This window comes from Streptomyces sp. SAS_270 (genome assembly GCF_052543295.1).
The window spans coordinates 1-56,777 of the sequence record NZ_JBMNDS010000013.1 but is presented as its reverse complement, the minus strand read 5'-3'; the positions used below and the strand labels follow the sequence as shown (position 1 = coordinate 56,777).

Below are 56,777 nucleotides of genomic sequence, written 5' to 3'. Positions count from 1 at the left end.
CGCGCAGTTGGTGCGGAAGAGCTCGCCGCCCTTGGCGATGTCCGCGCCCTCCGGGCTGACCTGGTTCTTCGTCGGAACCGAGGGACCGGCGCCGAGCGAGGCGATGTACGCCGCGAGCTGGTCGATGTCGGCCTGCGAGTAGATGACCTTCTTCTTCGGCACCTGGGCACCGGGCTGCTGGGCCGGCATACGGCCGGTGCCGACCTGGAAGTCGACCGCCGCGGCGCCGACCCCCACCAGGCTCGGCCCGTCGGAGGTGCCCTGACCGCCGGTTCCGTGGCAGGTTGCGCAGCCCACGGAGTAGATCTTCTTGCCCTCGTCGATGGCGAGGGACTGGGCGGTGTCATCGGCCTGCGCCTTGCTCGCGGGTGCGAACGCGGCGTACAGCCCCCCTGTGCATGCCAGCGCGAGGAGTAGGACGACGACCGCCGCCAGCGGATGGCGTCGTCGTGCGGAGAGCTTTTTCACGGATTACCCCGGTGTCAGGATCTTCTGCGTCGGTGCTTCTGGATGTTTCGGGCGGTTCGCCCGATTACTTGATCATGTAGATCGTGGCGAAGAGGCCGATCCAGACCACATCGACGAAGTGCCAGTAGTAGGACACGACGATGGCGGCGGTTGCCTGCTCATGGGTGAACCTCTTGGCCGCGTACGTCCTGCCGAGGACGAACAGGAAGGCGATGAGGCCGCCGGTCACATGCAGACCGTGGAAGCCGGTGGTCAGGTAGAACACCGAGCCGTACGGGTCGGAGGAGAGCGAGAGCCCGTCCTTCTTGACCAGTTCGGTGTACTCGAAGACCTGACCGCCGATGAAGATCGCACCCATGATGAAGGTGACGATGAACCAGCCCCGGAGCTTCTTCACATCCCCGCGCTCGGCGGCGAACACGCCGAGCTGGCAGGTCAGGGAGGAGAGCACCAGGATCGTGGTGTTCGTCGCGGAGAACGGGAAGTTCAGGCTGGACGCCATTTCCTTCCAGTGATCCGGCCCGGTCACCGATCGCAGGGTGAAGTACATCGCGAAGAGGGCCGCGAAGAACATCAGCTCGGAACTCAGCCAGATGATGGTTCCGACGCTGGTGAGGTTCGGCCGATTGACCGACGGGTGCGCGTGCCCTGTTTCTACTGTCGTTGCTGTCGCCACGACCGACATTATGTCGGTCGCTTATCCCGCCCTCACCCCGGGGGGTGCCGTTCGGAGTGTCCGCGGCGTGTGTCCTGCCCGTATGGCCCATCGAAGCCCTGTCCGAACCGTGGTTGACGAGGTGTCCGGAGGAGTAGCATCCGCGCATCGGTTCACGCCCGTACGACGCCAAAGTCGCGGAAACTGTGTCTTCTAGATGCGCGGAGGAACAATGCAGCCGACCGCCACGGTGCTGGTCTACAGCGACGACTCCAACACCCGGGAGCAGGTACGGCTCGCGACGGGCCGCAGGCCGGCCGCCGACGTGCCTCAGGTCGAGTTCATCGAGTGCGCGACACACGCAGCCGTCATCAAGGAACTGGACCGGGGCGGCATCGACGTCTGCGTCCTGGACGGGGAGGCCGCTCCGATGGGCGGAATGGGCGTCTGCCGCCAGATCAAGGACGAGATCTTCAACTGCCCGCCCGTGCTCGTCCTCATCGGCCGCCCGCAGGACGCCTGGCTGGCCACGTGGAGCCGTGCGGACGCCGCGGTGACCTTGCCGGTCGATCCGGTGGAGTTCGCGGCCTCCTTGGCCTCTCTGCTCCGTCAGAGGGCGGCGCTGAGCGCCTGAGGGTTCGGGACTGCCCGCCGTCCGGCGACCGCGGGCAGTCTTTGGTTGCTCGCGCCGTTCCCCGCGCCCCTTGCGGGGCGCCTCAGACACTCTCCGGCCTCAGGCGGGCCCTGTCCGCCGGGCTGGGACCGTCCGGCGTGCCCTTCAGGAGGGCGCTGCCGGTGCGCCATTTCTTCCAGCCGAGGTTCCAGTCGCCGAAGCCGTTGCCGAACGGGTCCATCGTGTCGCCGTTGGAGTTGACGACCTTCACGATGTCGCCCTCGCGGACGTGGTCGAAGAACCACTCGGCGTCACTGGTGCTCATCCCGGTGCAGCCGTGGCTGACGTTGGCGTACCCCTGCTCGCCCACGGACCAGGGCGCGGCGTGCACGTATTCGCCGCTCCAGGTCACGCGGGTGGCGTAGTACACGGGCAGGTCGTACGAGTCGGAGCTGCCCTCGGCGATGCCGATGCTGGTACCGCGCATCCGTACGAAGTACTCCTTGCCCAGTACGACCTTGACGCCGTTGCGGGTCTCGAAGCCGGGCTTGCCGGTGGTGACGGGGATCTCGTTGATCTCCTTGCCGTTCTTGTAGACGGTCATGGAGTGCGAGGACGCGTCCGTCACCGCGATGAGGCGGTCGCCGATGGTGAGCTTCAGGGGCTTCACGTCGGCGCCCCAGAGCCGTTCGGCGACCTTGACGCCCGAGAGGTTACTGTGCGCCAGGACGGTGGAGTTGGCGGGCCAGTAGTCCTTGGGGCGGTAGTGCAGCGTCTTGTCGTCCACCCAGTGCCAGGCGCCCTCCACGGCGGGCGTCGAATCGACGCGCAGGGCGCGCTCCACGACGGCCCGGGCGGCCTTGTCCTTGACGGGGGCGCTGAGTTCGGCGGTGACGGGCTGGCCGACGCCGTACTTGCCCTTCTGCGGCCCGAACGTCACCTTCAGGCGCTTCTTGGTCTTCGGGGTGCTGGTGCCGAAGGTGACGACCTTGCGGCCGGGGGCGCCGTCGTCGTCCTCCGTGCTCACCCGCACCGTGTAGCGGGCGCCGGCGGCGAGCGGGGAGGTGCTGTGCCAGCGGCCCCCGTCTGCGGCGAGTTCGCCCGCCACGTACCGCCCGGTCGCGTCCGTGGCCGTCACGTCGGTGATGCGCCCGTCGTCGCCCTCGGTGGTGATCTCCAGGGGCTTGTCGGGGTCGACCTTCTTCCCGCCGCCGGTGGGGCTGTTGAAGGAGATCTGACCTGCCGCGTCGTACGGCTTGGCCGACAGGGGTTGGCCGCCCGAGCCGCAGGCGGTGGCGCCCGCGCCGAGGGCGACGACCAGCGTGGTGCAGCTGACGACCGTGCGGATTCGCGGTGAGTGGCTCATGGACTCACGCTATGGAGCTTCGTCAGCACCGGCGCGGTGGGTAACTCGGACGAGGGACAGCGTGTGTGGCAAAAGAGGGAGCCCGGACCCTCCTGACGGAGTGTCCGGGCTCCAGAGCGCTCAGCGCGTGCTACTGGGTGCGGTTCTCACCGCGGTAGTACTCGAAGACCCAGCCCCACAGGCCGATCATGATGACCGGTGCCGAGAAGTACATCAGCCACCAGCCGAAGATGACGCCCATGAAGGCGAGCGCACCACCGATGCCGAGGGCCAGCGGCTGCCAGCTGTGCGGGCTGAAGAAGCCCACCTCACCGGCGTCGTCCGCGACGTCGGCCTCCTTGTTGTCCTGGGCACCGGCGTCGACACGCTGGGCCGTGAAGGACAGGTAGAAGCCGATCATGACGCTCAGGCCGAAGCCCAGGAAGAGCGCCGTGGTGCCGGCAGGCTCCTTCGACCACACGCCGTAGACGATCGCCATGGCGAGGATGAAGACGGCCAGCCAGATGAACATCTTGCCCTGGATCTTCACTTGCCGGCCTCCTTGCCACCCGCGAGGGCGCCGGCACCGTGGCCGCTGAGCTCAAGCTGCTCCATGGCGACGATCTCCGGGTGATGAAGATCGAACGCCGGGGATTCGGAGCGGATCCGGGGCAGCGTGAGGAAGTTGTGCCGCGGCGGCGGGCACGAGGTGGCCCACTCCAGCGAACGGCCGTAGCCCCACGGGTCGTCGACCTCGACCTTCTTGCCGTACTTGGCCGTCTTCCACACGTTGTAGAGGAACGGCAGGATCGACAGGCCGAGCAGGAACGAACAGATCGTCGAGATCGTGTTCAGGGCGGTGAAGCCGTCGGCCGCGAGGTAGTCCGCGTACCGGCGCGGCATACCCTCCGCGCCCAGCCAGTGCTGGACGAGGAACGTGCCGTGGAAGCCCACGAACAGCGTCCAGAAGGTGATCTTGCCCAGACGCTCGTCGAGCATCTTGCCGGTCATCTTCGGCCACCAGAAGTGGAAGCCGGAGAACATCGCGAACACCACGGTGCCGAAGACCACGTAGTGGAAGTGCGCCACCACGAAGTACGAGTCCGAGACGTGGAAGTCCATCGGGGGCGACGCCAGGATGACACCGGTCAGACCACCGAAGGTGAAGGTGATCAGGAAGCCGGTCGCCCAGAGCATCGGTGTCTCGAAGGACAACGAGCCCTTCCACATCGTTCCGATCCAGTTGAAGAACTTCACGCCCGTTGGCACGGCGATGAGGAACGTCATGAAGGAGAAGAACGGGAGCAACACGCCGCCGGTGACGTACATGTGGTGAGCCCACACCGTCACGGAGAGACCGGCGATCGCGATGGTGGCGCCGATCAGGCCCATGTAACCGAACATCGGCTTGCGCGAGAACACCGGGATCACTTCGGAAATGATCCCGAAGAAGGGCAAGGCGATGATGTACACCTCTGGATGGCCGAAGAACCAGAAGAGGTGTTGCCATAGCAGGGCCCCGCCATTGGCGGCGTCGAACACATGCGCACCGAACTTGCGGTCCGCCTCCAGGGCGAACAGCGCGGCAGCCAGGACCGGGAAGGCCAGCAGCACCAGTACGGCGGTGAGCAGCACGTTCCACACGAAGATCGGCATGCGGAACATGGTCATGCCGGGCGCACGCATGCAGATGATGGTGGTGATGAAGTTGACCGCACCGAGGATCGTGCCGAAGCCGGAGAAGGCCAGACCCATGATCCACATGTCGGCGCCGATGCCCGGCGAGCGGACCGCGTCCGACAGCGGGCTGTAGGCGAACCAGCCGAAGTCGGCCGCACCCTGCGGGGTGAGGAAGCCGCCCACCGCGATCAGCGAGCCGAACAGGTACAGCCAGTAGGCGAACATGTTCAGCCGCGGGAACGCCACGTCGGGCGCGCCGATCTGCAGCGGCATGATCCAGTTCGTGAAACCGGCGAACAGAGGCGTCGCGAACATCAGCAGCATGATCGTGCCGTGCATCGTGAACGCCTGGTTGAACTGCTCGTTCGACATGATCTGCGTGCCCGGGCGCGCCAGCTCAGCGCGCATGAGCAGCGCCATGACGCCACCGATGCAGAAGAACGCGAAGGACGTGACCAGGTACAGCGTGCCGATCGTCTTGTGGTCGGTGGTGGTGAGCCACTTGACCACGACGTTGCCGGGCTGCTTGCGCCGTACCGGCAGCTCGTTCTCGTACGAGTCTTCGGCCGCGGCACCCTGAGGTTCGTTGAGGATGCTCACAGGTTGTTCGTCTCCCGGTTCTTCTCGTGGCCCGTCTGCTCAATGCCGGCCGGGACGTAACCGGTCTGTCCCTGCTTCGCGAGCTTGGCGAGGTGAGCCTCGTAAGCCTCGGGAGAGACGACCTTCACGTTGAAGAGCATCCGGGAGTGGTCGACGCCGCAGAGCTCGGCGCACTTGCCCAGGAAGGTGCCCTCGTGGTTGGGGGTCACCTGGAAGGAGTTGGTGTGGCCCGGGATGACGTCCTGCTTCATCAGGAACGGCACCACCCAGAAGGAGTGGATGACGTCACGCGAAGTGAGGACGAAGCGGACCGTCTTGCCCTTGGGGAGCCAGAGGGTCGGACCCGGGTTGTGCGTGTCCGGATTGCGCTCGCCGGGCGTGCCGACCTCGTAGACACCGCCGGCGTTCGCCGGGAAGTCCTTCTTGAACCGGTCCGGAATCGCGTCCAGGTTCTTGTCTGTCTTGGCGTCACCGGTGGAACCGTCGACGTTCGCGATGTAGTTGAAGCCCCAACTCCACTGGTAGCCCACGACGTTCACAGTGACGTCGGGCTTCTTGGAGAGATCGAGGAGCTTCGACTCGTCGCGTGCCGTGAAGTAGAAGAGCACCGAGACGATGATGAGCGGGACCACCGTGTACAGCGCCTCGATGGGCATGTTGTACCGGGTCTGCGGGGGAACTTCGATCTTCGTGCGGCTGCGCCGATGGAAGATGGTCGCCCACAGGATCAGGCCCCAGACCAGCACGCCGGTGGCGAGCGCGGCCGCCCACGATCCCTGCCACAGGGAGAGGATCCGGGGAGCCTCCTCCGTGACCGGGGTGGGCATACCAAGGCGGGGAAAGTCCTTGTATGTGCAACCGGTGGCGGTCGCCAGGACCAGGCCCGCAGTCATTGCCTGCAGCAGCTTCCGCCGCATCGGGCGCCGCGGCGAGCGGTCGGAGCCGTTGGGACTCACGTAGCGCCTTCCCGAGAGTCTCGCCCGCGCTGGTTGGCTGCGGCCTCGCTGGTCGGTCGCCGCCCTGCGTCGGGCAGGGGTTTGGATGTTTATGCGGACCAAACCCTACTGGACGCAATTTGGGGTCGCGCGGGGAGGGTGCCCAACGCGCCGCCGGACACCCCGAAGGGATGCTGTTCTGCTGGTACGGGCTTCCACGGCCCTCCGGAATGCCCCGCTCCGTACGCCTTCTGACGGCCCTTCCGGAGCAGGAGTTAGCGTGGTCGTGTGTCCTACTTCGACGCGGCGTCCGCCGCCCCGCTCCACCCCGTCGCCCGGCAGGCCCTGCAGGCCTCGCTCGACGAGGGGTGGGCAGACCCCGCCCGCCTCCACCGCGAGGGGCGGCGGGCCCGGCTGCTGCTCGACGCGGCGCGCGAGGCGGCCGCCGACGCGGTGGGCTGCCGCCCCGACGAACTGGTCTTCACACCCTCGGGCACACGGGCGGTGCACTCCGGGATCTCGGGTGCATTGGCGGGCCGTCGGCGCGTGGGACGCCACCTGATCGTGTCATCGGTCGAACACTCTTCGGTGCTCCATTCGGCGGACGCGCACGAGGCGGAGGGCGGGACGGTGACGCGGGTCGCCGTGGACCGCGCCGGCGCCGTCGCCCCCGGCGCGTTCGCCGCCGCCCTGCGCCCGGACACCGCGCTCGCCTGTCTCCAGTCCGCCAACCACGAGGTGGGCACGGAGCAGCCGGTGGCCGAGACCGCCGCCGCGTGCCGGGCGGCGGGGGTGCCGCTGCTCGTGGACGCGGCACAGTCGCTGGCCTGGGGACGCGTCGAGGGCGACTGGTCCCTGCTCACGGCGAGTGCGCACAAATGGGGCGGGCCGCCGGGTGTGGGGCTGCTCGTCGTACGCAAAGGGGTGCGGTTCGCACCTCAAGGGGCCGTGGACGAGCGGGAGTCGGGGCGGGCGGCCGGGTTCGAGAACATTCCCGGGATCGTGGCCGCCGCCGCGTCGCTGCGCGCGGTGCGGGCCGAGGCGGCCGGGGAGGCCGCGCGGCTGCGGGAACTGACGGAGCGGATCCGTGTACGGGTGCCCGAGCTGGTCGGGGACGTGGAGGTGGTCGGCGATCCGGACCGCCGCGTACCCGGAATCGTCACCTTCTCCTGTCTCTATGTCGACGGGGAGACACTGCTGCACGAACTGGACCGCGAGGGCTTCTCGGTCTCGTCCGGTTCGTCCTGTACGAGCAGCACGCTGACGCCCAGCCATGTGCTGAAGGCGATGGGGGTGCTGAGCGAGGGCAACGTCCGGGTGTCGCTGCCGCCGGGGACGCCGGCGGAGGACGTCGACCGCTTCCTCTCGGTCCTGCCGGGCGCGGTGGCGGCCGTCCGGGAGAAGCTGGGGGCACCGGCGTCGCCCTCGGTGGCGGCCGCGGGCGAGGACGTGCTCGTCGTCGACGCCCTCGGCAGGCGCTGCCCCATCCCGGTGATCGAGCTGGCCAAGGTCATCGGGGACGTGCCGGTGGGCGGCATCGTCCGCGTCCTGTCGGACGACGAGGCGGCACGGCTGGACATCCCCGCGTGGTGCGAGATGCGGGGGCAGGAGTACGTCGGCGAGGAGCCGGCGGACCACGGCTGTGCCTACGTGGTCCGCCGGGTGTCCTGAGCCCGTGTCACGTTCCCGGCCGGGGACCCGACACGGGCGCCGGGCTACGCCAGGTGGGTGCGGACCTCGGCCGCGGCCTCGTGGCCGTACGCCTTGGTGAAGCGGTCCATGAAGTGGGCGCGGCGCAGCCGGTACTCCTGCGTGCCGACCGTCTCGATGACCAGCGTGGCGAGCATGCAGCCGACCTGGGCGGCGCGCTCCAGCGAGACGCCCCAGGACAGGCCGGAGAGGAAACCCGCGCGGAACGCGTCGCCGACGCCGGTCGGCTCGACCTTGCGCTCCTCCTCGGGGCAGCCGACCTCGATCGGGTCCTCGCCGGACCGCTCGATGCGTACGCCCCGGGCTCCGAGGGTGGTGACGCGGTGGCCGACCTTGGAGAGGATCTCGGCGTCGTTCCAGCCGGTCTTGGACTCGATGAGCCCCTTCTCGTACTCGTTGGAGAAGAGGTACGTCGCGCCGTCCAGCAGTATCCGGATCTCCTCACCGTTCATCCGGGCGATCTGCTGCGAGAAGTCGGCGGCGAAGGGGATCGCGCGGGAGCGGCACTCCTCGGTGTGGCGGAGCATCGCCTCCGGGTCGTCCGCGCCGATGAGGACGAGGTCGAGGCCGCCGACCCGGTCCGCGACCGCCTTGAGCTCGATCAGGCGGGCCTCGCTCATCGCGCCCGTGTAGAACGAGCCGATCTGGTTGTGGTCGGCGTCCGTGGTGCACACGAAGCGCGCGGTGTGCAGCACCTCTGAGATGCGGACGGACCCGGTGTCGACGCCGTGCCGGTCAAGCCAGGCGCGGTACTCGTCGAAGTCGGAGCCCGCGGCACCGACCAGGATCGGCGAGGTGCCCAGCTGGCCCATGCCGAAGGCGATGTTCGCGCCGACCCCGCCCCGGCGCACGTCGAGGTTGTCGACCAGGAAGGAGAGGGAGACCGTGTGCAGCTGGTCCGCGACCAGCTGGTCGGCGAAACGGCCGGGGAAGGTCATGAGGTGGTCGGTGGCGATGGAGCCGGTGACTGCGATACGCACGGCGGGGACACGCTCCTGCGAGGCGAGGGGATTGACAGTTCACGCTATCGGGTCCGGGCCGGGCTCAGAAGTGGCCGAAACTACCCGATAGTAGATCTTTCTTCGTGGTGCCTGACGTGCATACGGTGCCGGTATGACGAACCTCAAGGTCCACGGCACCGCCCCGCTCGACCTCGAAGGCGGCCTCGCGGCGCTGCGCGGCGACTGCGCCCGGATGGTCCCGCACTGGACCGCACCCGACCGGATCATTCCCCTTCCGGTGTCCCCCTCACTCATCCACGGCGTCACCGTGCCGCCCAGGTCGGCCCGTCTGCTGGACGCGATGTCGGAGTACGGCGACTGACAGCGCGTTTCGAGGGAACCGTGCGCTCCCCCGCTGCGTCCCATCGCTGTCCCCCGTAAAGGGGATGCGGTGTACGACCCTTCAGTGCCCTGCTTTTGACAGGGGCGGGTCATCACCAGGACAGCGGTGAAGGCGAAGGAGCGATGCGGTGAGTACCGAGCGACCCGACAACGAGGCGACCGATCCGGCCGAGGACGCCGAGACGGCCAAGCCGCGCCGGCGGCATTCCCCGGTGGCCGTCGTCTCGGTCGCGGCCGCGGTTTTGCTGGTCGGGGGCGGCGGGGCGTACTTCGCCACGACCGCCGCCGGCAACGGCACCGACCGCAACGGCGCAGCCAGGACCCCCGGCGGCGACGGCACTCCCCCGCCGCTCGCCCTCGACGGCTACACCGAGGGCGGCGGCCCCGGGATCGCGGTCGGCGAGCCCAACCCCTACGGCGCGACCTATCACGCGGACGGCAAGCTGCCCGGCGGCCCGGACTCGGCGCCGGTGTACTGGTCGAAGGGTGAGGTCACCAAGGCCGAGGTGGCGCGTCTCGCCAAAGCCCTCGCCGTGACCGGCACGCCGACGCTGACCGGCGAGGTGTGGAAGGTCGGGCCCACCAAGGACGGCGCGGGGCCGAGCCTGCAGGTGAACAAGCGGGCCCCGGGCACCTGGACCTTCAACCGCTACGCGCCCGGGACCGACAACTGCAAGAGCACCACCGTGTGCGCGAACGACCCCGCCGCCCCGTCCGCCCACGCGGTGAGCGAGGCGGCCGCGAAGAAGGCGGCCGCCCCCGTCCTGAAGGCGGTCGGCCAGGACGACGCGAAGCTGGACGCGAGCCAGCTCATGGGCGCGATCCGGGTGGTGAACGCGGACCCGCAGGTCGGCGGCCTGCCCACCTACGGCTGGACGACCGGGATCCAGGTCAACGCGCAGGGTGAAGTCACCGGCGGCAGCGGCCAGTTGAAGGCACCGGTCAAGGGCGACACATATCCCGTCGTCAGCGCGCAGAAGACGCTGGACCTGATGAACGGGAGCGGGGCCGCGGCACCGGGCGGCGGACGCAAGGGGCCCGGCGGCTGCGCCAGTCCCGTACCGCTGAAGGACAAGGACGAGATGCCGTGCGAGCACTCGACGCGGGCACCGGCGGCGGAGTCATTGAGCGTGCAGAAGGCGACGTTCGGGCTCGCGTCGCACTTCGTGGACGGGCGCCAGACGCTGGTGCCGTCCTGGCTGTTCGAGGTGCGGACGAAGGGCGCCGAGGACAGCTTCACGGTGACGCGTCCGGCGGTCGACCCGCGGTACCTGACCTCGACGCAGCCCTCGCAGGGGCCGACCGGGACGCCGAGCCCGCGGCCGACCGGACCGAGCGGGAAGCCCAGTACGGCGCCGAAGGCGCAGGACGTCAAGGTCATCGGCTACACCGTCGACGGCAAGAAGCTCACCGTGAACTTCTGGGGCGGGATGTGCTCCGAGTACGCGGCCTCGGCGGACGAGAGCTCCAAGAAGGTGGAGGTCACCGTGACCGACACGCCGCAGTCGGGCAAGGTCTGCATCATGATCGCCAAGGTCTTCCACCGGACGGTGCAGCTGGACGCCCCGCTCGGCGACCGCAAGGTCGTGGGGTCGGACGGCAAGGGGATCCAGGAGGGGAAGGAAGCCGGGGCCGAGGCGAGGTCGGCACAGCCGCGGTAGCGAACGGGACCCGGGTGGCACGGGCCGCCGCCCGGGGCGGTGTCCGCGCATGCACGACACGACGCACAAAGCACGACCCACGACACGACGAAGGCGGGGGTCCCGATCATCCGGGACCGCCGCCTTCGAGTGTTCCGCGTCCCGGCCGCGAGTGGGCCGGGAGGTTCGGCTAGCTGAAGGAGTCGCCGCAGGCGCAGGAGCCCGTCGCGTTCGGGTTGTCGATCGTGAAGCCCTGCTTCTCGATGGTGTCCACGAAGTCGATGGACGCGCCGCCCAGGTACGGGGCGCTCATGCGGTCGGTGACGACCTTGACGCCGTCGAAGTCCTTGACGACGTCACCGTCGAGGGAGCGCTCGTCGAAGAAGAGCTGGTAGCGCAGGCCGGAGCAGCCACCCGGCTGCACGGCGACGCGCAGCGCCAGGTCCTCGCGGCCTTCCTGGTCGAGCAGGGCCTTGACCTTGGCCGCGGCGGCGTCCGACAGGAGGATGCCGTCGCTCACGGTGGTGGTCTCGTCCGATACGGACATCTGCTTCTCTCCCGGGTTGTACGGAGACTGCTTGCCGACGGGTGCAACCGTCGGGGCCGCGGATTCATTCCGGGCCGAGCACGTGCTTTTCGGTTCTCCCTTCATGCTCGCACATACGCCTGGGCACGAACACCGGCCTGTGGACAACCCCACGGACAGCCGTCTGTCATCCGCCATTACGGCGACCGGGATTCACGTCACATCGACGCTATGGCCGTCGTCAAACTGACGTGAAGCGGTTATGATAGATAACGTCAATTCGACGAAAAGGCTTGACCCGCCGGATCGCCTCCCTGAACCGGCGAGCCGCAGAACAGAAAGGGTGCGTGTCGTGACCACCGCCCAGACCCAGGAGCTCGACGTACAGCCGACGCCCCTCGCCCTGCTGCTGCTCGGCCGTGAGGCCGACCCGAGGAGCGAGCGCGGCGTCGAGTGTCCCGGCGACCTTCCCTCGCCGTCCGACCCGGACCTGGTGGAGCGTGCCCGCGCGGCCAAGGAGAAGCTCGGCGACAAGGTCTTCGTGCTCGGCCACCACTACCAGCGCGACGAGGTCATCCAGTTCGCGGACGTCACGGGCGACTCCTTCAAGCTGGCCCGGGACGCGGCCGCCCGCCCGGAGGCCGAGTACATCGTCTTCTGCGGTGTGCACTTCATGGCGGAGTCCGCGGACATCCTGACGGGCGACGACCAGAAGGTGGTCCTGCCCGACCTCGCCGCCGGCTGCTCGATGGCCGACATGGCGACGGCCGAGCAGGTCGCCGAGTGCTGGGACGTGCTGACCGAGGCCGGCATAGCCGAGCAGGTCGTCCCCGTGTCGTACATGAACTCCTCCGCGGACATCAAGGCGTTCACCGGCAAGCATGGCGGCACCATCTGCACCTCGTCCAACGCGCAGCGCGCGCTTGAGTGGGCGTTCGAGCAGGGTGACAAGGTCCTCTTCCTGCCCGACCAGCACCTCGGCCGCAACACCGCCGTCCGCGACCTGGGCATGTCCCTGGAGGACTGCGTCCTCTACAACCCGCACAAGCCGAACGGCGGACTCACCGCCGAGCAGCTGCGCGACGCGAAGATGATCCTGTGGCGCGGCCACTGCTCGGTGCACGGCCGCTTCTCGGTGGAGTCGGTCGAGGACGTACGCGCCCGGATCCCCGGCGTGAACGTTCTCGTCCACCCCGAGTGCAAGCACGAGGTCGTCGCCGCCGCGGACTACGTCGGCTCCACGGAGTACATCATCAAGGCCCTGGAGGCCGCGCCCGCCGGCTCCAAGTGGGCCATCGGCACCGAGCTGAACCTCGTACGGCGCCTGGCGAACCGGTTCCCCGCCGAGGACAAGGAGATCGTCTTCCTCGACAAGACGGTCTGCTTCTGCTCGACCATGAACCGCATCGACCTCCCCCACCTGGTGTGGACCCTGGAGTCCCTCGCCGAGGGCAACCTGGTCAACCGCATCGAGGTCGACAAGGAGACCGAGGCGTTCGCCAAGCTCGCCCTTGAGCGGATGCTGGCGCTGCCGTAGCCGCGGCCCCCGGCGTCACCCCGGGACGGGCTTCCGCTCGGGGTGCGCGGGGTCGAGAGTGAACAGCGTGCCGTCGGGGCTCGGCACCACCAAGGCGCCCTTGTGGAGGAGGAGCGCCGGAAGGCCGCCGAGAGTGTCCACCCGGCCCGCGCGCGGGGTGGACTCCCACAGCGGCGTGCCCTTGCGGGCGTCGAGCGCGGCGACGCGTCCGCTGGCGCTGACGACGAACACACTGCGGCGCCCGTCGGCCACCGGTGCGCCCGGCTGCTCCAGCGTCGTCGCCGTCCACCACAGGCGCTTGCCGGTCACCGGGGAGACCGCTGTCACCCGGCCGCTGGAGGTGGCGAAGCAGAGCACACCGTGCACCAGAGCCATGCGCCCCTGCTGCTCCTGCGCCAGCTCGGTGGTACGGGCGCTGTCTTCGGCGGGGTCGACCAGTACCACCCGGGCGTACCCGTTGTCGTCCGCGGTCGCGGCGCTCGTACGCCGTTCGACGAAGACCAGGCGGCCGTCCAGGGCCCCGGCGTACGTCGCGTCGGCCGAGGGCGCGGATCGCAGTCGGCGCGCCGAGCCGTCGGACGGGTCGACGGAGAGCAGCAGCCGGTCCGCGCCGGATGCGCTGTGATAGTCGACGCAGTCCGCGTACAAGCGGTCGCCGTCGGCGAGGAACACGCAGCGATAGCCGGTCGGCATGGCCATCGTCCAGCGCTCGGTGCCGTCACGCGGGGAGCGGGCGGTCACGGCGAAGCCGTCGGGCGCGAGAACGAGGCCACCGAGGAGAACCGTGTCGGCGTACCGGTCCTGCACCGGCCGGGACCACAGCCGCCTGCCGCTGTCGGTGGCCAGGGCGGAGACGGTGGCCGTGGTGTCGTTGCCCGCGGCGTTCATGACCGACTCCCGCACGAGCAGCACGCCGTCGCGCACGGCGAGGACGAGAGCGCCGTAGTGGTCGAGGGGAGTGTCCCTGACCGCGGGGGCGGCCCGCCAGAGGGTCCGGCCGGTCGACGCGTCGACACGCACCGGCAGGACACCGTTGCCGGAGCAGTAGACGGACCCACCGCCCAGCACGCAGGTGGGCTGCGCCCCCGAACCGCTGCCGTCGGTGTTCGCCGCCTGCGCGTGCTTCACACCGTCGGCGGCGGTCGCGTACAGCGTGGTCTGCCAGGGTTGCCAGCCGGCCGGGACAGCCGCCCAGCGGGCGGCCGGTGCGCTCGGTGACGGGCCGGTCCCCACGGGATCGCCGCCCTTGAACGGTGTGAGGAAATAGGCCAGGAGCGCGGCCACGAGCACGCCGGCCACTCCGGCCGGCACCGCCAGCCGGCGGGCCCGGGTCCTGCGGGAGACAGGCCGGGGCCCGGCGGGGGCGGACGCCGGTCGGGGTCCCTCGAAGAGGGCGGCGGCCGGCGGAAGCGTCGGCTGCGGATCCGGATGGCGGTGGGGCACCGTGGGCGTCTCGCCCGGTGCCGGATCCGGCAGGGCCGTCGCGAAGGCGCGGGCGAGTTCGTCGAGTCCGGGGCGGGCGGCGGGCTCCTTGGCCAGACAGCGGGACACGACCTCGCGCAGCGGCACGGATACGGCATCCAGCACCGGTTCCTCGCTCATCACCCGGTACGCGGCCATATAGGGGCTGTCGGCGTCGAAGGGGCCATGGCCGGTGGCGGCAAACACCACCAGGGCGCCGAGCGAGAAGACGTCGGAGGCGGGCGCCACCGAGCGGGCGTCCACGAGCTGCTCGGGGGACATGAAGGGCGGGGTGCCCATCATGTGCCCGGTCTCGGTCAGCGCCTGGTTCTCCGCCGCGCGGGAGATGCCGAAGTCGATGACGCGGGGGCCGTCCTCGGCCATCAGGACGTTGGCCGGCTTCAGGTCGCGGTGCACGACTCCGGCCCGGTGGATGTCGCGCAGTGCTTCCACCAGCCCGAGGGCCAGACGCCGCAGTTCGGCGCCGTCCAGCGGGCCGCCGACCTGGATGCGGGCGGCCAGCGAGCGCCCGGGCACGTACTGGGTGGCCATCCAGGGCCGCTCGTCCTCCGGGTCCGCGTCCACGACCGGTGCGGTGAAGGCGCCGCTCACCTTGCGGGCGGCTGCGATCTCCTGCCGGAAGCGGGCGCGGAACACGGCGTCCGCGGCGTACTGGGCGTGCACCACCTTGACCGCGACCTCACGGCCCGACCGGGATCTCGCCCGGTAGACGACGCCCATGCCGCCGGCCCCGAGCCGGTCGACGATCCGGTACTCGCCGAGCGACTCGGGATCACCCTCGTACAGTGCCACCGCCCTGTCCCCCTCCTGCGCAGAGCAGTTCGAGATCACAGGATATGAAAGCCCTGTGCGGGAGGGGACACCGGTGCGGCTGGATCACAGGTCCGGCGGGATCAGACTCCCACCGGCTCCGACTCCGGCTCGTCGGAGGCGGACTTTGCCGGGGCGGGCACGCCCTTCTTCGCCGCACGCTTCTTCGCCCGGCGCTCCTTGCGCAGTTCGAGCATCGCGTAGAGCGTCGGGACGAGGAGCAGTGTCAGCAGGGTCGACGTGATCAGGCCGCCGATGACGACCACGGCGAGCGGCTGGGCGATGAAGCCGCCCTCGCCGGTGACGCCCAGCGCCATCGGGAGCAGGGCGAAGATCGTCGCCAGGGCTGTCATGAGGATGGGCCGCAGACGGTGACGGCCGCCCTCGACCACGGCCTCGACGACGCCGTAACCCTGCTTGCGGTACTGGTTGATCAGGTCGATCAGCACGATCGCGTTCGTCACCACGATGCCGATGAGCATCAGCATGCCGATCATCGCGGGCACGCCCATCGGCGTACCGGTGGCGACCAGCAGGCCGATCGCGCCCGTCGCCGCGAACGGGATCGAGACGAGCAGGATCAGCGGCTGGACGAGTGAGCGGAACGTCGCGACCAGGAGCATGAAGACGATCGCGATCGCCGCGAGCATGGCGAGACCGAGGTTCGCGAACGCGTCGTCCTGGTCGGAGGAGACCCCGCCGATCTTGGCACTCGCGCCGGCCGGCAGCTTCAGGGCGTCGAGCTTGGCCGTGAGGTCCGCGCTCACCGCGCCCGTGTTGTCGCCGGTCGGCTTCGCCGTGATCGTCGCGGCCCGCTGACCGTCGATCCGGGTCATCGAGACCGGGCCGTCCACCAGCTTCACGTCGGCGATGTCACCGAGCTTCGCCGCACCGAGCCGCAGGTCGCGCAGCTCCCGCAGCGTCGTGGCCGGCTTCGCCGCCTTGATGACGACGTCCCGCTCGGTGTCGTCCAGGATCGCCTTGCCGCTCGTGGTGCCCCGTACGGCCTCGGCGACGGCCGCACCGAGCGTGGCGTCGTTGTAACCGGCCGCCGCGGCCTTGGAGTTGGCCTTGACCGAGATGCGCGGCACGCTCTGCGCCAGGTCGCTGGTCACGTCCGTGACGTGGTCGAGCTCGGCGACCTCGTCGCGGACCTGGTCGGACGCCTTGCGCAGGACGTCCGCGTCGGCGGCCTTGACGACCACGCTGAGGTCCTGGTTGCCGAAGCCGTCACCGGCCGCGACCGTGGTCGTACCGACGCCGGAGAGCTTTGCGAGGCCGTCCTCGATCCGGTCCTGGACGTCGCCGGCGGACGCGGAGTCCTCCAGCATGACCTGGTACGAGGCCTGGTTGGTGTCCGTGCCGCCGCCGAAGGCCGCGAGGAAGCCGGAGGAGCCGATCGTGACCTGGTAGTCCTTCACGCCCTTGACGCCGCCGAGCATCCGCTCGATCTTCTTCGTCGAGGCGTCGGTCGCCGCCAGGCTGGTGCCCGGCTTCAACTCCTGCTTGACGGTGAGGACTTCCACGTCGCCCTGGTCGAAGAAGTTGGTCTTCAGCATCGATGCCAGACCACCGGTGCCGACCAGCACGGCGATCGCGATCGCGACGCTCGTCAGCCTGCGGCGGGTCGCGAAACGGAGCACCGGCACGTAGACGCGCTGGAGACGGCTGCGCGCCTCCTTCTCCTCCGCCGCGCGGCGCGCCTCATCGGCGTCTGCCGGGGTGCCCTTCGGGGCGCGCAGGAACCAGTACGACAGCACCGGCACGACCGTCAGCGAGACGAGCAGGGAGGCCAGCAGGGCCGCGGTGACGGTCAGGCTGAAGGAGCCGAACAGCTCGCCCACCATGCCGCCGGTGAGACCGATGGGCAGGAAGACCGCGACCGTGGTGAGGGTGGAGGAGGTGACCGCGCCCGCGACCTCGCGTACGCCGTTGAGGATGGCCTCCTCGCGCTCCTCGCCGTATCCGAGGTGGCGCTTGATGTTCTCCAGGACCACGATCGAGTCGTCGACGACGCGGCCGATCGCGATGGTCAGCGCGCCGAGCGTGAGCATGTTGAGGGAGAGGTCCCGCGTCCACAGGACGATCAGGGCCAGTACGACGGAGAGCGGGATGCTCACCGCCGTGACGAGCGTCGAGCGGACCGACGCCAAAAAGACCAGGATGACGAGGACCGCGAAGAGCAGGCCGAGCGCGCCCTCGGTGGTCAGGCCGTCGATGGACTTGGACACGGCCGGGCCCTGGTCGCTGACGACGGTGATCGCCGTCCCCGCCCCCAGGTCCTTGCGCAGGCCGGGCAGCTTGTCCCCGACCGCGTCGGAGATGGCGACCGCGCTGCCGTCGTGGTCCATGGTGACCATGACGGCGAGGCTCGGCTTGCCGTCCGTACGCGTGATGGAGTCGGCCTTGGCCTGCTCCTGCACGACGGCGGCGACGTCACCGAGGCGCACGGGCTTCTTGCCCGGGGCGCCGGTGACCATCAGGTCCTGGATCTGCTTCAGGGAGGTGAAGCCTCCGCCGACCTGGACGGTGCGGTTGGCGCCGGACTCGTCGAAGGAGCCGGCCGGGACGGTCGCGCCGCCCGCCTGGAGAGCCTGGCCGAGCGCGGCGGAGGTGAGACCCGCCTTCGCCGTCTTCTTCTCGTCGGGCGTGACGGTGACCTGGAGGTCGCGTACGCCGTCGACGGTGACCTGGCCGACCCCGTCGATGTCCTTCAGGGCGGGGACGACGGTGCGGTCGAGCCGGTCGGCCAGCGCCTGCTGGTCCTGGCCGGAGGTGACGGCGAGGACGACGGTCGGCATGTCGTCGGTCGAACCGGCGATGACCTGCGGGTCGACGTCGTCCGGGAGCTGGACACGGGCGCGGTTGACGGCCTGCTGGACGTCGGCGACAAGCTGCTTGGTGTCGTTGCCGTAGTCGAAGGACGCCATGATCACGGCGTTGCCCTCACTGGCCTTCGACGTGACGCCCGTGATGCCGTCGACCGACTCCAGGCTGTCCTCGATGGGCTCGACGACCTGCTTCTCGACCACATCGGGGGACGCACCCTGGTACGGCGCCAGCACGGACACCATGGGCAGTTCGATGGTCGGCAGCAGCTGCTGCTTGAGCTGGGGGATCGCTATCGCCCCGAACGCGAGCGCGACGATCGACATCAGCCCGATGAGGGCCCGTTGCGCGAGGCTGAATCTGGACAGCCAGGACATGGGTGGCGGATCTCTCTTCTGTGGTGTGAGCGGAGTCGAACGCACATGTGAGCGCTCGTCCTCACACCCTGAGCCATCCGCGGGTACCGATCCGTAGCCCCGAGGACCATTTCCTTATACGGCTCCTACTGCGGGCGCAGTACACCGCGGTGGAGCTCACTCCACCCTTGGACGGACCAGCCCGGACTCGTACGCGATCACGACCAGCTGGGCCCGGTCCCGGGCGCCCAGCTTCGACATGGCCCGGTTGACGTGCGTCTTCACAGTCAGCGGACTGACCTCCAGGCGCTCCGCGATCTCGTCGTTCGAGTGCCCGCCCGCGACCTGGACGAGGACCTCGCGCTCGCGGACCGTCAGCGCGTCGAGCCGCTCCGCGCGGGCGGGGTCCCGGCCGTCGTCGGCCGCGTCGCCCTGGGCGAGGAACTTGGCGATGAGCCCCTTGGTGGCCACCGGCGACAGCAGCGCCTCGCCGCCCGCCGCCACCCGGATCGCGTTCAGCAGCTCCTCGGGCTCGGAGCCCTTCCCGAGAAACCCGGAGGCACCGGCGCGCAGCGACTGCACCACGTACTCGTCGACCTCGAAGGTCGTCAGCATGACCACCCGTACGTGCGCGAGCCCCGGGTCGGCGCTGATCAGCCGGGTCGCGGCGAGCCCGTCGGTCCCCGGCATCCGGATGTCCATGAGTACGACGTCGGCGCGCTCCTCGCGGGCGAGCCGCACCGCCTGAGCGCCGTCCGAAGCCTCCCCCACGACCTCCATGTCGGGCTCGGAGTCGACGAGCACACGGAAGGCGCTGCGCAGCAACGCCTGGTCGTCGGCGAGCAGGACACGAATGGTCATGCGGGATCAGTCCCCCAGGGCAGGCGCGCGGTTCTTGACCGGAAGGATCGCATGGACGCGGAAACCGCCCCCGTACCGGGGAGCGGCGCTGCAGCTGCCGCCGAGCGCCGTGACCCGCTCGCGCATCCCGAGCAGCCCGTGCCCACCGCCGTCCTCGGGCACGTCGCCGTCGTCCCGCCCCGGCCCGCTGTCGAGCACGGTCACTTCCACGTTCGGTCCCACCCGTACGACGCTGACCTCGGCCTTCGCCTCCGCGCCCGCATGCTTTTGCACGTTGGTGAGGGCTTCCTGGATGACGCGGTAGGCGGCGAGGTCCACGGCGGCGGGGAGAGAGGTCCCGTGATCGGTGCGGGCGACCTCGACGGGCAGGCCCGCGTTGCGGAAGGTGTCGGCGAGGTCGTCGAGCCGGGCAAGCCCGGGGGCGGGTTCGGTGGGCGCCTCCGGATCCCCGCTCTGCCTCAACAGCCCCACCGTGGCCCGGAGTTCGTTGAGCGCCGACCGGCTGGCCTCCCGCACATGTGCGAGCGCCTCCTTCGCCTGGTCGGGCCGCTTGTCCATCACGTGGGCGGCCACTCCGGCCTGCACGTTGACGAGGGCGATGTGGTGCGCCACGACGTCGTGCAGATCCCGTGCGATCCGCAGCCGCTCCTCGGCGACGCGCCGCCGCGCCTCCTCCTCGCGGGTCCGTTCCGCACGCTCGGCGCGCTCCCGTATGGCGTGCACGACGGCCCGCCTGCTGCGTACGGCATCGCCCGCGGCGGCGGCCATGCCCGTCCAGGCGAAGATGCCCAGGTTCTCCTGGGCGTACCAGGGCAGGGGTCCCGCGAGCATCGCGGACGCCGTGAGCACGGTCATCGTGAGCAGACCGACCCGCCAGGTCGTGGGGCGGTCCGTGGCCGACGCCACCGTGTAGAGGGCGACCACGGCGGACATCGCGACCGGGGCCCTGGGGTCGCCGGTCACGCACTCCACGAGGGACACGGCGCCGGTGGCTCCGAGGACGGTCAGGGGAGCGCTGCGGCGGAAGACCAGCGCCGCCGCGCCGAGCACGATCAGCGTGAGGCTCAGTGTGTTCGGGGTGCGGGCGACCCAGCTCGCGCCGTTCTCCCCGTGCGGGTCGACGAAGGAGCCGGCCACCATGCAGGCCAGTACGGCGAAGGCCAACGCCGCGTCGAGTGCCAGCGGGTGGGCACGGGCTCTGCACCTCGTGCGCTCTAGGGTGCTCACGGGTTCACGGTACGTGGCCCTTGCCGGGCGGGGAACGCCCACCAGGTTCGCCCTTGGCCCCTACGGCACCCGGGGTGGGTGGGCAAACGCCGGGTGCCCCCTGGCTTTGCTCGGTTACCCGGGGTTGTTGCCGGCCGGGAGTGGGTCACGCAGCCCGGCGTTCACGGGGTGCCGCTGCGCCCACCCGTGCCGCCCCTGGCGGCACGATTGCCCGCAGAAACATGGCTTCGCCGGCCACCCGGCGCCTCACGCACCCCCGCTGCCGGGTGGGCAGCCGCCTCTCGCGGCACGATTGCCCGCAGTGACGCGGCTTCGCCGCCCCGAGCGCCCCACGCGCGCCCCCACGCACCCGCAGTCGCGTACGCACGGAAGGGTCCGTGCCGGTACGTCTCTGCCCGTCGCGTAGCCGGCTCCCAGCCGAGTTTCGCCGTTCTCGGGGGCCGGGCAGTACGCCCACGCGGCGACGGGCAAGACGTACCGGCACGGACCCGACCCACAACGAACCGCACCGCGAACGGCGCCCACGCCAGAGTCAGCCCGGGATCAAGCCGTCGTCGCTCAGCATGGCGCGAACCTCTTCGAGGGTCGCGTCCGGCGCGGGGAGGATGAGTTCGGAGGGCTGGAGGGCCTCGTCGGCGAGTGGCTCGCCGAGGTGGCGTACCGCGTCGAGGAGGGCGCCGAGGGTGCGGCGGAAGCCGTCCTCGTCGCCGCTCTCCATTTCGGCGAGCAGCTCATCGTCGAGCTTGTTCAGCCCCGCGACATCGCTGTCGTCCAGCTTCCACTGCCCCTCCCCCATGATCCGTACGATCATGTCGCCCTCCTAAGGCGTGGGACCGAGTCGAAAACAGGTCGGCTACTGCTGTCGGCTACTGCTTGTCGAAGCGCGGAGTGTCCTGGGGCTGCTGCTGGGACTGACCCTGCCCCTGCCCGCCTTCGAGCGCCTGCTGCTGCGAAGAGGGACCACCGGCCAGCTCGGCCTTCATGCGCTGCAGCTCCAGCTCTACATCCGTACCACCGGAGAGCCGGTCCAGCTCGCTCTGGATGTCGTCCTTGGCCAGCCCGGACTGGTCGTCGAGCGCACCCGAGGCGAGCAGCTCGTCGATCGCACCGGCCCGCGCCTGGAGCTGCGCGGTCTTGTCCTCGGCCCGCTGGATCGCCAGCCCGACGTCGCCCATCTCCTCGGAGATGCCGGAGAAGCTCTCCGCGATCCGGGTCTGCGCCTGGGCGGCGGTGTACGTGGCCTTGATGGTCTCCTTCTTCGTGCGGAAGGCGTCCACCTTGGCCTGCAGCCGCTGCGCCGCGAGGGTGAGCTTCTCCTCCTCGCCCTGGAGGGTCTGGTGCTGCGTCTCCAGGTCGGTCACCTGCTGCTGGAGCGCGGCGCGCCGGGACAACGCCTCACGCGCCAGGTCCTCACGGCCGAGGGCGAGCGCCTTGCGGCCCTGGTCCTCCAGCTTGGAGGACTGTCCCTGCAGCTGGTTCAGCTGCAGCTCAAGGCGCTTGCGCGAGGTCGCCACGTCGGCGACACCCCGCCGCACCTTCTGCAGCAGCTCCAGCTGTTTCTGGTACGAGTAATCGAGGGTTTCGCGCGGGTCCTCGGCCCGGTCAAGGGCCTTGTTCGCCTTCGCGCGGAAGATCATCCCCATACGCTTCATGACACCGCTCATGGGCTTCGCGCGCCCCCTTCTGACGGACTCCAGCTCCAGGTACTGCAACAGAACCCACAGTACGGGCCCTGCATCCATTACCGCACTGTTCGGGGACGGATGCGCTCATCCCCAAGGACGACTGCGTACGACCCCGCTCCGGCGTAGGGAGTAGGTGGTTCTCGGGGTCCCCCGGGAAAATCTGAGCACTTCCCGAGCACCTGCCGTGAGCCCGCCCGGCCGGAACCGTGCGCAACGTCCCCTCTGTCCCCCTACAGACGTACGGTGTTGCCGGATCGTTCCCCACTCCAACGACGTCCATGCCCCGGCACCCCGTACCCTTGGGTTTTGTGTTCCGAAGCCGTGCCAAGGAAGAGAAGGCCCTCGCCGACAAGGCGCAGGTGACCGACTCCAAGCAGCCCCGTGACCCGCAGGCCCCCAAGGGTCGCCCCACACCCAAGCGGAGTGAGGCCCAGACCCAGCGCCGCAGTGTCGCCACCACGCCGACGTCGCGCAAGGAGGGCGCCAAGCGCCAGCGCGACGAGCGCCGCGCCCAGCTGGAGAGGCAGCGCCAGGCGCTGGCCAGCGGTGACGAGCGCTATCTGCCCGCCCGCGACAAGGGCCCGGTGCGCAAGTTCGCCCGCGCCTATGTCGACTCGCGGTTCTGTGTCGCCGAGTTCTTCCTGCCGCTGGCCGTGGTCATCCTCGTGCTGAGCATGGTGCGGGTGGGCTCGCTGCAGAACATCGCGCTGCTGCTGTGGCTGATCGTGATCGTGATGATCGTGGTCGACTCGATCGGCATCGCGATCCGCCTGAAGAAGCAGCTCAACACGCGCTTCCCCGACGTGCCCAAGAAGGGCGCGGTCGCCTATGCGCTGATGCGCACGCTCCAGATGCGTCGACTCCGGCTGCCGAAGCCGCAGGTCAAGCGCGGAGAGCGGCCCTGAGCACCACCTCTTTCTCCGGGGGCGCGGCGGATGCCTGGCTGAGCAAGCTGGGCGGACTGCGTGATGTCGTACGGCAGGAGCTGGTGGCCCGGCAGCTCGACGAGCAGATAGCGGGACGCTTCCCGGTCGGGCAGCGGCTGCGCGTGCTCGACGTCGGGATGGGCCAGGGCACGCAGGCGCTGCGGCTGGCCCGGGCCGGGCATCAGGTGACCGGTGTCGAGCAGGACGCGACGATGATCGCGACGGCCCGGGAGGCGCTCGCGGCCGAACCGGAGGGCATCCGGGAGCGGGTGCGGCTCGTGGAGGGCGACGGCCGCGACACGGGCGTCCACTTCCTGCCGGGCAGCTTCGACGTGGTGCTGTGCCACGGCGTACTGATGTACGTCGAGGAGCCGGACGCGTTGCTGGCCGGTCTCGCCCGCATGCTGGCCCCCGGCGGCCTCCTCTCCCTCCTCGTGCGCAACGCGGACGCACTGGCCATGAGGCCGGGTCTGTCCGGTGACTGGGCGGACGCGCTGGCCTCGTTCGACACGGACGCGTACGTCAACCGGCTCGGCCTCGCCGTGCGCGCCGACCGGCTGTCGACGCTGACGGCCACGCTCGCCGGGATCGGCGCGCCGCTGCACGCCTGGTACGGGGTGCGGGTCTTCACGGACACGGCGGTCGACGGTGCGGCGGTCCCCGCGGACGCGGAGAACCTGCTGGCCGCGGAGGAGCGGGCCGGCCGTACGGATCCGTACCGCCAGGTGGCGGCACTGCTGCACCTGTGCGGCGTACGGGGCTGACGCGCTGCCGCGTCCGGGCAAGGGCACCTGTTCGGGCGTGCACCGGGGGCCGCACAACGCCCGCAAAGGGACACTTCCGGCATGGAGATATCCCGTGCGCCCCTCCGCCGTCTCGGTGTGGCCGCCGCCCTCGTGTGCTCGGCTGCCCTGCTCGCCGGCTGTTCCGGGTCCTCGTCGTCGCACTCGTCGTCCTCGTCCACCAAGGACGGTTCGACGACCGCGCAGGCAGCCGTCCCGATGGCCGCCGCCGACCTGCAGAGCGACTATCTGAAGGTCATCAGGGACGTCCTGCCGTCGGTGGTCCAGATCCAGGCGAGCAGTGATCTGGGGTCGGGGGTCGTGTACGACGACCAGGGGCACATCGTCACCAACGCCCATGTGGTCGGCCACGAGAAGACGTTCAAGGTGACGACCGCCAACAGCGAGGACGAGCTGCGGGCGACCCTTGTTTACGCGTACCCGGACCAGGACCTCGCGGTCATCAAGCTGGACAAGGTGCCCGACGGGTTGAAGGCGGCCTCCTTCGGGGACTCCGCGAAGGTCGAGGTCGGTCAGATCGTGCTCGCGATGGGTTCGCCGCTCGGACTGTCCTCCAGCGTCACCCAGGGCATCGTGTCGGCGACCGGACGCACCGTCAGCGAGGGCCCCTCGGGCGGCGCCATCGGCGCGACGATCGCCAACATGGTGCAGACGTCGGCCGCGATCAACCCCGGCAACAGCGGCGGAGCCCTGGTCGACCTGGCCGGAAAGGTCATCGGCATCCCCACGCTCGCCGCGACCGACCCGAACTTCGGCGGCGGCCCGGCGCCCGGCATCGGGTTCGCGATCCCGGCGTCGATGGTGAAGACGATCGCCGGCCAGATCATCAAGGACGGCAAGGTCACCGACTCGGGCCGGGCCGCGCTCGGCATCACCGGACGTACGGTCGTCGACGACGACTACCGGGCCGCGGGCGTCGCCGTGGTGGAAGTGAAGAAGCGCGGGGCGGCCGACAAGGCGGGCATCCGGGCCGGGGACGTTCTCACCGGGTTGGGTGACACGGACATCACCACCGTCACCACGCTCGCCGAGGCGCTGGCCGCCGAGAAGCCGGGCGACAAGGCCAAGGTGACGTACACGCGCGACGGGGTCGAGAAGAAGGTCGACGTGACACTCGGCGAGCAGTGAGGCGCGGGGCAGAAGTGCGGCGGAGCAAGCGGAAGAAGACGCGGACAGGGCGGCGGGCTGCCGGAAGCACGGGCTCCGGCACCCCCGGGGCCCTAGGCGTTCTCGACGCTCTCCGCGTCGCCCGCGGCGTCGTCGCTCGTCGCGTTCTCCGCGTGCAGGCTCATCGGTCCGTAGATCTTCGTGCTGTCCTCGAACAGGAAGACCTGGTCCGCGCCCCCTTCGACGAGGTCCTTCCAGATCTCACCGATCCACGACTCGGCGTCCCCCTGCGTGGTGAACTCCTCGGGCACGACCGCGGGCTCAACCTCCGTCCCGTCGGACTTCTCGAACCGCCACGTCCATGCCGCCATGTACGCCTCCAAGGTGTGAGCACACTGCAGAGCGGAAGCCGGACAAGATCCGGCTCCCCTCCGAAGCCTAGTCGGACGCGCAACACCTGCGGCGACGCGCGAAAATCAACCCCGTGGAACTGACTCTGCTCGGCACCGGCGCCCCCGAGGGCCTGCCCCGCCCCGACTGTCCCTGCGCGGCCTGCGCGACCGCGCTCGGCGAGGACGCGCGGGCGGCGACCGCTCTCCTCGTCGACGGCACCCTGCTGCTCGACCTCACCCCCGGGGCCGCGTTCGCCGCCGCCCGCGCCGGGCACTCGCTCGGCGGCGTACGGCAGGTGCTGCTCTCGCATCCGCACGACGGACCCGCGGTCGAGGTTCCGGCCGGGCTGCCGCAGCCCGGGCGGGTGCCGGACGGCAGGGAGTTGGCGCTGCTGACCGGGCACCGGGTGCGGGCGGTGCCGATGGACGCGCCCGGCACGGGGTACGCGGTGACGAGCCCGGACGGCCTGCGCCTGCTCTACCTTCCCCCTGGCGCGGCTCCGGCCGGACTCGACGTGAACGGCGACGCGCCGTACGACATGGTGGTCGCGGATGTCGTCGGACGCCCGGACGCGCTCGCCCGGCTGCGTGCGGTCGGCGCGATCGGACCGGCGACCGACGTGATCGCGGTGCACCTCGACCACGACGTGCCGCCCGGGCCCGAACTGCGCCGCCGGCTCGCCGCGGCCGGGGCACGCGCGGTCCCGGACGGCTCGACCCTGACCGTCGGCGTCTACGAGGACGTACCGGACGTGCCGCGCCGCACCCTCGTCCTGGGCGGGGCCCGCTCCGGCAAGTCCGTGGAGGCGGAACGGCGGCTGGAGTCCTTCCCCGACGTCCTGTACGTGGCGACCGGTGGCTCCCGCGGTGGCGACACCGAGTGGGCCTCACGCGTCAGCATCCACCGTGAACGCCGGCCCGGCTCCTGGCGCACCGTGGAGACCTGCGACCTCGTCCCCCTCCTCGAGGACGACGGCAAGGACGACGGCGCCCCCCTGCTCATCGACTGCCTGTCCCTGTGGCTGACCGACGCCATGGACGCCGTGAACGCCTGGGACGACGACGAGTGGGCGGGCGGCGGCGAGCGAGCGCTGCGGGCCAGGGTCACCGAACTGACCGCCGCCGTCCGGGGCACCCGCCGCACGGTCGTCGCCGTCTCCAACGAGGTCGGCTCCGGCATCGTCCCGGCGACGGCCTCCGGGCGCCGCTACCGGGACGAGCTGGGGCGGCTGAACGCGGCGTTCGGGGCGGAGTGCGAGCAGGTGCTGCTGGTGGTGGCGGGTCAGGCGGTGGCGCTGCGGGGGTGACTGCGCGCGGCGTCAGCGTCGCGCGATGATGCGGTACGCGTTGGAGAACCGGGTGCGGCTCAGGAGTGGGGCGAGCGCGTGGTCCAGCGCGGCCGCCGAGGCGAGCAGCGGGGCGGACGCCCGCGTCAGGCCCGTACGCAGCCGCTGCTGGAGCACGGTGGGCGGTACGGGTCGCCACGGGGAGTCGGCGGCGGGGAGGACGCGGCCGAGCGCCAGGGCGAGGGCGCCGGCGAGGTCGTACGGGATGTGTGCCGCGCGCCGGTCCGCGACGACGACCTCGCAGCCGAGCGACTCCAGTTCGCCCAGCAGGTTGGGCAGCGGCATGAGGTGGAGGTGCCGGGGCTGGCGGTAGGACACCCACCACTTGCCGAGCAGCGCGCCGAACGCGCAGTCGGGGTCGGGGACTTCGACGAGCAGATGTCCGCCGGGGCGCAGCGCGGCGAGCGCGGCGCGCAGTTCCTCGCGCGGGTCGGGGGTGTGCTCCAGGTGGTGGAACATGCTGACGACGTCGTAGCGGGCGCGCAGCCGTTCGGCGATCTCGGGGTCGGTGAGCCGGCCGTGGTGGGCCTCCTCGATCCGTCCGGCGGCGCGGGCCTGCTCGACGCGGCGGGTGGAGTCGAGTCCGTCGAAGGCGGTGTACGCGTGCACTTCCCTGGCGGCTTCGGGGAAGTGCCCGTGCCCGGTGCCGACGTCGAGCCAGCTCTCGGGTTCGGGGTAGGCCAGCATGGCGCGGGCGGCGGCGCGGTGGCGGCGCAGGTTGCCGCGGGAGCCGAGGATGCGCTCGGCGAGCGGGTCGTGGCTCTCGTGGTGCAGGTCGCGGTCGTAGAAGGCCAGTCCTTCCGGGGTGAGCCGGGGGTTCTGGAAGGCGTGCGCGCAGTCGCGGCACTCGTCGACGACGAAGGTGCCGGGTTTGCGCTGCAGCAGATCCTGCGTGCGCAGCCGGGTGCGCAGCCGCTTGGAACCGCACCAGGGGCAGTCCTCGCGGCGCGGTTCGTGGAAGTGGTCGGTGCCCTGGGCGAGTTCGCTCAGGTAGGCGGCGCGCCGCTCGGCGGTCGTCTGCGGGGTGGGGGGCATGGGCGCTCCTGGGGACGACTGGGGCGGGGCGGCGGGAAGGACGGTGGGAGGGGCGACGGTGACCGGCTGCGGGCCATAAGACAATCCGATACAAACCGTACGTATGGGATGGCGATCGTGGGCGCAACGACGTGGCGCAGCCGTGTTCGATCGCTGCCGGTACTGTTCGGCGAATGAGCTCGCTTAATCTCGACGACTTCACCGATCTGATCGAGCGCCCCGACGGCGGAGTGCGCCGCGATGCCGAGGCGCGCCTGGAGCGCCGGATCGTGCCGCCCGGCTCGCTGGGCCGCCTCGACGAACTGGGTGAGTGGCTGTCGGCGGCGCAGTCGGCGGTGCCGGTGCGGCCGATCGCGCAGCCGCGTGTGGTGCTGTTCGCCGGCGACCACGGAGTCGCCGAACTGGGTGTGTCGGCGCACCCGGCGGGCAGCGCGGAACAGTTGGTGCGCGCGGTCCTGGAGGGCGCGAGCCCGGCGGCCGTGCTCGCCCGGCGGCTCGGTGTGCCGGTGCGTGTAGTGGACATGGCGCTGGACTGCGATCCGGAGGCACTGCCCGCGGACGTCGTCCGGCATCGGGTGCGGCGCGGTTCGGGCCGTATCGACATCGAGGACGCGCTCACCGCGGAGGAGGCCGAGGCGGCGTTCCTGGCGGGCGTCGCGATCGCGGACGAGGAGGCCGACTCCGGTACGGATCTGGTGGTCCTCGGCGATGTGAGCGTCGGCGGGACCACGGTCGCCGGCGTGCTGATCGCGGCGCTGTGCGGCACGGACGCGTCGGTCGTCACCGGGCGCGGCGGCCGGCCGATCGACGACCTCGCGTGGATGCGCAAGTGCGCCGCCGTGCGGGACGCGCTGCGCCGGGCACGGCCGGTCCTCGGGGACCAGTTGCAGTTGCTGGCGGCGGTCGGCGGGGCCGACGTCGCGGCGATGACGGGTTTCCTGCTGCAGAGCGCGGTGCGCCGGCTGCCGGTCGTCCTGGACGGGGTGGTCGCGTCCGCCTGCGCCCTGGTCGGGCAGCGGATCGCGTTCCGGGCGCCGGACTGGTGGCTGGCCGGGCACAACAGCGGTGAACCGGGGCAGGCGAAGGCGCTGGACCGGATGGCGATCGAGCCGCTGCTCGACCACGGGGTGACGGTCGGCGAGGGCGCGGGCGCGCTGCTGGCCCTTCCGCTCGTCCAGGCGGCGGCCGCGCTGGCGGCGGAGCTTCCGGAGCTGCCCGCCGTAGCCGACCAGGCGTCGGAGAAGCCCTCCGAAGGCGTGTCCGAAGCGGTGTCCGAGGAGCCGCTCGAAGAGGCGGCCGAAGAGGCACCCGGCGCGGCGTCCGCCACTGAGTAGCCGGAGCGGACGGCGCACCGGACGCGGCAGCTGACGGCGCATGGGGCGCGGCCGGTCCGGCTCCCCCGGACCCCGTTCTCCCACTTCGCGCCGCGACGGCGGAACTTTGCCTGCCCCCTCCCTCACAGGGGGCAGGCCGAATCACCCGCCCCAGTGATCCCTCGCCTGCACCACAGCGCCCCATATCATCACCCCTCATGGGAGATGCCCGAATTGCCGCAGCGCAGGAACGGGCCCCGGCCCCCAGGGGCGACGGGGAGCGCCGGTCCACGGCCACGTCACGCAGATCCGCCGCCTTCGCCGTCTGGTATCTGCGTGCCGTCACGTTCATCAACTTCCTGAGTGCCGCGTGGGTGTCTCTCGGGCAGGACCTGCGCCGCCACAACACCGAGAACTTCTTCACGCCGTACCTGCTGACCGCGGGCTTCGCGTCCGGTGTGTTCACGATGTTCCTGGCCATCACCATGCGGCGCAGAAAGCGGGCCGCCTGGATCCTGAACTTCGTGATCAGCGGGCTGTTCCTGCTGCTGTTCGCCGTCGCGATGGCGTTTCCCGAGATCCGCCAGTACGCGCAGAACTGGATCTCGCTGGTCCTGACCGCGGCGTTCGTGGCGTCGCTGGTGTTCGGCCGCCGGGAGTTCTACGCGAAGGGCGACCGCTCCAACCCGAGGCTCGCCGCGGCCGTCGGGGTCGGCGGTCTGCTGGTCACCTCACTGCTCGCCGCGCTCCTGGTGACCGTCACCAACACCGCGCACGACGCACACCGTTCGACGTTCCTGGACCGGTGGCGCTACGGCACCCTGCGGCTGATCTCCGTCGCCGCCGACGACTCCCGCTTCCCCGGCATCACGACGCCCAACTGGGTCAACGTCACCATCAACGTGCTCAGCACCCTGCTCGTGCTGGCCGTCTTCTACGCGGCCTTCCGCTCCCGGCGCGCCGTCGACCCGCTCACCGAGGAGGACGAGCGGGCTCTGCGGGCGCTGCTCGACAAGAACGGTGACCGCGACTCGCTCGGCTACTTCGCACTGCGCCGCGAGAAGAGCGTGGTGTGGTCGCCGACCGGCAAGGCGGCGGTCGCCTACCGCGTCGTCGGCGGGGTCTCGCTGGCCAGTGGCGACCCCATCGGCGATCCGGAGGCCTGGCCCGGCGCCATCGAGCCCTGGCTCGCCGAGGCGCGCGTGCACGGCTGGATCCCGGCGGTGATGGGCGCGAGCGAGGAGGCGGGCACGATCTACGCCCGCCATGGCCTCGACGCTCTCGAACTGGGCGACGAAGCCCTTGTGGAGACGGCCGAGTTCACCATCGAGGGCCGGGCCATGCGCACGGTCCGGCAGGCGTACAACCGGGTCAAGCGCGCCGGCTACGAGGTGCGCATCCGGCGCCACGAGGACATCCCGGACGACGAGATGACGTACCTGCTGCGGCGCGCCGACGACTGGCGGGACGGGGCGACCGAGCGCGGGTTCAGCATGGCGCTGGGGCGGCTGGGCGACCCGGGTGACGGACAGTGCGTGATGCTGGAGTGCACCGACGGGAACGGTGACCTGCGAGCGCTGCTGTCCTTCGTGCCGTGGGGGCCGAGCGGCCTCTCCCTCGACCTCATGCGCCGCGACCGGGACGCCGAGAACGGGCTCATGGAGTTCATGGTCATCGAGCTCCTGCGCCGCGCCCAGGAGATCGGAATCACTCAGGTCTCGCTCAACTTCGCCATGTTCCGGTCGGTCTTCGAACGTGGCGCACGCCTTGGCGCGGGACCCGTGCTGAGGCTGTGGCGGTCCCTGCTCAGCTTCTTCTCCCGCTGGTGGCAGATCGAGTCGCTGTACCGCGCCAACGCCAAGTACCGGCCTATCTGGGAGCCCCGATTCCTCCTCTTCGAGAAGAGCAGCGACCTGTTGCGCATCGGCCTCGCGTCCGCGCGCGCGGAGGGTTTCCTGGAGGCGCCGGGCCTGCCCAAGTGGCTGCACCGCAAGCATCTGGAGTCCCACAGATGAACACGCTCGCCCGCTGGGCCCGGGCCGAATGGGGGCTGCTGTACGTCACCGTACGGGCGGCCCTCGTCGCCAGGCACTGGCGGGCGATTCCGATGACGCTCGGGGCCGTCTGCCTGACGGCGGCGTTCCAGTTCGTGCAGAACCAGTCCTGGGGCTTTCAGTTCGTGCAGAACATCGGGTCCGTGCGGGCGGAGGAGCCGCTGTGGCTCGCCCTGCTGCGTACCCCGCTCTCCTTGTTCGTACCGGCTCTGGACCTCCCGGTGTGGGGTGCGCTGGTGCAGGTCCTGCTGGTGTTCGGGATCGCCGAGGTCTGCCTCGGCTGGTGGCGCACGCTGGTCCTCGCCTATGTCGCCACGCTGGCCGGCACGCTCTACGCGCGCGTGGGCATCGCCTTGGGCACCGGCAACCTGCTGGGGCTGCCCGCCTCGGACGCACAGGTCGTCGACACCGGTCCGTCGGCGGCCGTGGTGGGTCTCGCCGTGTTCGTGGCGTGGCGCTATCGGGCGTACGGCACGGCCGGGCTGGTCATCGCGGCCATGGTGATCGAGGTCGCGGTGAAGGAGAACCTGGCGGGCAAGGAGCATCTGGCCGCGATCGCCGCCGTCCTGGTGGTGTGCGCGCTCTCCGCGCTGCGTCACCGGCGGCCGGGCAGGGAGCGGGCGGGTTCGGGGTCGGGCTTGCCGCCGATCCAGTCCTGAAGGACGCGGCGGGGGCCGGCCCAGCGGCGGTCGTGGTGGTAGGCGCGCAGGATCGACCGGGCGCGGGCGCGCGGCCGCCGCCCGTAGAAGCGTCTCGCCCACGGAGAGCTGGGGCGGGCCAGCCGGATGGCGCCGACCACGGCGACGACCGGGACGACCGCCCCGAAGATCGCGGTGCGTCCCTTGCCCTTGCTGAGGGCGATCAGCGCGAAGCCGAAGTTCGCCACGATGGTCGCGATCGCCCCGCTGCGGTTCTGGAGTTCCTCGCTGCTGAGGTCGTTGACCCCGAACGGCAGGAAGCCGCTGAGGACCAGGCCGACCAGGGCCGCCGTGACGGCCACGACCTCGACGCTCTTGCGGCCCTCCTCGGTCCAGTACACGTCGTCGAGGTGCAGGATCAGCGCGAACTCGTCGAGCACCAGGCCCGCGCCCATCCCGAACAGCACGGCGCACACGGCCGAGCCGAAGCCGTGCCGCCCGCTGGCCACCGCGCCGAAGCCGCCGATCACGGTCAGGACCACTCCGGGCACCACGTGATGGATGTGCAGTCCGCCCGCCTTGACGTTGCCGAACGGGCCCTTGCCCGCGCGGATCAGCCGGACGATGACCCGGGTGACCACGAAGGTCACGATGAACGAGGTGAGTGCGAGGAGCAGCGGCAGCTTGCCCGGCTCGATGATGTTCCGCTGCAGCCAATGACCCATATACGAACTTTATCCACGTCATCACGGGGAGCCACCGCTTCCGCGCGAAGCCGCCGCGCCGGTCGTCCGGCCCCCCGGGTAACCTGCGCCGGTGTCCAAGACCCCGCTCACCGACGGCCTCCGCTTCGCCTTCGGCACCCTGACCGTGCTCCCCGTCAAGGTGACCCGCTGGGACCGCGAGGCCGCGCGCGGCGGAATGCTGTGCGCCCCCGTGGCCGGGCTGGTCGTCGGCCTGTGCGCCGCCGCGCTCGGCGGGCTGCTGCTGTTCCTGAACGCGGGACCGCTGCTCGCCGCCGTGGCCACCGCCGCCGTACCGGCCGCGCTCACCCGGGGCCTGCACCTCGACGGGCTCGCCGACACCGCGGACGGGCTCGGCAGCGGAAAGCCCGCCGAGGACGCGCTGCGCATCATGAAGCAGTCGGACATCGGGCCGTTCGGTGTGATCACGCTGCTGTTCGTGCTGCTGGCGCAGGTCGCCGTGCTCTTCCAGGCCTACGACGCCTCGTGGGCCCGGGGCGCGTTCGCGGCCGTCGTCTCGGCGTGTGCCGCCCGCCTCGCCCTGACGCTGGCCGCCCGCGCGGGGGTTCCGCCGGCCCGGCCGGAGGGGCTGGGCGCGGCGGTCGCGGGCACGGTGCCGTTGCCCGGCGCCCTGCTCGCCGCCGCCTTGGTCACCGGTGCGGCGGCGGGCGCGGGGGCGCTGTTCGGGACGGACGAGGTCGTACGCGGCGCACTCGCGGTCATCGCCGCCTGCGCCGTCGCGGAACTCCTGCTGCGGCACTGCACGCGCCGCTTCGGCGGCATCACCGGCGATGTCTTCGGCGGGCTGGCCGAGACGGCGGCGACGACCGCGCTGGTCGTGCTGTCGCTGGGCTGAGTCGTCCGATCGTTCGTCACGGAGCCGAGCGGTTGTGTCACCGGGCTGAAACGATCGCCGGTCATCCGGTGAAGCCGGGCACGGGCGCCGCTAATCTGAGCCGCCGTACAGGCAAATGATCGTGATTCGGGGGACGTCTGTGCCGAAACTTCGGCGGTTCGCGGCTTGGTTCATCGACTTCGCACTGGTGCTCGCGGCTGCGTCCGCGCTCGCCGTGCTCACCTTCCACCGGATCTCCGCGCTCGTGACGGACGTGCCGGACCTCGCGACGCGGGGCGGCTGGGACATCCTCACCTCGCGCGGCGATGTCATCGACGCCTCCGAGGGCTTCGGGCTCCACCTCTGGCACAAGGTCGTCCGGGATGTGGAGCAGGCCTTCGGGCTGCTGGTGGTCGCCACCTTCCTCTACCAGTGGGCGGCGCTCGCCTTCACCGGGCGCACGGTCGGCAAGGCCCTGCTCGGCCTCAAGGTCATGCCGAGCCCGCCGCGCCGGGCCGCACTGCGGGCGGCGGTGACGACGACGGCCGACGTCGCCGTGTACGCGCTGGCCTGCGTGCTGCTGGTCGAGGGCGAGTTCGTGCTGTCGGTGCTGGTGTGGGCCGTGGCCGTGGTGATCTTCTTCCTCAACGCGCTGCCGGTGCTCTCACCCTCCCGGCGCTCCTTGGCGGACCGGCTGGCGGGCACGGCGGTCACCGGGTTCGGGTTCGGCACACCCGACGGCCCGGCACCGGTGCGCACGTTCTGAGCAGCTTCAGCAGCCGGCCCGGACGCCGTACGGCAGCGTGCCCCAGGGATGGTCACCGCCGCCCGGCACCGCGCAGTGCAGGCCCGCGCCCCGGGCCTGGGCCTGCTCCGCGAGATCGACGCCGGCCGGTACGCCGTACACGAGATGGCACACCTGTGCGCCGCGCCCTGTCCAGGGCTCGGCGCGCAGTCTGCGGTACGTCTGCCAGGTCCCCTCGAACGTCACCAGGACGTCGGCGATGCGGGCGTACGAGGGGTGCGGCACCGTTCCGTGGTTGAGGACGAGGGCGGTGCAGCCCGCGCCCCAGGCGATGGCGGCGAGTCCCCGGTAGTAGGCGAACTCGGCGGTGCCGGAGGCTGCCTGGTCGAGGAACACGCCGTCGGCGCCGTACCAGGCGCGGTGCCGGGAGAGGTCGCGGACGACGTCGGCGTGCGGACGGCGCCCGTAGTCCGTGTCGGTGTAGCCCAGCACCCGGACGTCTGCCGCGCGCAGCCGTCCGGCGGCCTCGGCGAACGCCGGGTCGGGGCGGTCGCCGGGGCCGCTGGCCGGGTTGAGCACGACGGCGTGGAGGTGGGGCGCGGCCGCGATCAGGGCCTCCCATTCGGCGGGGCGGACGGCGGGGTGCTCGTAGTAGGGCACCAGCAGGTTCTTCATCGGCAGGGGCCCGTCGCCTTGTTCATCGGTGGGCGGTCGCTCTCCCGATCAGCCTGGCCACCAGCACGACCAGGGTGGCGGCAGCCGCGCCGTACACGACCGGGCCCAGTCGGTGCGGGTCGGCCAGGTGCGCCGCCAGTGCCGCTGTCTGGGCGAGCGCCGCGACGGTACAGACCACGGCGGCGCTCAGGACGGCGCCGAAGGACTGGAGCAGCAGCCCCGTCCACAGGACCACGCCCAGCAGGAGCAGCCCGGCCAGGCGTACGCCGGTGATGGCCGGCGCGTGCGGCCACAGGGCGGCGGTGGCCGCGGTGAGGGCGAGGAGGGCCCCGAGATAGCCGGTCAGGCACCGGCCGAGGGTGAGCGCTGCGGTCCGCCGGAAGCCCTCCGGGGTGCTGCTGGTGCGCAGCCCGGCGAGGCCTGCGCTGCGCAGCCGGTGGAGCAGCCACTCGGCCGGGCCCATGCTGAGGGTGAGGGCTACCGCGGCGGGGGCCGCGACCGCGCTGCGCGCGTTGCCCGTGAGGGCGTCGCCGAGGCCCGCGTAGAGGACCAGGACGCCGGTGCCCAGGCCGAACAGGGCGTAGGGGAGGGTGTCGGTGAGGCGGGGAGCCGCGTGGGGTTTTTTCGCCCCCTCCGCCCCTTCCCGTCCCGTCCTCCTGGGGGCTTTGCCCCCTTTCCCCCCCTTGTCGCGCTTCGCGCTCGTCCTCAAACGCCGGACGGGCTGACACACCTCGACTGCGGCCGTCAGTGCGACCGTCGTCAGCGAGCCCAGAAGAAGGGCCGCTCTCGCCCAGACCGGGATCGGGTGGAGCACGGCCAGGGCTGTGCCCGCCGTCATGGGCAACAGGGCTGCCAGCAGCGCCCGTTCGCGGCCCGTCACCAGGAGGATCGTGGCCGCTCCCAGGTAGCAGGACTGGCCGGCCGCGAAGGCGACCGTGCCCGGGTGGGCCGGGGCGACGGCGAAGGCGGCCAGGGAGCCGAGCAGGACGCCGACGGGGGCGCCTAGAAGCAGGGCGCGGTGGGCGGCCCTGCGGTCGCCCAGGCCCAGCCAGGAGTACGCCCGGTGGGCGAGCCCCTGGTTCCAGGTCCAGCCGCACAGGGCGCCCACGAGCAGCGGCACGGTGCCCGCGGGCAGGCCCGGGCCGTCACGGGGGCCGGCGAGAAGCGGTGCCCCGAGGACGTAGCCCAGGCCTGGCAGGGCGAAGACGACACCGCGCAACAGACAGCCGAGCAGGCCCAGTTGCCAGGGGTCGTGTGCCGGCTGCGCCGGTTCGGGGTAGTGGCGGTCGACGCGCTCGTACAGCTCCTCGGCGAGCGCGAAGGAGTTCCGGACGCCGTAGCGCTCGCGTATCCGGTCGTCCGACATGCCGTCGGACTCCAGGAGCGCGGCGATCTCGTCGGGGTGGACGGCCGCGCCGATGAACTCGCCCAGGCGCTCGGCGAGTTCGTCGACGGGGTCGGGCTCGGCCCAGGCCGGGGAGCGGCGCTCGCGGGGCACGGCCGGGAGGGGGTCCTCGCGGGTGCCCGGCGGGATCCGCAGCGATCCGCTCACCAGTCGGTTCCGTCCGTGGCGAGGGCCTGGTACCAGGGGTCGCGCAGTTCGCTGGTCCAGTCGGCGACGGTCTCGACGGTCGGCTCGTACACCGTCGGGCGGCCCGCCAGCTCCTGGTAGATCGTCCGGAAGGCATCCACGGAGCGGCGCAGCGTGAAGCGGTCGATCACCCGCTGCCGTGCCAACTCTCCGAGTTTCAGGCGCCGTTCGTCGTCACGGAGCAGAGTGAGCGCTGCCGCGGCCATCTTCTCGGGCTCGCGCGGGGGCACCACGAGCCCGGTGTCGCCGACCGCCTCGCGCACGCCGCCGACGTCGGTGGAGACGGTGGTGCGGCCGCAGGACATCGCCTCGATGATCGAGAAGGGGAACCCCTCGGAGATGGAGGAGAGCATCACGACGTGTCCGGCCGCGTACGCGCGCCACACCTCGCTGATACGGCCCTCGAAGGTGAGCCCGTCGGTGACGCCGAGTTCGGCGGCGAGCTTCTCCAGCCGGGTCCGGTACGCCTCTCCGCCGGGCGGCACCGGGCCGAACAACCGGAGTCTGGTCTCGGGGAATTCGGCGCGCACCATGCCGTAGGCGCGCAGCAGGGTCTCCAGGTCCTTGATGGGGTCGACGCGGCCGCACCAGGTCAGGGTGGGGACGTCGGGTTCGGGTCCGGCGTGCGGGAAGGCGTGCGGGTCGACGCCGTTGTAGACCGTGCGGACCTTGTCGGCGTCGGCGCCGCCGCGCTCCTCCCAGCGGCGGTTGTACTGGTTGCAGGGGGTGATGAGGTCGGCGGCGCGGTAGCCGAGCGAGTTGAGTTCGCGGTAGAAGCCGAGCATGAACGCCTTGACGGGCCAGCGCTGGGTGTCGCCGCGGTAGCCGAGGTAGCGCTCGCGGAGGTAGATGCCGTGCTCGGTGAGCAGGAAGGGAACCCCGTCGAGGTGATGGGCCGCGAGCGCGGGCAGGGTGGCCAGACCGCTGCTGACGGCGTGCGCCACGCTGTTCTCGGGGATGCGCGCGCCGAGCGGCCGCAGCGCGTGTTCGAGGAGGTCGGTGGCGGTCAGCGCGTCGTGCACCGTGGGCCGGGCGGCGGCGGTGGGCAGATGCGGCATCGTCCATATCCACATCAGCGAGCGCAGCGCGGACTCGGTGCGCAGCGCCGCCGACAGCCGCCCGGCGCGGGCCAGTCCGGCCAGTTCGTAGAGCGCCCGCCCGAAGTCGCAGTGCGCCTCGGGGTCCAGGAACGAGAGCAGGAACCGCTCGTAGGTGTCGGTGAAACGACGCCGGGCCCGGCCGAGCGGCGGCCGCGCGCGCCCCGGCCGCGGGCCCCAGGTCGGCACGGATGTGTGGCGGCTGATGTTGGGCGGCAGCTCCCAGGTCACGGGTTCGCGGCCGCTGCCGGTGAGCGAGACGATGTGGAAGTCGACCTCGGGCATGCCCTTCACGAGCTGGTCGCACCAGGTGCTGACCCCGCCGTGGACATGCGGATACGTGCCTTCGGTGAGCATGGTGACATGACGGCCGGTGCGCATCGCTGCGCGGCTCCCCCCTGTGATGCGGATGATGTACGGGGAACTGCGGACCGGCCCCCGGCCCGCAGTTCCGCCATGGCTGCCTACGGCAGCTTCAGCGTGAGCGCCGACTGCAGCGCCTCCGGCGTGGTCCAGGCCGAGCGCCTGCCGGCGTACGGCGTCCCGAACGCGGCGGTGCCGAGCAGGAGTTGCTTCCTGGTCCCCTCCGGGGCGGTCACCGGGATCTGCGTTCCGGAGGGCGCCTTGACGGTGACGGTCGTGCCGACGCGATACGCGGTGACGCTGCCGTTCGACACGGCGGCCCCCCAGGCGGCTCGGCGCTTCAGCTCGGTGCCGATCGCGCTCTGCCGGGGGTTCTCCAGCGGGGCGTTGTCGGCGTAGAGCGCCTTGTAGCCGGTGAGCACCCGGTCAAGGACGGGGTACAGGATCCGGCCCTCGGCCAGGTTGGACTGGTGCACGTAGTGCGGTCGCGGGTCGTTGCCCAGGGCGTGGCCGAGAGCGGTGCGCGCCTCCAGGGGGACGATGTACGACGCGTAGCCGGTGGCGGTGTCCAGCGGCGCCGACAGGCATGTGGAGGAGGGGTTGTCCTCGCAGACGCCGCTGCCGCCGTCGGCCTTGGAGGTGTAGATCCAGTTGTACTCGTCGGCCATCTCGGCCGCCGTACCGGCGTTGTAGTACACGTTCATCGGATAGCGCGGCACGGTCAGCGCGGCGCCCACGGCGCGCTGCTGCGGCTCGCGTGAGTTGTCGGAGCCGGTCCACTTGACGCCGTTGTCGGCGAGGGCGCCCGCGAGGTCGGGGTTGTCGGCGGGCTGCTGCGGCAGCGTCCTGAGGCCCGAGTGCTCGCCGGTGACGAGTTCGGTGCGGTCGGTGGAGAGGCCCTTGGAGGCGGCCCAGTTGTAGTTGTTCCTGATCTCCGCGGAGATGTCGGAGCGGCTCATGTACCGCGTCGAGCCGTCCGCGTTCTTCGCACAGCTCCACGGCACGGTCGTGGTGTCCTGGACGCAGCCGAGGAACTGGTGGGTGTAGGTGTGGTTCATCCAGCGGTACTTGGCCTTGTCGGCGAGCAACTGGGCGGCGAGGGCGTCCGTGCCGCCGTTCTCGCTCTTCCACTCCTCGCCCGAGCCCGCGTTGAACACCATGTCGAGGGTGAAGCCGGTGCTTTGCTCCCACTGCGCGGCGTACTGCGCGTCGGCCGCCGTCATCCGGATCGGCGTGCCCTCCTCGCCGCCGCCCACGCAGTCGATGTCGCCCGGCGTGCAGTTGCGGTCGGCGTCCCAGCGGGCGTCCGGTGCGAACACGTCGTCGACGTGCACGGAGAAGTAGCTTCGGCTCTGCCCGAGGTGCACGCCCTGGGTCAGCCACTCGACCATGCCGCGCACGAGCACCCGGAACTGCTGCTGGTACTGGTTGTACGCGAAGGTCACCACGAGTTCGCGGCGCCCGTCGTGCGCGTACTCGCCGAGCAGGCTGCCGCGTCCCTCACCGCCGGGCACCGCGGTGTCGACGTAACTGGTGAAGCCCGTACGGGGTTTGGCCACGTAGCCGTAACTCTCGGACACGGACGGGGAGTTGTCCTCGAACGTGAGCGGCCCGTCGAGGTAGCCGAAGGGGCCCGCGGTGCCTGCCGTGGTGACCGCGGCGGCCCGGCCGTCCAGCGATCCGCTCCAGCCGCCCTCGCTCGTGTAGTCGAGACCGACCTCCGGGTGCGCCCAGGTGTAGGCGTCGAGCTGCGGGACTCCGTAGGTCTTCTCGTACGTCTCCAGCGCGGTCTGCTCGGCCGAACCGGAGCCGAACGGCGCCTCATTGGGCAGCACCACGCCCTGGTACCTGGCCCGCGGGACGCCGCCGACGGTGTCGCTCAGGAACGCCGTGTCGATCGTCGGGCGGGCCGCGTCGCCAAGGCTCACCGTGGTGTACGGAATGCCGGTGTTCTTCAGTTCCGCGGTGATGGCCGCGACGGGGCTGTCGCCGTTGTCCACGACGAGCACCTTGAGATCGATACGCGGTGTCGCGGCAGCCGACGCGTGGGGCGCCCCCAGCCCCACGGCCAGCAGTCCGACGGTCGTGAGACCGGCGGCCGCGTTTCTCCACCTGTGCGCACTCTGCGCCATGATCGGAACCCTCCCCCCAAAGATCCCCATGTGGTCGTTCCGAGGAGGATCCGTGGAAATGATGCGACCGGTGAGCGGGTCGCCCACCGGAACACCATGAGTGTGGCTCAGGTCACGTGGAGTGATGGGCGAGAAGCGGCCACGACGCCACTCACAGGTGAACGCCCGTAGAAATGAGCGAAACCCGGCCCCGCGCGTAGGCTCGACCCGGACGTGTGACCGCCCCCGTCTGAGCCGCCCCCGTCGAGACCTCTCCTTCGGGCCGGATCTAGGGTCAGTCCTCGGGCCCGGTCGACCCATCCCTGATCGACCCCAGCAACTCAATGGAAGCGAGATTTCACCACCGTGACTGCTCTCACTCTCAGCACCGCCGCGGCCTCCGGACTGCGGGCCGACGCGATCGTCGTCGGTGTCGCGAAGGGCGCCAAGGGCCCGGTCGTCGCGCCGGGCGCCGAGGCCGTGGACAAGGCCTACGACGGCAAGCTCGCCGACATCCTTCAGACCCTCGGCGCGTCCGGCGCCGAGGGCGAGGTGACGAAGCTGCCCGCGCCGTCCGGTTTCAAGGCACCGGTCGTGGTCGCCGTCGGACTGGGAGCGGTCCCCGCGGACGACGAGACGTACGGCGCCGAGGAACTGCGCCGCGCCGCCGGTGCCGTCGCCCGCGCGCTGGCCGGCACCAAGAAGGCCGCCTTCGCCCTGCCGCTGACGGACGCCGCCGACGCGGGCGCCGTCGCCGAGGGTGCGCTGCTCGGCGCGTACTCCTTCGACGCGTACAAGGAGAACGGCCAGAGCGCCAAGGGCAACGGCAAGGCCCCGCTCGCCGAGGTGGCGCTGCTCGGCGGCAAGCCCCGCGACAAGGCGTACAAGGCCGCGATCGAGCGCGCCGTCGCCGTCAGCGAGGAGCTCAACCGCGCCCGCGACCTCATCAACACCCCGCCGAACGACCTGAACCCGGAGGCGTTCGCCGCCGTCGCACAGGCCGCCGCCAAGGAGCACGGCATCAAGGTGGAGGTGCTCGACGAGAAGGCCCTGACCAAGGGCGGCTTCGGCGGCATCCTCGGCGTGGGCGTCGGTTCCGAGGCCCCGCCGCGTCTGGTGAAGCTGTCGTACAGCAGCTCCAAGGCGAACAAGCACCTGGCGTTCGTCGGCAAGGGCATCACCTACGACTCGGGCGGCATCTCGCTGAAGCCCGCCGGGCACAACGAGACGATGAAGTGCGACATGAGCGGCGCCGCCGCCGTGTTCGCCGCGGTCGTGGCCGCCGCCCGCCTCGGCCTGGAGGTCAACGTCACCGGCTGGCTCGCGCTCGCCGAGAACATGCCGTCCGGCTCCGCCACCCGCCCCGGCGACGTGCTGCGCATGTACAGCGGCAAGACCGTCGAGGTCCTCAACACGGACGCCGAGGGCCGGCTCGTCCTCGCGGACGCGCTGTGGAAGGCGTCCGAGGAGAAGCCGGACGCGATCGTCGACGTGGCGACGCTGACCGGCGCGATGGTGCTGGCCCTCGGCAACCGCACCTTCGGTGTGATGGCCAACGACGACGCCTTCCGCGCCGCGATCGTCGACGCCGCCGAGGAGGTCGGCGAGGAGTCCTGGCCGATGCCGCTGCCCGAGCACCTGCGCAAGGGCATGGACTCCCCCACGGCCGACATCGCCAACATGGGCGAGCGCATGGGCGGCGGCCTGGTCGCCGGTCTCTTCCTGCGCGAGTTCGTCGGCGAGGGCATCACCTGGGCGCACATCGACATCGCGGGCCCGGCGTTCAACGAGGCCGGCCCCTTCGGCTACACCCCCAAGGGCGGCACCGGCTCCGCGGTCCGCACCCTGGTCCGCCTCGCCGAGCTGACGGCGCAGGGCGAGCTGGGCTGAGGCCCGCTGCGCCGATCGGGCTGAAGCCCTGCTTCCGCTGGAGGACGGCCCCGGGTCCGCTGGACCCGGGGCCGTCGTCGTGGTGGTACAGACGGGCGTACGGGGGTTTCGCCCTCAACGAAATCCGCAGGTTCCTGCGCATCCGCACCCCCTCGACGTGATGGATCAGACGTCTCACACCCCGGCCCGGCGTCCCGCCACCGGCCGACAGGTGCGAAGATGGGTTCTCGGCAGGACAGGGCCCCCACCACAGGGCCGAAGAAAGAGCGGCCGGACACCAGCCGCCGCCCGGTCGAAGACGACCGGCGTACGGCGCACATGCATGGAGGACGTGACGTGGCGAACGACGCCAGCACCGTTTTCGACCTAGTGATCCTCGGCGGTGGTAGCGGCGGTTACGCCGCGGCGCTGCGCGGAGCGCAGCTGGGCCTGGACGTCGCCCTGATCGAGAAGGGCAAGGTCGGCGGCACCTGCCTGCACAACGGCTGCATCCCCACCAAGGCTCTGCTGCACGCCGGAGAGATCGCCGACCAGGCTCGCGAAGCCGGTCAGTTCGGCGTGAAGACCACCTTCGAGGGCATCGACATCGCGGCCGTCCACAAGTACAAGGACGGCGTCATCTCGGGCCTGTACAAGGGTCTGCAGGGTCTTATCGCGTCCCGCAAGGTGACGTACATCGAGGGCGAGGGCCGCCTGTCGTCCCCGACCTCCGTCGACGTGAACGGCCAGCGCATCCAGGGCCGCCACGTGCTCCTCGCGACCGGCTCCGTGCCGAAGTCGCTGCCGGGCCTGGAGATCGACGGCAACCGCATCATCTCCTCCGACCACGCGCTGGTCCTGGACCGGGTCCCCGAGTCCGCGATCGTGCTCGGCGGCGGTGTCATCGGCGTCGAGTTCGCCTCGGCGTGGAAGTCCTTCGGGACCGACATCACGGTCATCGAGGGCCTCAAGCACCTCGCCCCGCTCGAGGACGAGAACTCCTCCAAGCTTCTTGAGCGCGCGTTCCGCAAGCGCGGCATCAAGTTCAACCTGGGCACCTTCTTCTCGAAGGCCGAGTACACCGCGAACGGTGTCAAGGTCACCCTTGCCGACGGCAAGGAGTTCGAGGCCGAGGTGCTGCTCGTCGCCGTCGGCCGCGGCCCGGTCTCGGCCGGTCTCGGCTACGACGAGCAGGGCGTCGCGATGGACCGCGGCTACGTCCTGGTCGACGAGTACATGCGGACGAACGTCCCGACGATCTCCGCCGTCGGTGACCTGGTCCCGACGCTCCAGCTCGCGCACGTCGGCTTCGCCGAGGGCATCCTGGTGGCGGAGCGTCTGGCCGGTCTGAAGACCGTTCCGATCGACTACGACGGCGTGCCCCGGGTGACGTACTGCCACCCCGAGGTCGCCTCCGTGGGGATCACCGAGGCCAAGGCCAAGGAGATCTACGGTGCGGACAAGGTCGTCACTCTGAAGTACAACCTCGCGGGCAACGGCAAGAGCAAGATCCTCAACACCTCGGGCGAGATCAAGCTCGTCCAGGTCAAGGACGGTGCCGTGGTCGGCGTCCACATGGTCGGAGACCGTATGGGCGAGCAGGTCGGCGAAGCTCAGTTGATCTACAACTGGGAAGCGCTGCCCGCCGAGGTCGCTCAGCTGATCCACGCCCACCCGACGCAGAGCGAGGCGCTCGGCGAGGCCCACCTGGCCCTCGCGGGCAAGCCGCTGCACTCGCACGACTGATCTCGCCGAGCTTTCCGGGATTCAGTCACCGCGTCGACCTGGGCGCGACGACCACAGACTTCCGCACCATCGTTAAGGAGCAACAGAAACCATGGCGGTTTCCGTAACCCTTCCGGCGCTCGGTGAGAGCGTCACCGAGGGCACTGTCACCCGCTGGCTGAAGGCCGAGGGCGAGCGCGTCGAGGCCGACGAGCCGCTGCTGGAGGTGTCGACCGACAAGGTCGACACCGAGATCCCCTCGCCCGCCGCCGGTGTGCTCGCATCCATCAAGGTCGCCGAGGACGAGACCGTCGAGGTCGGCGCCGAGCTGGCCGTCATCGACGACGGCACGGGCGCCCCGGCGCCCGCCCCGGCCCCTGCTGCCGAGCCGGCCCCCGCGGCCGCTCCGGAGCCGGCTCCGCAGGCCGTCCCGTCCACCGAGGCCGCCGCCCCCGCGCCGGCCCCCACCGCCGAGGCCGCCACCGGCGGTTCCTCCGCCACGGGCACCGACGTGGTCCTTCCGGCTCTTGGCGAGTCGGTCACCGAGGGCACCGTCACCCGCTGGCTCAAGGAGGTCGGCGAGGAGGTCGCGGAGGACGAGCCGCTGCTCGAGGTCTCCACGGACAAGGTCGACACCGAGATCCCGTCGCCGACCGCCGGCGTCCTGCTGGAGATCGTCGTCGGCGAGGACGAGACCGCCGAGGTCGGTGCCCGGCTGGCCGTCATCGGTGCGCCGGGTGCCGCCCCCGCGGCCGCCCCCGCCGCTCCGGCCGCGCCCGCCGCCGCTGCCCCGGCTCCGGCTGCCCCCGCTGCTCCGGCCGCCCCGGCCGCCGCCGCTCCGGCTCCGGTCCAGCCCGCCGCTCCGGCTCCCGCCCCTGCCGCGCCCGCTCCGGTCGCGCCCGCCCCCGTCACCCCGGCCCCGGCGCCCGCCGCGACCTCCGGTGACGACGGTGCGTACGTGACCCCGCTGGTGCGCAAGCTCGCCGCCGAGAACGGCGTCGAGCTGGCCTCCGTCAAGGGCACCGGCGTCGGCGGCCGTATCCGCAAGCAGGACGTCATCGCCGCCGCCGAGGCCGCGAAGGCCGCCGCCGCTCCGGCTCCGGCCGCCGCTGCTCCGGCCGCCGCGAAGAAGGCTCCGACGCTGGAGGCCTCCCCGCTGCGCGGTCAGACCGTCAAGATGCCGCGCATCCGCAAGGTCATCGGCGACAACATGGTCAAGGCCCTGCACGAGCAGGCGCAGCTGTCCTCGGTCGTCGAGGTCGACATCACCCGGCTGATGAAGCTCCGCGCGCAGGCGAAGGACTCCTTCGCGGCCCGCGAGGGCGTCAAGCTCTCCCCGATGCCGTTCTTCGTGAAGGCTGCGGCCCAGGCGCTGAAGGCCCACCCGGCCGTCAACGCCCGGATCAACGTCGAAGAGGGCACGATCACCTACTTCGACACCGAGAGCATCGGTATCGCGGTGGACTCCGAGAAGGGCCTGATGACCCCGGTCATCAAGCACGCGGGCGACCTGAACATCGCCGGTATCGCCAAGGCCACCGCCGACCTGGCGGGCAAGGTCCGGGCGAACAAGATCACCCCGGACGAGCTGTCCGGCGCGACCTTCACGATCAGCAACACCGGTTCGCGCGGCGCGCTCTTCGACACGATCATCGTGCCGCCGAACCAGGTCGCGATCCTGGGCATCGGTGCCACGGTCAAGCGTCCGGCCGTCATCGAGACGGAGGAGGGTACGGTCATCGGCGTCCGCGACATGACGTACCTGACGCTCTCCTACGACCACCGTCTGGTGGACGGCGCCGACGCGGCCCGTTACCTGACCGCGGTCAAGGCGATCCTGGAGGCGGGCGAGTTCGAGGTCGAGCTCGGCCTCTGATCCACCTCGCGTCCGCTGCCCCTGTCCGGAATCCTCCGGGCGGGGGCAGTGCCTTGTCTGCCGCTCTACTGCGGCTTGAGGGTCTTGTCCGTCCACAGGACCAGCGTCTCGACCCACACGTTCGGGATCTCCGTCTGGTACGCGGGCGTCAGATGCCGTGCCCGGTACGCCTTCAGGACGTCGTACGTCGCGTCGAGGCAGTCCCGGGAGCCGAGGTCGCCGGAGTCCGGGTCGATGCCGACGAGGAAGCCGCGCTGCTCGACCTCGGTGATCTTCGCGCGGGCGGAGGTCACGTCGCCGGTGGAGGAGCCGGTGCAGCGGTAGCGGGTGTACGGGTGCTTGGCGCTGCCGGGGTTGTGGGTGTCCCGGGACATGTCGCTGAGCATCCGGGCGTACGTGCCCTCCGCGTGCCAGGCGCCGATGTAGCCGCCGGGCGGGGTGTACAGGGCGTTGGTCGGGTTCTCGACGGCGCCGTAGACCCAGCGGTCGGTGCCCGTGACCCGGAAGCCCCAGCCGGTGTGGCCGAACTTCTGGGCACCGTCCGGCTTGACGAAGACACAGGCGCCGCCGGCGCCCTTGGGCTGCCCCGCCGAGCCGAGGCCCACCGGGACGGTGCCCGCCTGCGAACCGCTCGGCTCCCCGGCCGCCGATGTGTCCATCGGCTGGCAGCCCGTCACCCCGAGGACCGTCCCGGCCACGGCCGCCGCGATCCCCCAACGAAGTGCCCGCCCGCGTCCCCGTCCGCTCATGACAACCCCCTGATGGCCCAGGAGCGCCCCTGGCGGGAACCCCTGTGCTCACCGCCACACGTTTGCGCGGCCCGGAGGTTCAACGGGTGACAAGCCCGTGACACGGCCGGGTCGGACCCGGTACGGGTCTTTACAGGTCCGCCCCCTGTGACAGCGTGTAAGTCTCGTCTCACCTGCGCGAAAGCGCCCCCGTGCACCCCTCTTGGAGGGGACCGCGGCCTTATTGTCTAAACGTCAAACGCCCTTGGGGCAGGTGCGCCCCCTGCGAAGGAGCCCTCATGACCGCGCCCGTCGTCCACTCGCTGCGCGAACAGATCCGCGAGCACATCGTGGAGGGGATCGTGAGCGGGCGCTGGAAGCCGGGCGAGCGGATCGTGGAGCGCCGGATCGCGACCGAGCTGGAGGTCAGCCAGACCCCCGTACGCGAGGCGCTGCGCGAGCTGGAGTCGCTGCGGCTGATCGAGTCGGCGCCCAACAAGGGTGTACGGGTGCGCAATCTGACCGCCGCCGACCTGGAGGAGAGCTATCCGGTCCGCGCCGGTCTGGAGGCCATCGCGGCGGAGCTGGCGGCCGCGCGGCTCGCCGAGGACTGCTCGGCCCTGGAGCCCCACGTCGCCGCGCTGTACGAGGCCGACCGGCTGGCGGACGGCACCGGCCAGGTCCGCCACACGGTGGGCTTTCACCGCGAACTGGTCCGCGCCGCGAACAACTCCGTCCTTCTGCACACCTGGGAGGGCCTGGGCATCGAGGTGTTCACGGCGCTGTCGATCCGCTGGCTGGGCACCGTCCAGCAGTCGTACGCGGAGGAGCACGAGGCGCTCGTGGAGGCCTTCCGGCGGCGGGACCCGCTGATCGCGGACCTCGTGAAGGCCCATGTGCTCGGGTGCGCGCCGCGGGCCTGAGGGCGCCTGAGCGGTCCCGGCACAGTGGAGCATGCAGGCGCTCAGACGTGCCCCGACCTGCGTGAATTCTCGATTTCGCCTTCGATTTCAAGGCACCGGGTGCCTGCCCGGAAGGCACCGGGTGCCTACTTTCTCGACTTGAAGAGGTTTTCCCCTTCAACCCTTTGATCGATCATCGATCAGGGAGTTACAGTCACCGACGGGCTCCTACAAGAGCCCGCCGCCCTGTCCTGCCAAAGACCAAGGGCACCCCCGAAAACCCCTTACCGCTGAGGGAGAACGGCGAAGGAACCCCCTTCACGTGCCCCCTCCGTATCCGGAAGGCGGCGCAATGACCGACCCCACCGCAATCCAGCCGAGCGAGCTCGACCAGCTCCCGGACCGCGACCCCGAGGAGACCGCCGAATGGCAGGCCTCCCTGGATGCCGTCACCAAGGCGGCCGGGCCGCACCGTGCCGCGTACCTGATGCGCCGCACACTGGAACGCGCCGAGGGCAACGGTCTCGCGCTGCCCAAGCTGCTTGAGACCGACTACGTCAACACCATCCCCACCGCCGCCGAGCCCGTCGTGGCCGGCGACGAGGAGATGGAGCGGAAGATCACCGCGTGGAACCGCTGGAACGCGGCCGCGATGGTGACGCGCGGTTCGAAGTACGGCGTCGGCGGCCACATCGCCACCTTCGCCTCCGCGGCCTGGCTCTACGAGACCGGCTTCAACCACTTCTTCCAGGGCAAGGAGGCGGACGGCTCCGGCGACCAGCTCTACATCCAGGGCCACGCCTCCCCCGGCATCTACGCCCGCGCCTTCCTCGACGGACGGATCGGCGAGCACCAGCTCGACCACTTCCGCCAGGAGGCCGGCGGCGACGGTCTGCCGTCGTACCCGCACCCGCGCCGCCTGCCGTGGCTCTGGGAGTTCCCGACCGTCTCCATGGGCCTCGGCCCGCTCTCCGCGATCTACCAGGCGCGCTTCAATCGCTACCTGACCAACCGCGGCATCAAGGACGTCTCGCAGTCCCACGTGTGGGCGTTCCTCGGCGACGGCGAGATGGACGAGCCGGAGTCGACGGCCGCACTCGCCCTGGCCTCGCGCGAGGGCCTGGACAACCTGACCTTCGTCATCAACTGCAACCTGCAGCGCCTCGACGGCCCGGTCCGCGCGAACTTCAAGATCGTGCAGGAGCTGGAGGCGCAGTTCCGCGGCGCCGGCTGGAACGTCGTGAAGACGCTGTGGGGCACGGCCTGGGACGAGCTGTTCCGGCTCGACACCACGGGCGCGCTGGTACGCCGGCTGCGCCAGGTACCCGACGCGCAGGTGCAGACGTACCAGACCCGCGACGCCGCCTACATCCGCCAGGACTTCTTCGGCGCCGACCCGGCGCTCGTCGAGATGGCGAAGCTGCTGAGCGACGACAAGATCCTGGAGTGCTTCCACCTCTCCCGCGGTGGTCACGAGGCGCGCAAGGTGTACGCCGCCTACCGCGCGGCCCTCGCCCACAAGGGCGCGCCGACCGTGATCCTGGCCCAGACGGTCAAGGGCCACACGCTCGGCGAGGGCTTCGCGTCGAAGAACGCCAACCATCAGATGAAGAAGCTGACGGTGGACGAGTTCAAGAAGATGCGTGACGTCCTCGAACTCCCCATCTCCGACAGCCAGTTCGTCGACGGCCAGGTGCCCTACGGCCACCCCGGCGCAGACGCCCCGGAGGTCCGCTACCTCCAGGAGCGCCGCGCGGCCCTCGGCGGCCCCGCCCCGGCCCGCCGTACGCACGCGCTCGCGCCGCTGCCCGCGCCCGCCGACAAGACGTTCGCCGCGTTCGACAAGGGCTCCGGCACGCAGAACATGGCGACGACGATGGCCTTCGTCCGCCTGGTCAAGGACCTGGTCCGCGACAAGCAGACCGGCCGTCGCTGGGTGCCGATCGTCCCCGACGAGGCGCGCACCTTCGGCATGGAGAGCCTCTTCCCCTCCCTCGGCATCTACTCGCCCAAGGGCCAGACGTACGAGCCGGTCGACCGCGACCAGCTGATGTACTACAAGGAGGCCAAGGACGGCCAGATCCTCAACGAGGGGATCACCGAGGCCGGTTCCATGGCGGACTTCATCGCCGCGTCCACCGCGTACTCCACGCACGGCGAAGCGATGATCCCCTTCTACATCTTCTACTCGATGTTCGGCTGGCAGCGCACCGCCGACCAGATGTGGCAGCTCGGCGACCAGCTCGGCCGCGGCTTCCTGGTCGGCGCCACCGCCGGCCGTACGACGCTGACGGGCGAGGGCCTCCAGCACGCCGACGGGCACTCCCCCGTGATCGCCGCGACGAACCCGGCCGCGATGTCGTACGACCCGGCGTTCGCGTACGAGATCTCGACCATCGTCAAGGACGGTCTGCGCCGGATGTACGGCGAGGCCGCGCCCGGCGAGGACCCGAACGTCTTCTACTACCTGACGGTCTACAACGAGCCGATGCCGCAGCCCGCCAAACCGGCCGCTCCCGGCATCGACGAGGGCATCGTCAAGGGTCTGTACCGCTTCAACACGGCCGAGTCGGCCGGGCTCTCCCCGGCTGCCAACGCCGCCCGGATCCAGCTCATCGGCTCCGGTACGGCCATCCACTGGACCCTCAAGGCGCAGCAGCTGCTCGCCGAGGAGTGGGGCGTGGCCGCCGACGTGTGGTCCGCGACCTCCTGGACCGAGCTGCGGCGCGACGCCCTCGACGCCGACGCGGCGCTGCTGCGCGGCGAGGAGCGGGTGCCGTACGTCCGCCAGGCGCTGCACGGCGCCGAGGGCCCGGTGCTCGCGGTCTCCGACTACATGCGCCAGGTCCCCGACCAGATCGCCCAGTGGGTCGAGCAGGACTACTCCTCGCTCGGTGCGGACGGCTTCGGCCTGTCCGACACCCGTGAGGCGGCCCGCCGCCACTTCGGCGTGGACGCCGAGTCGATCGTGGTCGCGGCGCTGGCCCAGCTCGCCCGCCGCGGCGAGGTCAAGGCCTCGTCGGTGAAGGAAGCCAGGGAGCGCTACGGCCTGTAGAGCCGCTGCGCGGTTGCTCCGCAACCGCTCTGCCGAGGGGGTACGGCCGTCGCCGTGCCCCCTTCGCTGTCGGTGCCGCCCGGCATCATGAACGTATGCGCGCTGCCCGCCTGATCAAGATGGTGCTGCTGCTCCAGTCCCGGTCGTCGATGACCGCCGGTGAGCTGGCGCGGGAGCTGGAGGTGTCCGAGCGGACGATCACGCGCGACGCGCAGGCGCTGTCGGAGGCGGGGGTCCCGGTGTACGCGGACCGGGGGCGGGCCGGCGGCTACCGGCTGATCGGTGGGTACCGGACGCGGCTGACGGGGCTGGCGCGCGGTGAGGCCGAGGCGCTGTTCCTGTCCGGAGTGCCCGGGGCGCTTCGCGAGATGGGGCTGGAGGACGCGGCCTCCGCGGCCCGGCTGAAGGTGTCGGCCGCGCTGCTGCCGTCCATGGGGGACGCCTCGCGGACGGCGGCGCAGCGGTTCCATCTGGACGCGCCCGCCTGGTTCCGGGAGACCGGGACGCCCGCGCTGCTGCCCGCGGTCGCGGAGGCCGTGTGGGACGACCGCCGGATCACCGCGCGCTACCGGCGCGTCAAGGGGGAGGAGGCGGACGTCCAGCGGGACCTGGAGCCGTACGGGCTCGTGCTGAAGGCGGGCGTCTGGTACGTGTGCGCCCGGGTCCCCGGCCCCGCGCCCTCCTTTCGTGTGTACCGCGTCGACCGGTTCACGGCGGTGGAGCCCGCGGCCTCGGGTGAGCGCTTCTCTCGCGACGAGGGGTTCGACCTGCCGGGGTTCTGGGAGGAGCGGGCCGAGGAGTTCGCGCGGTCGATCCTGCGGGCCGAGGTCGTCGTACGGCTCTCTCCCGAGGGGGTGCGGAGACTGGCGTACGCGGTTGATGCCGTGGCCGCGCGGGAGGCGTTGGCGGGGTGCGGTTCCCCCGACGCGGGGGGCTGGGTGACCGTGACGCTGCGCGTGGAGTCGCAGGAGGTCGCGCACACGCAGTTGACGGGGCTGGGGGCGGAGGCGGAGGTGATGTCGCCCGGGGCGTTGCGGGACCGCTTCGCGGGGGATGCGGGGCGGTTGGCGGCGCTGTACCGGTGACGGTTGCCGCCGGCGGTCCCTCTGCCCCGCCTGCCCGCCCACCCGAAGTGCCCCCCTTCTCCACTCACCTCCCCCTGCCTCATTCCTTCGGCATGTGCACGCATAACAATCTGCGGCACTCCGCGTGCGTCCCTCCTCTTCAGGACCGATGCTTGTCCCGTGATGGACGAGACGGAGTTCTGGGAGCTGGTGGACACGACCCGCGAGGCCGCCGAGGGCGACCCCGAGGACCACGCCGACCTGCTCATCGAGCGGCTCGGCCGACTGGACCCGGACTCGGTCCTCGACTTCGCCCGGCACTTCGAGTCCCGCTACAACCGCGCGTACCGCTGGGATCTGTGGGGCGCCGCCTGGGTGCTGCTCGACGGTGCGAGCGACGACGCCTTCGACTTCTTTCGTTGCTGGCTGATCGGCCAGGGCCGGGAGGTCTTCGAGGGCGCGCTGCACGACCCGGACTCGCTCGGCGATCTTCTGGCCGACTTCGACGAGGAACTGGACGGCGACGGCGAGGAGCTGGGGTACGCGGCGGACGAGGCGTACGAGCAGCTCACCGGTGTCGTCGCGCCGGATCTGGGCATTGCGCCCGCGGCTCCCGAGCCGGAGGGCACCCCGGTCGACTTCGAGAACGAGGCGGTGCTCGCGGAGCGCTACCCCAAGCTGTGGGAGCGGTTCAGGAACGAGGGCTGACGTACGGCGACGGCGCCGTACGGGGCGCACCCACCGGGTGCGCGTCGGCGTGTGCGTGGTGAAGCGGTGCCGCGTTCGCCCGGTCCAGCGCGGACGCGGTGACCGCGGCCGGGCCGATGACGACGCTCACCACCGCGCACACCACGGTCCAGGGGCTCCGCAGGACGCCGGCCCAGCGGTCAGTGGTCTTCGTACGGCTGCTGCTCATGTGTTCTCCCCACCTCCGGTCGGCTGTACGCGGACCAGGCTAGGGAGCGGGGATCTGAGGGCCCCTTGACCCGACTGTGGGCCGTCTGTGAACACGGCGGGCCCGGCTAGCGGCCCTGGAGTCGGGCGGCCCTCTCGCGGATCTCGGGGAGCTTCGCGGTGAGGGCGGCGCCGGGGCAGCTGGTCATGAAGCCCGCGTTGTGACCGGCGAGGGTGGGGAGCTCGGCGGCGGTGCCGGACGCGTAGCGGCTGAGGTTGTTGCTGGAGACGAGGCGTACTTTCGCGCGCGGGTCGACATGGGAGAGCCCGAGCTTCCACGCGGCGAGGGCGGCGATCGCGTCGGTCATCGCCCGGGGCACGGGCGTTCCCGCGGTGAAGGTGCCGAGGGCGGCGATGCCGGCGGTGCGGTGGTTGAAGCCCTGGGTGTGGGCGCCGGTGACGGGCCGGTCGACGCCGCCCGCACGGCCCTCGTAGATCGTGCCGCAGCGGTCGACGAGGAAGTTGTAGCCGATGTCGTCCCACTGCCGGGCGCCGATCTGACCGGCGTAGAGGTAGCGGATGATGCGGGGCGCGTCGGCGCAGTCGTACGCGTTGGGCGAGTCCGTGTGGTGGATGAAGACGGCGACGACGCGGTCGTCGTAGCGGGCGGGCGGCGTGTTGCGCGGCACGCTGGCGTCCAGCCAGCGCGAGCGGGGCACGATGGCGGGCCTGGGGGCGGAGTGCGCGACGGCGGGCCGGGCGGCGTACGAGGGCCGGTCGGAGTGGGCCCTCGTACGGTCCACTCCGACCGAGCAGAGGACGAGCGCGAGGACGGCGGCGAGCCCGGGGAGACCGGCGAGCACCATCAGCAGGCCCCGGGGCATTCGCCCCTTCGCCGCCCGGACACGCACCGCGAACGGCATCAGCGCCGTCGCGAACGGCGGGCGTGCCGCGCGCCGCAGCCGGGCGGCGACGCCGGGTATTCGTGGCCGCGCGGCTCGCCGTTCCCGTGGCTCCCGCGCTCTCCGGAACACACGCATGCCCCCACCCTGACCCCGATCCGGGCGTCTCGCGATGTGTGGTGTGCCACCTGGTGGAACCATCGTCCCGGTCCGGGACGTTTCTACAGGTCCAGGCGTGCGTGCGGGGTTTTTCCGCGACACGCTCGCGTGGCTGATCACTGGGCCCGCCCTGCGCGTACTAAGGGGCCCCAGAGAAAGGCGGCTCCGTGGACGTGCTCGACATCCTGCTGTTGCTGGTGGTCCTGGCCTATGCGGCCTCCGGTTACCGGCGGGGCCTGGTCGCGGGCTGCGTCTCGCTGGCCGGATTCGTGGGCGGTGCCGTCATCGGCGTATGGGTGCTGCCTTGGGTGATGGACCTGGTGGAGGCGGGAACACCGGCGGCGACGGTGACGGCGGTGCTGACGGTGCTGGTCCCCGGCGTGGTCGGCCACGAGCTGGCGGGGCGGCTCGCGCTGCGACTGCGCCGAGAGCTGGACATCGGCCCGCTGCGGGTGGCCGACGGGATCGGCGGAGCGGCGGCGAACACGGTGGCGGTGCTTCTGGTGGCCTGGGTCGCCGCGAGCGTGCTGGGCGCGTCCTCGTCCACGCTGATCACGCAGTCGATCCGCAACTCGGCCCTGCTGGGCGCCGTACAGAAGACGATGCCGGACACGACGCCCACCTGGTTCTCGCGCGCGACCTCGGCCCTCGCGGACGCGGGCTTCCCGCAGGTCTTCAACCCCTTCGAGAACGAGCCGACGGCGGGGGTCGCCAAGCCCTCCGGGGACAGCGTCACGGCGAGCGCGACGAACGCCGCCAAGCTGAGCACGGTCAAGGTGGAGGGCGTCGCCGGCAACCAGGGCCGCGAGGGCAGCGGCTTCGTGTACGCGCCGCAGCATGTGATCACCAACGCCCACGTGGTGGCGGGCATCGACGACCCGAACGTACGGGTGGGCGGGGTGGGCCGGGCGTACGAGGCGAAGGTGGTGTTCTTCGACCCCGACAAGGACGTCGCGGTGCTGTATGTGCCTCAGCTGCGGGCGCCGCTGCTCCGCTTCGACGACAGCGCCTCGCGCGGCGACTCGGCGGTCGTGGCGGGCTATCCGCAGGACGGCGGCCTCGACCTGCAGGCGGCGACGGTGGCGAGCCGGATCCACGCGACCGGCCGGAACATCTACAGCTCGGACACCGTCACACGCGAGATCTACTCCATCCGCTCCACGGTCCGCCCGGGCAACTCCGGCGGACCGCTGCTGACCACGGACGGCCGGGTGTACGGCGTGGTCTTCGCGAGGTCGACCTCGGACGACGAGACGGGGTACGTGCTGACGGCGAACGAGGTCGCGGGCGACGCCCGGAGCGCGGCGACGGCGACGACCCCGGTGGACACGGGCGACCTGGTCACCTCATGAGCGCGGGCGCTCCTGCTACAGGGAGCGCCCCATGAGTACGTCGTCCACGTACTCCCCCTCCAGGAGGAACTCCCCGGGCAGGATCCCCTCCACGACGAAGCCCTCCGACTCGTAGAGCTTGCGGGCGGGGGTGTTGTGCCCGAGGACGCGGAGCGCGATCCGCCGCGCCCCCTGCCGGCGGGCCTCCGCCTGTACGGCGCGCAGGAGCGCGCGTCCGACACCGGCGCCGCGCGCCGCGTCGGCGACGACGAGGCCCTGGATCTGCCGGACATGGGCGTTGCAGGCGAGGGAGGTGGGGTAGCCGAGCCGGATGTAGCCGACGAGTTCGCCGTCGATCTCGGCGACGAGATGGTCCCGCGGCCCGAACCGCTCGCTGTAGAAGGGTTCGTACGGCGGCCGGGGACGCGGCTGGACGGCATGCATCGGGGACCAGGTGTCACGGTCGAGACGACCGAGAGCGTCCTCGTCGTCGAGGGTGGCGGTACGTATGTGCGGTACGGGCATGAAGCTCACTGTAGGACGGCGGAGCCGCCCCACGTCGCGTGTTTTCCCCTCCCTGTCCTCCTCCTCTCTGCCCCTCCCCCCTTCTCCCCTGGTGTCCTCTTGACCGGGCGCGAGGCAGGATGGACCCATGAACGATGCGCCCCTGGCCCCCGGTTCACGTGTGGTGATCGCCGGTGCGTCCGGCATGATCGGTTCGGCGCTGACGCGCTCCCTGACCGCTGACGGGCACGAGGTGGTCCGGCTCGTCCGCCGGGCGCCGCGTGCACGGGACGAGATCCAGTGGGACCCCGAGGGCGGCCGGATCGACGCGGGGGCGCTCGCCGGGGCTGCCGCGGTGGTCAATCTCGCGGGGGCGGGAGTCGCCTCGCGGCGCTGGACGAAGGCGTACAAGGAGCGGATCCGCTGCAGCCGGGTGCTCGGCACGGCGACGCTGGCCAAGGCCGTGGCGTCCCTCGACGAGCGGCCGCGGGTCTTCGTCAACGGCAGTGCCATGGGGTTCTACGGCGACACGGGCGGGCGCCCCGTGGACGAGACGGCGCCCGCCGGGGACGGGTTCCTTCCCTCCCTGTGCGTGGAGTGGGAGGGGGCGGCGACTCCCGTGCGGGAGGCCGGGGTTCGGACGGCGTTCGTGCGTACCGGGCTGGTCGTGGCCCGCAGGGGCGGGGCCTGGGGCAAGCTCTTTCCGCTCTTCAAGGCGGGGCTCGGGGGGCGGTTGGGGGACGGTAGCCAGTACTGGAGTTTCATCGCGTTGCACGACGAGGTGGCCGCGATCCGGCATGTCATCGACACGGACTCCCTGTCCGGGCCGGTGAACCTCACCGCGCCGGAGCCGCTGACCAACCGTGAGATCACGGAGGCGATGGGGCGCGTCCTGCACCGGCCCACGCTGTTCACCGCCCCTGCTCCGGCGATCCGGCTCGCCCTCGGTGAGATGGCCGGCGACATCCTGGGCAGCCAGCGTGTCCTCCCCACCCGCCTCCTCTCCTCGGGCTTCACCTTCGCGTTCCCGACGATCGACTCCGCCCTACGATCAGCTCTGCGCTGACGAAGCCCCCGGGTGCCCCCTGGCTTTGCCCGATCACCCGGGGTGGGTGGGCAAACCCCTCTCACCCCTCGTTTGAACGGTCACCCGGTGTGGGTGCCGGCCGGGGGTGGGTCACGCAACTCGGCGCTTACGAGGTGCCGCTGCGCCCACCCGTGCCGCCCCTGGCGGCACGATTGCCCGCAGTGACGAGGCTTCGCCGGCCCCCGGCGTCACACGCACCCGCCGCTGCTGGGTGGGCAGCCGTCCCTCCCTCCACCCGCGCTCGCAGTAACGCGGCTTCGCCAGCCCCCAGCGCCACACGCACCCGCCACGGCTGGGTGGGCAACCGCCCCCAGCTCCACGCCCACCCGCACTGACGCGGCTTCACCGGCCACCCGGCGTCACACGCACCCGCCGCTGCTGGGTGGGCAGCCGCCTCGAATGGCACGACTGCCCGCAGTGACGCGGCTACGTCGGCCCCGCCTCCCCACGCACCCGCAGTGAAGCGGCATCCGCACGCCCCCACTCCCCGGCCCCCACGCCCGCAGTCGCGTACGCACGGAAGGGTCCGTGCCGGTACGTCTCTGCCCGTCGCGTAGCAGGCCCCCAGCCAAGTCCCGCCGTGCTCGACTCCCGGGCAGTACGCC

General features: G+C 71.1%; 48 protein-coding genes (1 of these 48 running past the window's edge). 23 read left to right on the top strand and 25 right to left on the bottom strand.

All coding sequences use genetic code 11. From position 1 onward, the window contains the following. On the bottom strand, positions 1 to 468 hold the 5' portion of the coding sequence (gene qcrC / locus ACN6LB_RS11850; RefSeq protein ID WP_356143071.1) for a cytochrome bc1 complex diheme cytochrome c subunit. The gene continues 342 nt to the left of window position 1, outside the view; the window shows 468 of its 810 coding nt (coding positions 1-468); the start codon lies at positions 466 to 468; its stop codon lies beyond the left edge, outside the window. Between the two features lie 64 nt (positions 469 to 532). Then, the gene (ctaE, locus tag ACN6LB_RS11845) at positions 533 to 1,153 is read right to left on the bottom strand and encodes an aa3-type cytochrome oxidase subunit III (protein WP_356143073.1); all 621 of its coding nucleotides are present in this window, start codon (positions 1,151 to 1,153) and stop codon (positions 533 to 535) included. A 202-nt stretch (positions 1,154 to 1,355) separates the two neighbouring features. On the opposite strand from ctaE, the gene ACN6LB_RS11840 reads away from it, so the two are divergent. Next, a complete protein-coding gene (locus ACN6LB_RS11840; protein WP_445025777.1) occupies positions 1,356 to 1,757 on the top strand; it encodes a hypothetical protein in 402 nt (133 codons plus the stop codon). An 82-nt stretch (positions 1,758 to 1,839) separates the two neighbouring features. Here the strand turns inward: ACN6LB_RS11840 and ACN6LB_RS11835 are convergent, their stop codons facing one another. The 4 genes from ACN6LB_RS11835 to ctaC all read right to left on the bottom strand — a co-directional run bounded on the left by ACN6LB_RS11835 (position 1,840) and on the right by ctaC (position 6,317). Beyond that, on the bottom strand, positions 1,840 to 3,102 hold the full coding sequence (locus ACN6LB_RS11835; protein WP_445025776.1) for an Ig-like domain-containing protein: 1,263 nt from the start codon (positions 3,100 to 3,102) through the stop codon (positions 1,840 to 1,842). Between the two features lie 130 nt (positions 3,103 to 3,232). After that, complete coding sequence (locus tag ACN6LB_RS11830) at positions 3,233 to 3,631, bottom strand: cytochrome c oxidase subunit 4 (RefSeq protein WP_356143079.1); 399 nt, start codon at positions 3,629 to 3,631, stop codon at positions 3,233 to 3,235. Next, positions 3,628 to 5,361 (bottom strand): aa3-type cytochrome oxidase subunit I, encoded by a 1,734-nt coding sequence (ctaD, locus tag ACN6LB_RS11825; RefSeq protein ID WP_356143081.1) that lies wholly within the window; start codon positions 5,359 to 5,361, stop codon positions 3,628 to 3,630. Before ctaD ends, ACN6LB_RS11830 begins: the two co-directional genes overlap by 4 nt. Beyond that, positions 5,358 to 6,317, bottom strand: a complete 960-nt coding sequence (gene ctaC, locus ACN6LB_RS11820; protein ID WP_356143083.1) for an aa3-type cytochrome oxidase subunit II — start codon at positions 6,315 to 6,317, stop codon at positions 5,358 to 5,360. The genes ctaD and ctaC overlap by 4 nt, the downstream gene beginning before the upstream one ends. 267 nt (positions 6,318 to 6,584) lie before the next feature. Between ctaC and ACN6LB_RS11815 the strand changes: the two genes are divergently transcribed. Continuing rightward, a complete protein-coding gene (locus tag ACN6LB_RS11815) occupies positions 6,585 to 7,967 on the top strand; it encodes a cysteine desulfurase/sulfurtransferase TusA family protein (protein WP_445025775.1) in 1,383 nt (460 codons plus the stop codon). A gap of 44 nt (positions 7,968 to 8,011) precedes the next feature. Here the strand turns inward: ACN6LB_RS11815 and ACN6LB_RS11810 are convergent, their stop codons facing one another. Beyond that, positions 8,012 to 8,986: a carbohydrate kinase family protein gene (locus ACN6LB_RS11810; RefSeq protein WP_356143087.1), complete on the bottom strand. Its 975-nt coding sequence runs from the start codon at positions 8,984 to 8,986 to the stop codon at positions 8,012 to 8,014. A 133-nt stretch (positions 8,987 to 9,119) separates the two neighbouring features. Here ACN6LB_RS11810 and ACN6LB_RS11805 point away from each other — a divergent pair, with 133 nt between their 5' ends. Beyond that, on the top strand, positions 9,120 to 9,329 hold the full coding sequence (locus ACN6LB_RS11805; protein WP_356143089.1) for a hypothetical protein: 210 nt from the start codon (positions 9,120 to 9,122) through the stop codon (positions 9,327 to 9,329). 148 nt (positions 9,330 to 9,477) lie between these two features. Then, positions 9,478 to 11,010: a hypothetical protein gene (locus ACN6LB_RS11800; protein ID WP_445025774.1), complete on the top strand. Its 1,533-nt coding sequence runs from the start codon at positions 9,478 to 9,480 to the stop codon at positions 11,008 to 11,010. Between the two features lie 169 nt (positions 11,011 to 11,179). Here ACN6LB_RS11800 and ACN6LB_RS11795 read toward each other — a convergent pair whose 3' ends face one another. Beyond that, positions 11,180 to 11,536: a HesB/IscA family protein gene (locus ACN6LB_RS11795; RefSeq protein ID WP_159692765.1), complete on the bottom strand. Its 357-nt coding sequence runs from the start codon at positions 11,534 to 11,536 to the stop codon at positions 11,180 to 11,182. Between the two features lie 322 nt (positions 11,537 to 11,858). Between ACN6LB_RS11795 and nadA the strand changes: the two genes are divergently transcribed. After that, entirely contained in the window at positions 11,859 to 13,052 is a 1,194-nt protein-coding gene (nadA, locus tag ACN6LB_RS11790; RefSeq protein WP_445025773.1) for a quinolinate synthase NadA, read from the top strand. A 15-nt stretch (positions 13,053 to 13,067) separates the two neighbouring features. On the opposite strand, the gene ACN6LB_RS11785 is transcribed toward nadA, so the two are convergent. The 6 genes from ACN6LB_RS11785 to ACN6LB_RS11760 all read right to left on the bottom strand — a co-directional run bounded on the left by ACN6LB_RS11785 (position 13,068) and on the right by ACN6LB_RS11760 (position 22,281). Further along, positions 13,068 to 15,326, bottom strand: a complete 2,259-nt coding sequence (locus ACN6LB_RS11785) for a protein kinase domain-containing protein (RefSeq protein WP_445025772.1) — start codon at positions 15,324 to 15,326, stop codon at positions 13,068 to 13,070. A gap of 101 nt (positions 15,327 to 15,427) precedes the next feature. Further along, positions 15,428 to 18,550, bottom strand: coding sequence for an efflux RND transporter permease subunit (locus tag ACN6LB_RS11780; protein ID WP_445025771.1), 3,123 nt, complete (start codon positions 18,548 to 18,550; stop codon positions 15,428 to 15,430). A 156-nt stretch (positions 18,551 to 18,706) separates the two neighbouring features. Further along, positions 18,707 to 19,390 (bottom strand): response regulator, encoded by a 684-nt coding sequence (locus ACN6LB_RS11775; protein ID WP_445025770.1) that lies wholly within the window; start codon positions 19,388 to 19,390, stop codon positions 18,707 to 18,709. A gap of 6 nt (positions 19,391 to 19,396) precedes the next feature. Then, the gene (locus ACN6LB_RS11770; protein WP_445025769.1) at positions 19,397 to 20,617 is read right to left on the bottom strand and encodes a sensor histidine kinase; all 1,221 of its coding nucleotides are present in this window, start codon (positions 20,615 to 20,617) and stop codon (positions 19,397 to 19,399) included. 532 nt (positions 20,618 to 21,149) lie between these two features. Further along, entirely contained in the window at positions 21,150 to 21,428 is a 279-nt protein-coding gene (gene pspAA, locus ACN6LB_RS11765) for a PspA-associated protein PspAA (protein WP_445025768.1), read from the bottom strand. A gap of 55 nt (positions 21,429 to 21,483) precedes the next feature. Next, on the bottom strand, positions 21,484 to 22,281 hold the full coding sequence (locus ACN6LB_RS11760; protein ID WP_445025767.1) for a PspA/IM30 family protein: 798 nt from the start codon (positions 22,279 to 22,281) through the stop codon (positions 21,484 to 21,486). 299 nt (positions 22,282 to 22,580) lie between these two features. Here ACN6LB_RS11760 and ACN6LB_RS11755 point away from each other — a divergent pair, with 299 nt between their 5' ends. The 3 genes from ACN6LB_RS11755 (at position 22,581) to ACN6LB_RS11745 (ending at position 25,159) form a co-directional block, all read left to right on the top strand. Further along, on the top strand, positions 22,581 to 23,207 hold the full coding sequence (locus ACN6LB_RS11755; RefSeq protein ID WP_356147821.1) for a DUF3043 domain-containing protein: 627 nt from the start codon (positions 22,581 to 22,583) through the stop codon (positions 23,205 to 23,207). A gap of 83 nt (positions 23,208 to 23,290) precedes the next feature. After that, on the top strand, positions 23,291 to 23,992 hold the full coding sequence (locus ACN6LB_RS11750) for a class I SAM-dependent methyltransferase (protein ID WP_356147818.1): 702 nt from the start codon (positions 23,291 to 23,293) through the stop codon (positions 23,990 to 23,992). 81 nt (positions 23,993 to 24,073) lie between these two features. Then, the gene (locus ACN6LB_RS11745) at positions 24,074 to 25,159 is read left to right on the top strand and encodes a S1C family serine protease (protein ID WP_445025766.1); all 1,086 of its coding nucleotides are present in this window, start codon (positions 24,074 to 24,076) and stop codon (positions 25,157 to 25,159) included. A gap of 92 nt (positions 25,160 to 25,251) precedes the next feature. Here the strand turns inward: ACN6LB_RS11745 and ACN6LB_RS11740 are convergent, their stop codons facing one another. After that, positions 25,252 to 25,509 carry a hypothetical protein gene (locus tag ACN6LB_RS11740; protein WP_356147815.1) on the bottom strand — a complete coding sequence of 86 codons (258 nt, stop codon included), beginning with the start codon at positions 25,507 to 25,509 and terminating at the stop codon, positions 25,252 to 25,254. Between the two features lie 113 nt (positions 25,510 to 25,622). Between ACN6LB_RS11740 and ACN6LB_RS11735 the strand changes: the two genes are divergently transcribed. Further along, positions 25,623 to 26,837, top strand: a complete 1,215-nt coding sequence (locus tag ACN6LB_RS11735; RefSeq protein WP_445025765.1) for a bifunctional adenosylcobinamide kinase/adenosylcobinamide-phosphate guanylyltransferase — start codon at positions 25,623 to 25,625, stop codon at positions 26,835 to 26,837. Between the two features lie 12 nt (positions 26,838 to 26,849). On the opposite strand, the gene ACN6LB_RS11730 is transcribed toward ACN6LB_RS11735, so the two are convergent. After that, complete coding sequence (locus ACN6LB_RS11730; RefSeq protein ID WP_445025764.1) at positions 26,850 to 27,911, bottom strand: class I SAM-dependent methyltransferase; 1,062 nt, start codon at positions 27,909 to 27,911, stop codon at positions 26,850 to 26,852. Between the two features lie 173 nt (positions 27,912 to 28,084). Between ACN6LB_RS11730 and cobT the strand changes: the two genes are divergently transcribed. From cobT to ACN6LB_RS11715, 3 genes are all read left to right on the top strand, one after another. Then, positions 28,085 to 29,245 carry a nicotinate-nucleotide--dimethylbenzimidazole phosphoribosyltransferase gene (cobT, locus tag ACN6LB_RS11725; RefSeq protein ID WP_445025763.1) on the top strand — a complete coding sequence of 387 codons (1,161 nt, stop codon included), beginning with the start codon at positions 28,085 to 28,087 and terminating at the stop codon, positions 29,243 to 29,245. Positions 29,246 to 29,442: 197 nt separating this feature from the next. Further along, entirely contained in the window at positions 29,443 to 31,239 is a 1,797-nt protein-coding gene (locus ACN6LB_RS11720; protein ID WP_445025762.1) for a phosphatidylglycerol lysyltransferase domain-containing protein, read from the top strand. Next, the gene (locus tag ACN6LB_RS11715; protein WP_445025761.1) at positions 31,236 to 31,937 is read left to right on the top strand and encodes a hypothetical protein; all 702 of its coding nucleotides are present in this window, start codon (positions 31,236 to 31,238) and stop codon (positions 31,935 to 31,937) included. The genes ACN6LB_RS11720 and ACN6LB_RS11715 overlap by 4 nt, the downstream gene beginning before the upstream one ends. Here the strand turns inward: ACN6LB_RS11715 and ACN6LB_RS11710 are convergent. After that, on the bottom strand, positions 31,874 to 32,641 hold the full coding sequence (locus ACN6LB_RS11710) for a hypothetical protein (protein ID WP_445025760.1): 768 nt from the start codon (positions 32,639 to 32,641) through the stop codon (positions 31,874 to 31,876). The genes ACN6LB_RS11715 and ACN6LB_RS11710 overlap by 64 nt on opposite strands. A gap of 91 nt (positions 32,642 to 32,732) precedes the next feature. Here ACN6LB_RS11710 and ACN6LB_RS11705 point away from each other — a divergent pair, with 91 nt between their 5' ends. Together ACN6LB_RS11705 and ACN6LB_RS11700 are read left to right on the top strand one after the other, a co-directional pair. Then, a complete protein-coding gene (locus ACN6LB_RS11705) occupies positions 32,733 to 33,515 on the top strand; it encodes an adenosylcobinamide-GDP ribazoletransferase (protein WP_445025759.1) in 783 nt (260 codons plus the stop codon). A 139-nt stretch (positions 33,516 to 33,654) separates the two neighbouring features. Continuing rightward, a complete protein-coding gene (locus ACN6LB_RS11700) occupies positions 33,655 to 34,260 on the top strand; it encodes an RDD family protein (RefSeq protein ID WP_356144333.1) in 606 nt (201 codons plus the stop codon). A gap of 6 nt (positions 34,261 to 34,266) precedes the next feature. Here ACN6LB_RS11700 and ACN6LB_RS11695 read toward each other — a convergent pair whose 3' ends face one another. The 4 genes from ACN6LB_RS11695 to ACN6LB_RS11680 form a co-directional block, all read right to left on the bottom strand. Further along, positions 34,267 to 34,914, bottom strand: coding sequence for a spherulation-specific family 4 protein (locus ACN6LB_RS11695; RefSeq protein WP_445025758.1), 648 nt, complete (start codon positions 34,912 to 34,914; stop codon positions 34,267 to 34,269). A 22-nt stretch (positions 34,915 to 34,936) separates the two neighbouring features. After that, a complete protein-coding gene (locus tag ACN6LB_RS11690; protein ID WP_445025757.1) occupies positions 34,937 to 36,466 on the bottom strand; it encodes a hypothetical protein in 1,530 nt (509 codons plus the stop codon). Further along, complete coding sequence (pelF, locus tag ACN6LB_RS11685) at positions 36,463 to 37,983, bottom strand: GT4 family glycosyltransferase PelF (RefSeq protein WP_445025756.1); 1,521 nt, start codon at positions 37,981 to 37,983, stop codon at positions 36,463 to 36,465. Before pelF ends, ACN6LB_RS11690 begins: the two co-directional genes overlap by 4 nt. Before the next feature lie 83 nt (positions 37,984 to 38,066). Then, a complete protein-coding gene (locus ACN6LB_RS11680) occupies positions 38,067 to 40,097 on the bottom strand; it encodes a hypothetical protein (RefSeq protein WP_445025755.1) in 2,031 nt (676 codons plus the stop codon). A gap of 345 nt (positions 40,098 to 40,442) precedes the next feature. Between ACN6LB_RS11680 and ACN6LB_RS11675 the strand changes: the two genes are divergently transcribed. The 3 genes from ACN6LB_RS11675 (at position 40,443) to sucB (ending at position 45,546) form a co-directional block, all read left to right on the top strand. Then, positions 40,443 to 41,966, top strand: coding sequence for a leucyl aminopeptidase (locus ACN6LB_RS11675; RefSeq protein WP_445025754.1), 1,524 nt, complete (start codon positions 40,443 to 40,445; stop codon positions 41,964 to 41,966). Between the two features lie 336 nt (positions 41,967 to 42,302). After that, positions 42,303 to 43,691, top strand: a complete 1,389-nt coding sequence (gene lpdA, locus ACN6LB_RS11670) for a dihydrolipoyl dehydrogenase (RefSeq protein ID WP_356144345.1) — start codon at positions 42,303 to 42,305, stop codon at positions 43,689 to 43,691. 91 nt (positions 43,692 to 43,782) lie between these two features. After that, positions 43,783 to 45,546, top strand: a complete 1,764-nt coding sequence (gene sucB / locus ACN6LB_RS11665) for a 2-oxoglutarate dehydrogenase, E2 component, dihydrolipoamide succinyltransferase (RefSeq protein WP_445025753.1) — start codon at positions 43,783 to 43,785, stop codon at positions 45,544 to 45,546. A gap of 65 nt (positions 45,547 to 45,611) precedes the next feature. Here the strand turns inward: sucB and ACN6LB_RS11660 are convergent, their stop codons facing one another. After that, a complete protein-coding gene (locus tag ACN6LB_RS11660) occupies positions 45,612 to 46,295 on the bottom strand; it encodes a hypothetical protein (RefSeq protein ID WP_445025752.1) in 684 nt (227 codons plus the stop codon). A 278-nt stretch (positions 46,296 to 46,573) separates the two neighbouring features. Here ACN6LB_RS11660 and ACN6LB_RS11655 point away from each other — a divergent pair, with 278 nt between their 5' ends. The 4 genes from ACN6LB_RS11655 (at position 46,574) to ACN6LB_RS11640 (ending at position 52,003) form a co-directional block, all read left to right on the top strand. Beyond that, positions 46,574 to 47,197 (top strand): GntR family transcriptional regulator, encoded by a 624-nt coding sequence (locus ACN6LB_RS11655; RefSeq protein ID WP_356144351.1) that lies wholly within the window; start codon positions 46,574 to 46,576, stop codon positions 47,195 to 47,197. Between the two features lie 331 nt (positions 47,198 to 47,528). After that, positions 47,529 to 50,231, top strand: a complete 2,703-nt coding sequence (aceE, locus tag ACN6LB_RS11650; RefSeq protein WP_445025751.1) for a pyruvate dehydrogenase (acetyl-transferring), homodimeric type — start codon at positions 47,529 to 47,531, stop codon at positions 50,229 to 50,231. A 95-nt stretch (positions 50,232 to 50,326) separates the two neighbouring features. Continuing rightward, positions 50,327 to 51,316, top strand: a complete 990-nt coding sequence (locus ACN6LB_RS11645) for a helix-turn-helix transcriptional regulator (RefSeq protein ID WP_445025750.1) — start codon at positions 50,327 to 50,329, stop codon at positions 51,314 to 51,316. 162 nt (positions 51,317 to 51,478) lie between these two features. Next, positions 51,479 to 52,003 (top strand): DUF4240 domain-containing protein, encoded by a 525-nt coding sequence (locus ACN6LB_RS11640; RefSeq protein ID WP_445025839.1) that lies wholly within the window; start codon positions 51,479 to 51,481, stop codon positions 52,001 to 52,003. Here the strand turns inward: ACN6LB_RS11640 and ACN6LB_RS11635 are convergent. Together ACN6LB_RS11635 and ACN6LB_RS11630 are read right to left on the bottom strand one after the other, a co-directional pair. Continuing rightward, on the bottom strand, positions 51,987 to 52,211 hold the full coding sequence (locus ACN6LB_RS11635) for a hypothetical protein (protein ID WP_445025749.1): 225 nt from the start codon (positions 52,209 to 52,211) through the stop codon (positions 51,987 to 51,989). The two genes, ACN6LB_RS11640 and ACN6LB_RS11635, sit on opposite strands and share 17 nt — an antisense overlap. A 106-nt stretch (positions 52,212 to 52,317) precedes the next feature. Further along, on the bottom strand, positions 52,318 to 53,112 hold the full coding sequence (locus ACN6LB_RS11630; RefSeq protein WP_445025838.1) for a peptidoglycan recognition protein family protein: 795 nt from the start codon (positions 53,110 to 53,112) through the stop codon (positions 52,318 to 52,320). 305 nt (positions 53,113 to 53,417) lie between these two features. Here ACN6LB_RS11630 and ACN6LB_RS11625 point away from each other — a divergent pair, with 305 nt between their 5' ends. Continuing rightward, positions 53,418 to 54,602 carry a MarP family serine protease gene (locus tag ACN6LB_RS11625; protein ID WP_445025748.1) on the top strand — a complete coding sequence of 395 codons (1,185 nt, stop codon included), beginning with the start codon at positions 53,418 to 53,420 and terminating at the stop codon, positions 54,600 to 54,602. 15 nt (positions 54,603 to 54,617) lie between these two features. Here the strand turns inward: ACN6LB_RS11625 and ACN6LB_RS11620 are convergent, their stop codons facing one another. Continuing rightward, positions 54,618 to 55,115 carry a GNAT family N-acetyltransferase gene (locus ACN6LB_RS11620; protein WP_356144361.1) on the bottom strand — a complete coding sequence of 166 codons (498 nt, stop codon included), beginning with the start codon at positions 55,113 to 55,115 and terminating at the stop codon, positions 54,618 to 54,620. A gap of 118 nt (positions 55,116 to 55,233) precedes the next feature. Between ACN6LB_RS11620 and ACN6LB_RS11615 the strand changes: the two genes are divergently transcribed. Then, the gene (locus ACN6LB_RS11615; protein WP_445025747.1) at positions 55,234 to 56,151 is read left to right on the top strand and encodes a TIGR01777 family oxidoreductase; all 918 of its coding nucleotides are present in this window, start codon (positions 55,234 to 55,236) and stop codon (positions 56,149 to 56,151) included. Positions 56,152 to 56,777: the final 626 nt, after the last annotated feature.

What these genes read in the sequence shown, in the direction of transcription:
- ACN6LB_RS11760 (WP_445025767.1), bottom strand. Translation starts at nt 22,281, where the DNA reads ATGAGCGGTGTCATGAAGCGTATGGGGATGATCTTCCGCGCGAAGGCG.
- ACN6LB_RS11660 (WP_445025752.1), bottom strand. Translation starts at nt 46,295, where the DNA reads ATGAGCGGACGGGGACGCGGGCGGGCACTTCGTTGGGGGATCGCGGCG.
- pelF (WP_445025756.1), bottom strand. Translation starts at nt 37,983, where the DNA reads ATGCGCACCGGCCGTCATGTCACCATGCTCACCGAAGGCACGTATCCG.
- pspAA (WP_445025768.1), bottom strand. Translation starts at nt 21,428, where the DNA reads ATGATCGTACGGATCATGGGGGAGGGGCAGTGGAAGCTGGACGACAGC.
- ACN6LB_RS11745 (WP_445025766.1), top strand. Translation starts at nt 24,074, where the DNA reads ATGGAGATATCCCGTGCGCCCCTCCGCCGTCTCGGTGTGGCCGCCGCC.
- ACN6LB_RS11695 (WP_445025758.1), bottom strand. Translation starts at nt 34,914, where the DNA reads ATGAAGAACCTGCTGGTGCCCTACTACGAGCACCCCGCCGTCCGCCCC.
- ACN6LB_RS11730 (WP_445025764.1), bottom strand. Translation starts at nt 27,911, where the DNA reads ATGCCCCCCACCCCGCAGACGACCGCCGAGCGGCGCGCCGCCTACCTG.
- ACN6LB_RS11710 (WP_445025760.1), bottom strand. Translation starts at nt 32,641, where the DNA reads ATGGGTCATTGGCTGCAGCGGAACATCATCGAGCCGGGCAAGCTGCCG.
- ACN6LB_RS11835 (WP_445025776.1), bottom strand. Translation starts at nt 3,102, where the DNA reads ATGAGCCACTCACCGCGAATCCGCACGGTCGTCAGCTGCACCACGCTG.
- ACN6LB_RS11840 (WP_445025777.1), top strand. Translation starts at nt 1,356, where the DNA reads ATGCAGCCGACCGCCACGGTGCTGGTCTACAGCGACGACTCCAACACC.
- ACN6LB_RS11780 (WP_445025771.1), bottom strand. Translation starts at nt 18,550, where the DNA reads ATGTCCTGGCTGTCCAGATTCAGCCTCGCGCAACGGGCCCTCATCGGG.
- ACN6LB_RS11645 (WP_445025750.1), top strand. Translation starts at nt 50,327, where the DNA reads ATGCGCGCTGCCCGCCTGATCAAGATGGTGCTGCTGCTCCAGTCCCGG.
- ctaE (WP_356143073.1), bottom strand. Translation starts at nt 1,153, where the DNA reads ATGTCGGTCGTGGCGACAGCAACGACAGTAGAAACAGGGCACGCGCAC.
- ACN6LB_RS11635 (WP_445025749.1), bottom strand. Translation starts at nt 52,211, where the DNA reads ATGAGCAGCAGCCGTACGAAGACCACTGACCGCTGGGCCGGCGTCCTG.
- ACN6LB_RS11740 (WP_356147815.1), bottom strand. Translation starts at nt 25,509, where the DNA reads ATGGCGGCATGGACGTGGCGGTTCGAGAAGTCCGACGGGACGGAGGTT.
- ACN6LB_RS11680 (WP_445025755.1), bottom strand. Translation starts at nt 40,097, where the DNA reads ATGGCGCAGAGTGCGCACAGGTGGAGAAACGCGGCCGCCGGTCTCACG.
- ACN6LB_RS11655 (WP_356144351.1), top strand. Translation starts at nt 46,574, where the DNA reads ATGACCGCGCCCGTCGTCCACTCGCTGCGCGAACAGATCCGCGAGCAC.
- aceE (WP_445025751.1), top strand. Translation starts at nt 47,529, where the DNA reads ATGACCGACCCCACCGCAATCCAGCCGAGCGAGCTCGACCAGCTCCCG.
- ACN6LB_RS11775 (WP_445025770.1), bottom strand. Translation starts at nt 19,390, where the DNA reads ATGACCATTCGTGTCCTGCTCGCCGACGACCAGGCGTTGCTGCGCAGC.
- sucB (WP_445025753.1), top strand. Translation starts at nt 43,783, where the DNA reads ATGGCGGTTTCCGTAACCCTTCCGGCGCTCGGTGAGAGCGTCACCGAG.
- ACN6LB_RS11755 (WP_356147821.1), top strand. Translation starts at nt 22,581, where the DNA reads ATGCCCCGGCACCCCGTACCCTTGGGTTTTGTGTTCCGAAGCCGTGCC.
- ACN6LB_RS11640 (WP_445025839.1), top strand. Translation starts at nt 51,479, where the DNA reads ATGGACGAGACGGAGTTCTGGGAGCTGGTGGACACGACCCGCGAGGCC.
- ACN6LB_RS11615 (WP_445025747.1), top strand. Translation starts at nt 55,234, where the DNA reads ATGAACGATGCGCCCCTGGCCCCCGGTTCACGTGTGGTGATCGCCGGT.
- ACN6LB_RS11630 (WP_445025838.1), bottom strand. Translation starts at nt 53,112, where the DNA reads ATGCCGTTCGCGGTGCGTGTCCGGGCGGCGAAGGGGCGAATGCCCCGG.
- ACN6LB_RS11720 (WP_445025762.1), top strand. Translation starts at nt 29,443, where the DNA reads ATGGGAGATGCCCGAATTGCCGCAGCGCAGGAACGGGCCCCGGCCCCC.
- ACN6LB_RS11795 (WP_159692765.1), bottom strand. Translation starts at nt 11,536, where the DNA reads ATGTCCGTATCGGACGAGACCACCACCGTGAGCGACGGCATCCTCCTG.
- ACN6LB_RS11715 (WP_445025761.1), top strand. Translation starts at nt 31,236, where the DNA reads ATGAACACGCTCGCCCGCTGGGCCCGGGCCGAATGGGGGCTGCTGTAC.
- ACN6LB_RS11805 (WP_356143089.1), top strand. Translation starts at nt 9,120, where the DNA reads ATGACGAACCTCAAGGTCCACGGCACCGCCCCGCTCGACCTCGAAGGC.
- cobT (WP_445025763.1), top strand. Translation starts at nt 28,085, where the DNA reads ATGAGCTCGCTTAATCTCGACGACTTCACCGATCTGATCGAGCGCCCC.